Genomic DNA, 44,596 nt, shown 5'->3' with positions numbered 1-44,596 from the left:
TATTTATTCACCTTCTGTATCATTCAGAAGATCGGGTCTACGCTCTTTTGTTCTTTTTAAAGCCTGTTCATGTCGCCAGGTATCTATCTTATTAAAATCACCGGACAGTAAAACATCCGGAACTTTCCACCCTTTGAAATCAGCAGGTCGTGTATAAACAGGAGGGGATAAGAGGTTGTCCTGAAAACTATCCGAGAGTGCTGACGTCTCATCATTTAGTACTCCGGGTAACAACCTAACAATACTATCCGTCAAGACTGCAGCAGCTAATTCTCCTCCGGAAAGAACATAGGAACCAATAGAAATTTCTCGTGTAATATAATGTTCACGGATACGCTCATCAATCCCTTTATAATGTCCACAAAGAATCAAAAGGTTTTCTTTCAATGAAAACTCATTAGAAATGGATTGCTCCAATACCTCACCATCCGGAGTCATATAAATGATTTCGTCGTATTCTCTCTGCTGCTTAAGATCATCAATACAATTAGCGATAGGCTCACAGGACATTACCATACCGGCTCCACCTCCATATTGATAATCATCTACATTCTTGTGTTTGGAAGTAGAATAGTCGCGGAGGTTATGGATGTGGATTTCAGCCAATCCTTTTTCCTGTGCCCGCTTCATAATCGAGTCACTAAAAGGACCTTCCAGCAATTTCGGTAAAATCGTTATGATATCTATTCTCATGACAACTTATGAGCAAAATCGATGATCTGTTGGGCAAGCTGATTCGCTTTCTCCAGTGTTTCACTTTCTGAATATACACGGATAATCGGTTCTGTATTGGATTTACGAAGGTGAACCCACTCGTTACCGATGTATATTTTCACTCCGTCTCGTGTATCAATTTCGTATGCACTGTATGCTTCTTTTAGTTCTTCTAGTAAAGCATCAACATCCGTATCCGGAGTTAACTGAATTTTATTTTTAGAGATAACATAATTAGGAAACTCAGCTCTCAATTCTGAACAGGATTTTCCGCTTTTTGCAAGAGAAGAGAGAAATAAGGCGATTCCTACCAAAGCATCTCTTCCGTAATGTGATGCAGGGTAAATAATACCTCCGTTACCTTCACCTCCGATAACTGCATTTTGTTGCTTCATCATTTCCACAACATTTACCTCTCCGACAGCAGAAGCAAAATAACTTCCTTTTCTGTTTTCGGTTATATCGCGCAGTGCACGGGTAGAAGAGAGGTTTGATACTGTATTTCCGGGCGTGTTTTGTAATACATAATCCGAAACAGCTACCAGTGTGTACTCTTCACCAAACATTGAACCATCTTCACTGATAATCGCCAGACGATCAACGTCCGGGTCAACGACAAACCCAACATCTGCTTTAGTTGCTTTTACTTTTTCTGAAATCTCTGTCAGGTTTTCAGGTAAAGGCTCCGGGTTATGTGGGAAATGTCCGTTTGGTTCGCAATACAACTCAATAACTTCGGCTACCCCCAATGCTTTTAGTAAGGCTGGAATAAATATACCTCCTGTTGAATTAACCGCATCAACAGCTACTTTGAAGCCTGCATTTTGGATTGCCTGAACATCAACAAGGTCAAGTTTCAGTATCTCCTCAATGTGTTTATCAATGTAAGAATCATCGTAAGAGACAGTACCCAGATTATCGACTTCCGAAAATGAAAAATCCTCACTTTCCGCAATCTGAAGAATATCCTGACCATCCAGACCTGAAATAAATTCACCTTTAGCGTTCAGTAATTTTAAGGCATTCCACTGTTTCGGGTTATGAGATGCAGTCAGAATAATTCCTCCCTGCGCATTCTCCAATGGAACAGCTATTTCAACTGTCGGAGTTGTTGAAAGTCCAAGATCTACAACATCTATTCCTAATCCTACCAATGTAGAGGACACTAAATCAGATATCATCTTTCCGGATAACCTTGCATCCCTACCGATAACAACCTTACAAGGTTTCCCGTTTAAGGATCTTTTTAACCATGTACCGTAGGCTGCTGCAAATTTAACAGTATCAAGAGGAGTTAGATTATTTCCTGTTTTTCCTCCGATTGTTCCCCGAATTCCTGATATTGATTTAATTAATGTCATAGCTTCTTTTTTAGAAAGTACGACCCAAATGGATCATTTTCATACATGCAACTGCACACTCAACTCCTTTGTTTCCATGTTTTCCACCCGAACGGTCAATTGCTTGTTGCATCGTATTATCTGTTAACAAACAATAAACTACCGGTTTGTTATACTTCAGACCGACATTCATCAGACCATCCGTTGCTCCGGAACATACAAAATCAAAATGTTTTGTTTCTCCCTGAATAACAGAACCTATCGCGATTATACCATCAACAAATGTATTTTCAAGCATCATCTGACATCCCATTGGTAGCTCAAAAGCACCGGGCACATATTTTACGATAATATGATCTTCTTTAACACCATTTTCAATCAGAGTATCACGAGCTCCCTTTAACAGATTGAAGGTAATTGTATCGTTCCATTCAGAAACAACAATGCCGACTTTAAAATCGGCACCGTTGGGAACAAAATCCTTATCGTATTCGGATAAATTTTTATATTCTGTCGCCATTATTGTTTGTTTGAAGCACGAGCAATATATTTTTCAATATTATTGGTCTTGTAATAATCAAAATATTCTGATTCAATCTTTTTATACAATTCCTCTGCCTTTTCAAAGTTTTTAAGCTCCAATTCATAAACCAGTGCAGCTTTTTTAAGATACATCGGAGAAGTCATTTCATTTGGATTTTTGTCCGCAGCCTGTGTGTACAACTGAACGGCTTTTTCAAAGTTTCCTAACTCAACGTGACAATCTCCCTGAAGCCCCACAGCCATTGAAGAAGCATAAACATCCTCCAAATCAGTTTTCTCAAGGTAACTTAATGCGGATTCAAACTCTCCCTTGTCCATAAGGATACGTCCTGCAAGGTAATTGGATACTTCTCCACCAACTTTACCGTCATATTTAGCAGCTACAGTTTCAAAACCTTGTAGAGCCAGGTCTAATGAATCACTTTCCAGATAAACAAGATCCTGCCAGTAGGCTGACTTGGATTGTTCAACTGCCGGAGCATATATCATAGTTCTGTATGCCACAATTCCCAGAACAATAACAATAAGTGTACCTACTGCAATTGCGGACATTTTAAAAGTCTTATTAGACTTCACCTTTTCCAGGAATTCGTTCGAGTTTTCTAAATTATCTGTCATTTTCACGTTATTTAGCGTTGCAAAAATAATTTTTTTTTCAATCCGATCACTAAGACTTATCAACAGTTTTACGTTGAATAACTTTTAATTGCTTCTTAACAGGCAAAATTTCTCTTTACGAAACAATTCAATTACATTTGTTTCAGGTAAGAAAAATGGAAATCAGAAAACTTCATATCGTCCAGTTTAAGAACTATCAGGAAGCTGAAATCTCTTTTTTTGAGGGGGTTAATTGTTTTATAGGACCTAATGGAAGCGGTAAAACCAATATACTTGACGCCATTCATTATTTGAGTATGTGTCGTTCTTACCTGAATCCTATTGACAGTCAAAATATTCGGTTTGAACAATCGTTTTTCATGTTGCAATCTATCTGGAATAAAGACGGACAGGAAGTAGACCTGTATTGCGGGGTAAAAAAAGGACAGAAAAAGATTTTCAAGAAGAATAAAGCTGAATATGATAAGTTGGCCGAACATATAGGAAGTTTTCCTGCCGTTATGATTTCCCCTTACGATCGCAACCTGATTTCAGAAGGTAGTGAGGTGAGAAGAAAATGGATGGATGGAATTATCAGCCAGTTTGATCGCCGGTATCTGGAAAACCTCATGCGTTATAACCGGATTTTAGACCAACGAAACGCGTTGCTTAAAAATCAATTGAAGAACGGTTTTTTTGATCGCGAATCATTTGAGGTATGGGATGAACAATTGCTTGAAACAGGACGCTCTATATCTATTAAGCGTCAGGACTTTTTAAAAGAATTTATTCCTATTTTCCAGCTGTTTTATGATGAACTCGGGGCTTCGGGAGAAAGTGTTAATCTAATTTATAAATCACAGCTCATTGAAGGAGATTTCCGGTCACTTTTAGCTGTAAATATGGATCGGGATAAGCACCTCGGTTATACCAGTGTCGGAATTCACAGAGATGATCTTATATTCGAACTGAATGCGTATCCGATTAAGAAATTCGGTTCACAAGGGCAACAAAAATCGTATTTGATCGCCTTGCGTCTTGCTCAATATGAATGGTTAAAAAAACATCTGAATCAGAATCCGTTATTGCTTTTGGATGATATATTCGATAAATTAGATAATAATCGTGTTGAGAAACTGATGCAAATGGTTTCGAATCACAGTTTCGGACAGGTATTAGTAACCGACACAGATGAAGAACGTGTTAAACGAATCTTCGACAGTATACAGGAGCCATTTAGAATGTTTAGGGTTGAATCCGGTAAAATAGAGCAAATTGAGTTACAAGAAGCGTAGTAATGAAACCACTCTTGGTGAGGCAATTGATCGTCTCATCAAGGCCTATCGTCTCGACGATAAAATGTCTGAGATGGATATTCTTTCCGGATGGGAAGAGATGATGGGAAAAGCCGTTGCTATGCGAACTGAAGATTTGTATATCAAAAATCACATTCTACACATTAAACTCAACTCTTCGGTAATGCGCGAAGAGCTTTTGGCCGGAAAACAAATTATTATTCATCGCGTCAATCAAAAGGCAGGTCGACCTTATATTGTTGATGTCTGGTTCAGTTAGATCATCATGAGTTACTTTAAAAATCCGATTGTCCGTATTGAAAACGGTATCTACACCGGAAGCGGTGACAGAGCGTCTCTGTACGACTTGCTTATTCCTGAAAATTTTAATGGAAAGCTGGTTGTGTTTGTGCATGGTTATAAAGGATTTAAAGATTGGGGAGCATGGAATCTCGTTGAATTTACTTTTGTAGATGCCGGATTTGGTTTTGCAAAGATTAATCTTTCCCATAACGGAGGCACAACTGAACAGGCTATTGACTTTCCTGATCTGGAAGCCTTCGGTCGAAATACGTATTCGAAAGAAATTGATGATATACACTATTTTCTGGATCACCTTTCGGAAATGAAGCTGCCGGAACACTCGCTTCATTTGATCGGGCATAGCAGAGGAGGAGGTGATGTTATTATTGCAGCTTCGGAAAGTAAACAAATAACATCCTTTGCAACCTGGGCAGCGATTTCTTCTATCTCCCAAAGAATGCCTGACGGAGAAAAACTAGAAGCATGGAGAAGTAGTGGAGTCAGATTTGAATTAAATTCCAGAACACATCAGGAAATGCCTGTTTTTTTCTCGCTTTATGAGGATTTCATCCAGAACAAAGAACGTTTAGATATCGAAAAGGCCTGTAGTAAGATTCATGTACCTCGCCTAATTATTCATGGATCAGACGACACAGCTGTTTCGATACAAGAAGGAGAACGACTGGCTGAATGGTTAGTTACTCCATTGATCGAGATACCGGGTGCTTCACACACTTTTGGAGCATCACATCCCTGGGAAAGCTTTGTTTTACCGGAAGACTTAAAGACCGTATGCGAGCTCACTCTCCGATTTTTTAATGATCAAATAGTATAAAAACAACTCTTCGTAGCTATGTTGCATCCCCGATTAGTTCTTATCATTGGAATTTGTTGCGTTTCTATTTTTCCGGTTTTAGTGAAACTAGCCCCAGTAAATGAGATCACTTCTGCGTTTTATCGGTTATTCTTTGCAGCGATTTTGTTCTTTGTACTGAGTCTCGGAACGCGAAAATTACGTTATCCGGGAGCACGAAAATTTGTAACAATAGTAGTCTGTGGAATTTTATTTGCTTCCGATATTGCGGTCTGGAACAAATCAATTGAACTTTCGTCAGCTACTCAGGCAAGTTTGTTAACTAACCTGGCTCCGGTATGGGTTGGTATAGGCGCTTATTTTTTCTTGAAAGATAAACCCAAACGCAATTTTTGGATCGGAACTGTCATCTCTCTAGTTGGTATGGTCATTCTTATGGGATGGGAGTATTTTTTTAAACTTCAATTTGACACCGGATTTATACTGGCAATCATTTCAAGTTTAATTTACGCTTTTTATATCATAGCCAGTAAACGAATTCTGAATGAAGTGAATGTGATCAACTTTATGTTCTGGAATATGTTATCGGCATCCGTTTTCCTATTTCTACTCACGATGGTCTTTGATACGGAACTTTCTGGCTTTTCAACTGATACCTGGTGGTATTTGGTGTTACAAGGAGTTGTTTGTCAGTTTATCGGTTGGTTATGTATCAGTTTTGCCTTAAAAAATATGCGGGCCAACCGGGTATCCGTCAGTTTACTTCTATCGGTTGTTTTTACCGCTTTATTTGCCTGGTATATCCTCAGTGAACCCATTACAGCTAACATGATCATCGGAGGAATGATTGTCTTACTTGGGATTGGAGTTACTTTTATAGAAAGAAAGTCAAAATCAATCGTTTAGATGACACTTGTTTAATTGATTCTTTAATTCCTGTATTCGCTCTGACTTACCTCTTTCACGAAGGTTTCTTGCACTGTTTGTATAGTACATATGTTCATTTTCCAGGTAATTCAATTGAAATAGAATCCACTCTCTATCCGTCATCACAGTTCCCTGGTAAGCAAGTTCCAGACGCAGTTTGGCAGCTATCGCATGATAATCCTTTCTCCCCAAATAATCGTGATCCGCATCACACAAAATTTGCTCCATCAACGTTCGGGGTTCTACACTGTGTTTCGTAGCTTCTATGAGTTCTGTTATGCGAATAATCTCGGAAGGAGAGTAACCAAATTCCGGAAGAATCTCTCTTGCCATTTGGATCGCAAAATCTTCGTTATCTGTTGGACGTAATAAATATCCCGAATCGTGAAATAAAACGGCGGTTCTTAATAAAATAAGATCAATACCTTTAACTCCTTCGAGTTCAGCATACAATACAGCTGATTTCTCGACATTAATCGTATGCTTTAAACTGTGGTAGTACAATTCATCCGGTAAACTATCCTTTAGTTTTTGGAGAACGGATTTTCTGGCCAGATCAAAGTCCATCGTTTCCAACCCTAAAATTCTCCTCAAATCCGGATTAGGTGCGTTTCCTCTGCCAAATAAAGAATGTTCATATACGAGATGTGCTATTTCATACAATTCAAAGACCCCTCCTCGTTTAACAATCTCCTTTTCTCCAAGCCGGTTCAGTTTAAAATAAGTTGAAATTTTATCTGCTATCGGGCGGGTAATCGTTATCTGATTCGGTTCGCAACTCTGTTCAGCCCTAGAAGCAATGTTAACCGTATCTCCCCACACATCAAAACTCTTCTTTTTATTCCCAATAATACCACAAACCAAAGGTCCTGCGTGAATTCCTATACGGATTTTCCAGAAGGGGAGTCCGTTTGAATCCGCAGCAAGGTTATCCTGAATAACATAGTTTCGTATCTCAACGGCAGCAAGTGCAGCTCTTATTTCCGGCTCGGGTAAATCTTCATTTACTCCTGCAATAGCCATATAGGCATCTCCAATCGTTTTTATTTTTTCCAGGTGGAAACGATCCATTACACTGTCGAAAAAGGTAAAATACCTGTCAAGCTCTTTTACCAGTTCCATAGGATTTAGTCTTGATGACCGGACGGTAAACTGAACAAAATCGGTAAAAAGAACAACTGCGTTATCCATTCGTTTCGGATAAAACTGACCGTATTCATTGACTTCCTTCAATACATTCTTCGGAAGAATATTCGTCAGTAGTTCCTGAATTCGCTTGTCCTTGAAGTATAAGGTCTTAAAGACAGAGAATTTGGCTTTTATAACGTTCGGATTGAACGGTTTATGAAAACAGTCTACTGCACCTTCCTGCATTCCCCGTACCAATCGGGTAGAGGACATATTATTATCCGAATAGATAATGGTGTAAATATCTTTTGTAGAATCATTTTCCGAAAGGGTTTCCAGAAATTCAAAACCATCCATACGCGGATGATCCATATTCAAAAGAATAATAGCAACAGGAAGTCGTCTTAACATAGCCAGCGCTCCGTAGGGAGAAGGGGCATGAATAAAATTATTGGTGCTATCTCTAAGGATTGCATTTAGTGCTTTAAAGTTCTTTTCACTTTCATCGACAATAAGGATATTAATCGGGTGATTATAGTTCATTTTGTATCAAAAAAGTCTTTTGGTATTCCTACTGCTAACTTAATGAATATCCTTAATAAAGTCAGGAAAAACAGCAAACTTTGTGTTTTGTTCAGTTGAACTGCCATTTCACGAGAAAACCGGAGTTCTTTTGGTAAAACATTGTATTTTCGCAATAAAAATCACATGTTTCCAGCGCTCAATTTACCAAAAGCTGAATTATCGATCTCCAAAAAAGGAGAGAAGTACTACGTTTTTGATACTTGGAGAAAAAAACAACTGTTGCTTACGCCTGAAGAATGGGTTCGGCAACATTTACTTCACTTTCTGGTCACAGAAAAAAAGTATCCTTCAGGTTTGATCGCTTCGGAACAGGGAATTACTGTTAATAAACTATCGAGAAGGTGTGATGCGGTCGTTTACGGGAAAAACGGATCTCCCGTAATGATTATCGAATGTAAAGCTCCCCATATCCCTATTGAAGAAAAGACATTTCAGCAAATAGCACAATACAATTCGAAACTACAAGTGGATTACCTGTTAGTAAGCAACGGTATAACACATGTCATTGCTAAGATTGACAGGGAAAACAACCGGATCAACTATTTAACCGACTTCCCGGAGTTCATTCAACTAGATAGGTGATGATCAGCTCACTTTTTCCGTTTCGTAAATCGCACAAATTTGTTCCAGTGCAAAATCAATTTCCTCCTTTGTGGTATAACGACTGAACGAAAAACGGGCATTAGGTCTGCTCATATCCGCATGGATTCCTTCCAGGACATGACTCCCTTTATTAGATCCGGAAGAGCAGGCACTTCCACCACTACAGGCAACTCCCCGCATATCTAATGTAAAGAGGAGGACACCTGATTTTTCATGAGGAGGGAAACAAACATTTAAAACGGTATAAAGACTTTTTTCCGGTGTTATATCTCCATGAAAACCAACATCAGGTAGTTTGTTTTGTAGCTCACTGATAAAATAGGATTTTAATTCCTGAACATGTTGCTGATGCCCTTCGACATCTTCATATGCCAAATCCATCGCTTTAGCCAATCCAACTATTCCGTATAGATTTTCGGTTCCGCCCCGTAAACCTCTTTCCTGAGCACCACCATGAATAATGGCATGGAAAGGTATCCGTTCATTCACATACAAAAACCCCGCTCCCTTAGGACCGTGAAATTTATGCGCTGCGCACGTTACAAAATCAACATTCAAATCTTTCAGATCAAAAGCGTAGTGCCCCATTGTCTGAACGGTATCTGAATGAAAATAGGCTCCAGATTCGCGGCACATTTCACCAACTCGACGAAGATCCATCAGATTTCCAATCTCATTGTTGGCATGCATTAATGAAACGAGGGTTTTTGGTCCTGCAGCTAATAATTCACTCAGATGCGATACATCCACATGTCCTTTTTCATCCAACCGAACCATAACCAATTCAACATTGCGTTGAGCACAATGATGTTCTACAGTATGTGAAACCGCGTGATGTTCAATAGGAGAGGAGATAATACGTTCAACTTTCAAATCATTAATTGCACATAAAATTGCCATATTATCTGCTTCCGTACCACCGGAAGTAAAAATAATCTCTTTAGGTAAACAGTTCAGATGCTTTGCAATTGTCCTGCGTGATGCTTCGATTAAGCCTTTACTTTTTCTCCCGAAAGTATGTGTAGACGAAGGGTTTCCAAAATCCTCGCGGATACACTCTGCCATTATATCTGCCACCTCGGGAGCCACCGGCGTGGTAGCTGCATTATCTAAATAAACACGCATAACATATTGTTTTTCGGCAGCAAATATAATAAAGTTCGAGGGTGAATATCAATATTCACAGGAGGTTTCACAATAAAAAAATGGAAAAAATGGAAATGCTAAACTAACCGAAAACCTTTTTAAGTAGTTCCGAAACTCTGGCAGCCGGATTTTTACGGATTTCCTTTTCTTCTTTTGCAACCTGAACAAACAACCCGTCAATTGCTTTTTCAGTAACGTATTCCTCCAGATTTGGATTGATCTTACTTACAAATGGTATTTTATTATAGGTAGTGACTAAAGTTGTCCAGTGACGCGTAGCCCCAACTTTATCCAGTGAGGATTTAATGACCGGCTGAAATTTGTCAGATAAAGACACACGGGTAGTCTTATCAAGATAACGTGTAGCCGCATCATCTGATCCCTTCAGAATTCCCATTGCATCCTGTAAAGTCATAGACCGGATAGCGGAAACAAAAATATCCTTTGCACCGTTTGCGGCATCTTCGGCAGCACGGTTCATTGATTCGATTGCATCATCAACCAATTTATCCTGACCAATAGAACGAAGTTTTTCTTCAGCTACTTTTGCTTCTTCGGGAAGAAAAATTTTAATCGAAAGGTCTTTAAAATACCCATCGGGTTTCGAAAGTTGTTCAACTCCTTTTTCAACACCACGGGTTAATGCTTCTTTTAATCCTCTTCCAACTTCTTCTTCCGAAAGCGCACTTGTATTTGAACCTGTAACAGAACTCGCTTTTTCTTCAGCTTGCTTTAATACGCCTTTTAGTGTTTGTCCATTTACTGAGAAAGTAAAGGCAGAAAGAGCCAGTATTGTAACGAATGTATATTTCATAACTTTATATTTTCTATGAAAGTAGCAAAAACCAAGCCAAAAAAGAACGGTTATTTAAAAACAAGATTTCCGTCTCCGGATTTGATCACTTCCAACTCGGAAGGGGTACCGTAACACCAGACATCTCCGGGACCATCAATCGTTACCTTTAACGGAATATTGTCTGCATTACATTGTATAATCCCCTGAGAACTGCTCGTTATTTCCAATGCTCCTGTCACTTTAAGTCCCGAAACGTCCGCATATCCGTTATCATGTACCTGAAAATGTGCGTATCCCACAGTTCCTGTAAATGTATAATCTCCAACCCCCTCCACAACACTGGCGTTACTATAAGTTGTATTGATATGGAGTCGCACTGATCCGGAACCTTTGTTAACAAATAAATTGAAATACTCACCAGTGACCGGAAGTTGGTTAGTTAGACTATCTGACCCTATATATTCAATCCGCTGCAATTTTTTGTAATGAATTTCAACATGTATTTTCGTGTCATAGGATCTAAGAAAATTACACTTGTTTTCATTAGCCAGATGTAGCGTATTCCCAGCATAATAATACCCTAAATGGCGAATAAGGTTTTCACCTCCGGTAACCCGAACAAAATTAGCGGTGTCGGGTACAAGGTTATAGGAGAGATTTTGCCACAAATACATTTCAAAGAAACTTTCCAGAGGGAAATCAACCGTAACATTGTCTCCGGTAGATTTGAAACAGGTTCTGTTCTCTTCCTTTTTACAACTTAAAAGGAAAATCATACAACCTGCTATGAATAGTATCTTTTTCATTTCCGTTTTAACTTGAATTGATAACCGAATCCAAGTTCAAAATAATCCGCTTTCGCCCAATGAGATTTAACAACAGCGTTTAAGTAAAAATTTCGTCCTAATTCTACACGTCCCCCTAATTTGTGAAAGAACCAACCGTTAGGATTGTAAGGGTTGTATGCGTAGATTCCCATTCCCACATAGAAAATGAAACGCTGAACGTGCAGGTCATAAGAAGTAAATACTCCCACCTGAGCTGTTTCCCAAAAACTCTGATCCGAAGGAGAAGATTTAAAATTCCGATTAGCCTCGTTATAGATCAGATCAATTCCCGTCGAAAGACCGGATTTTTCTCCAAAACGCTTACTCATATAAGTATTAACTCCAAAAACAGGAAAAGCTTTCGTCTGATACGCATAGTTTGTATTCATTGAAAAAATTCCATGCAACAAAAGGCTCCATCCCGTTTCAGCCGGTTCAAATTCAGGATCCAAATATTCCGGTTTTTTTAGGTAAATCCCATAGTTCAGAAAAACAGAGGGAATATTCAATCCCAGATTCGGTTTTTTTGTTCCGGAATTCGAATAATGCGTAAAATCTACTCCCAACCCCAGAAAACCATGTTTAAACTTAAACTGAACATCCATTCCCAGAATAACCAACAAGTTCATATAGGTACCTATTGCATTATTCTTCGGGTTTTCCAGTTGGTCAAATTTCTTAGTTAGGTAAGCAAAACCGCCTGCCAATCTTGAATTTAAAGCCCATTTGGGACGACTTACGAATGGTAATTTTACATTTGCGCCGATTCCTATGGCCTGTCCCAGCACATCACGGTTATTATTATAAGTTACAGTTGCCATCAACCCAAAAGTCGGGTACTTGTAGGCTTTGTGCCAGTATCTACTTCCGTTGGTATGAAAATTCAGAATGATCTCGCCTGAATAAAAATGAGAGTTCACCAAATGATTCATATTCGCTCTGTGAGCAATAAGAAACCCGGCTTTCGGACGAATTTCGATACTTTTGCCATAATCACGAAGCTGGGAAAATAATCCCGTAGCAAAGAGTAGAGCACAGCAAGTTAACTTCCATTTCATCACCGCAAAAATAAAAAAGTTCTTGACCTGTCAGAATAAAATATAGCGGAATGTTTGAATAGCCTAGCGGTATCTGTAGTGACCAATAATTTGAAACGAAAACAAACAGTCTTCAAAAACCTGTCCCAAACCTATATTGTGTACGATCAGAAATCGTTGATGATCTGCCGTTTTTTTTGCTGATACAATTCCGATATGCGTCATCCCTCCAGATAATCTCCAGCAAACGATATCTCCGGGCAAGTAATCATCCGCATTATCAGAGATTTTCAGTGTAGTGCCTTTTCGTTCAAAAAACTTCATCAGATTAGGCACTCTTCTGTGATCAATATTCGGGTCTGTTTTGGTTAGCCCCCAAATCTTCGGGTAAAGAGAGAAGTTCGGTTTCATATCTTCGTGTACTAATTTCTGCAAATCAATGCCTAATTTCCGATATGCCCGGATTACTACATCTGTACAAACTCCTTTTCCTTCCGGAACATCCCCGCCCGGATAAGTGATAGAATAGTACGTAGGATCATATACAACCGGAACAAGCGTCAACTGTCCTGCTTTTAGTGCCAACTGCTGATAAAAGCTATCCTGAGCCGAAACGATAACAGAAAAGAACAAAAAGAATAAAACGAGTACTTTTTTCATACACATAGATTTACTTCATAAGTACAAAATTCGTTCCTGAATTTAGGCAGAGAGCGAACGGGTATCAATCCTGTGTACAGGTTTTAGGTACTGTCGTATAAGAGGCCATTTCTCCGGGTGATTCTCTAACAGTATTTTTATTTTCATAGTGCTCTTCTTTACAGCATCCGTAAGAGCAGGCGGTGTAACCTGTAATTGTTCGGCAATATGTTTCCCGTTAACCGGAATCTGCTCCTTTGTCAATTCCATTGCAGCACTTTCATATTTATCAAGTAACGCAATGGTTTTATCATATTTAGAGGAGACAGAAGATCTATCGGGATTTCCAGATGATTCCTCTTTCTCCAGAAATGAAGTAGAAATAGTGATGCTTTGCTTCATAAACTGTGTTACCCGTTCCAGTTCAACAGCACGCATGAGTGTTCTTTTCAGTGTTTGATCCGTCCATTTTTCAGACATCAACTTTTCAGTGGCAGTATCGGACAAATGACAGGAAACTCCCATTTCTACAGCTATTTCATGGATAATTAGAGCTAATTTTTCTCTTTTTTCGGTCTCTATTCCTGCTTTAAGTTCAGTAAGTTCTTTTTGTGTCTGTTCCAGTTCTTTTTGCAGATTCTCTTGACCCGAAGAAAATAATTCCATCAGTTTTCTATCCTGAATCTGGCGTTCGTATTCAGACGAACAAACCGAATAAAGCAATGCTCCGATCTGTTCTTTATCCTCTGTTGTTAGGTTTATGGTGGAATTTCGCATCCGGAAGGGGTTCACATGCTTTGGAAATTCCAACAGATAAATATCTGACTGTTGGTCCTGATTATTCGGAATAAATAAAGCCAGACAAAAATGATCCAATTCACTTTCCAATCCAAGCTGGGTATTCACCTGGCTTGTACCGGAAGAGAAGAAGTCGGCTCGCACCCAGGCATATCTTGATTTTCGATTTCTCAGCTTTATTAAATGAATACCATTCGGAGAATTCACAGATAGAGCAGTAAACGATTCCCCATCAAAAAAGTACAGCTTATTCTCTTTGGTAATTAAAGCCTCCACGCGTGTTAATCCCGGAACCCAATCCTGAAATCGATTCAGAAGAAAGTCTGATGGATGATATGTCAGGGATAACCGCATATATAGAGAATAACTAAATCAAAATTAAGCAAAACTTAATTATAATTCAATTATTAAGCGAACAAAAATTAAGAAGCAAGTAAAAACTTAATCTTATTACCTCGTTATACTCATCTCCTGATCTTTGTACAATCAAGGAAAATAAAAAACAATCACACAATGAACATAGCTGCAAAAAACAATAGTGAGTTAATAGAAATTAAGCAGGAACTAAAAAATCTACTCAAAGAATTAACTGTTGAATTATTACTTGCGCTTCGCACACTTTTTACTTTTTTGAAAGAGTGGTGGAGGAAGTTTATAACTGATTTCTCTATTTCCAATATTCGAAAAGAAGGTTTTCTTACAATTCTTTGTCGAAGATCCGAATCTTTCTTTGGTATTCATTCTTTGCAAAAAGAACCCAACATCCGAAAAATTATAAAAAAGAACGTTAAGCGAAATAGTAAAAAGATCGTTTTATTTCCTCTCTTCTTGTTAATAACTTTATCTAATCACTTGATTAAAGCCCTTAAAAGAGGTAAAAAACAGAAAAAAATGAATAAAAAAGTAAATTATTATTTCAACGGTTAAAAACCTATAAATAAACTATTTAAACAATGTTGTTTATTGTTTTTATTAAGACAACTAGTTTATTAATGTAATTTTTTATAGTAATAATGAAACTTTTCAACATTTAATACAGTAAAAGAATTCGAAATAAATTTTGAGATATGAATTTTATTGAACCTATTATGATTAATAACACATTGAATACAGCCCGGTATAAACTAAAATTGCACCAGGAAAGAGGAGCAAACAGTGAATTGTCAATATTTGAAGTTGCTAATCTGATGGATATTCTCAGGGCATCTGAAAATGACGAGAGCATTCCTAAAACTCCTATATTCTTCGGGTATAGCCTGAATTGATTTTTTCAATCATTTATACCCCATACAGCAGTGACGTAATTTGTAACATCACTGCTTTTCTTATGTATATAGTTCTACTACATAGATCTTTCCGCTACAATTAAGAAATTTTCCTACGCTATAAAATATCTTTATAACAGAGTAGGGGATTCCTGTCTTAAAATCTTTCTGTATTACTATCTTAAGTAATGGATACATTTGTAATCAGCCATTCTGTTTTATAAAGTTATTTTTTTACATTACATTTGTAACATGAGTATACAGAACCGGATACAAATGATTATGCGCATGAACAATCTTAACGCATCTCAGTTTGCCGATAAGATAGGCGTACAAAGAAGTAGTATTTCTCATATTATTAGTGGTAGAAACAAACCTAGTCTTGATTTTCTGCAAAAAACATTGGATAAGTTTCCACGTGTAAACGCAGATTGGTTAATCACAGGTAAAGTTAAACAAGAACAAACTGTTACAAATGTAACCGAAACGCAGCAGCTAAAAGAAGAACCTCTCGCTGAATACAAGAAGACCCCACCCCTTGAACAGTCTAAAAAAGAAGAGACACAAGCCAAAGAAAATACTGCTCAAGTAGAAAAAATAGTATGGTTTTATTCCGACGGAAGCTATCGTATATTTGAGAATAAATAACTTCTGTTACAACAGTTTATTATCAGAAGCTTTCTGTACAGCTTCCAACTTGTTCCTTACCTGTAATTTTTTATAAATGTTCTCAATATGCTTACGAACAGTAAAATAACTGATATTCAAATTAGAAGCAATTCGTTCATAAGTCAGTCCACTCTTGAGTTGATTTAATAATTCCAATTCTCTCGGAGTTAATCCGAAATCTTCTGTAGTTTTCACTCCCTGAAACGGTGTTTTCACCATTTTTAAGGCACGTAATGCAATTCCGGGACTCATTGCTGCTCCACCTAATGTTGTGTCGGTAATCGCCTTGTAAAGCATCTCTCCATTGTCTTCTTTTAAGAGATACCCCGTAGCTCCGGCCATAATTGCATTGAACAGACTTTCGTCATCGTCAAACATAGTAATCATCAGTATTTTTATATGCGGCCATCGTTTCACAATCTCACGAGTAGCCTCAATACCGTTCATTACCGGCATTTGAATATCCATCAGGATAATTTCAATATTGTTATCCTCCTCTAATTTACCCAACAGGTCACTACCGTTGGGTGAAATGTGTTTTATCCTGATCTCTTCATACGGCTTTAAACGCTCCAAAAGAGCCTGTAGAGCCAATTGGTTATCCTCTGCGATTGCTACGCGTATTTTATTCATATTGTTTGCTTTTTAGTGTAAATTTTCCGGCAATTGTAGTTCCTTTCCCTATAATACTATCTATACTCAGTTCACCTCCCAGTTCCCTAATTCGATACTCCATATTCCGCAACCCATTTCCTGTACGTCCCTTCTCTTTATCAAAGCCCTTCCCGTAATCCCTCACCTCAAACTGAACTGTTTCTAAATCACATTGAAAGACAATATCTATTGATGGGGTTTGCGCATACTTTAGCGCATTATTAACAGCTTCCTGAATCAGACGGATAAGGTGTGTCGTTTCTGTTTCATTCAATTCTGCACTTTCATTACCTATCACATCTATAGACACTTGAATGCTACTGTTGTCGGGAGAGAGAAACTCTCTCATACGCAAAGCTATTTCATCCAGCGAAGCATTTTCATTATTCAAAATCCAAACCGTATTACGCAGCTCCTTCATCGTGCGCTTCAACATACTCCGCACATTACTGATCCGCTGATCTCCTGTAAGCGCATCATCATTATTCAGGTTTTCTACACTGGCATTGATAAAAGTGAGATAAGAACCTATATTATCATGCAGTTCCCGCGAAATGCGGAGTCTGTCTTCCTGTATTCTGTTCAGCGCTTCCTGTCTTGCCAGAGTAAGTTCCAGGTTCTTTCTTCTTACCTCTTCCTTTTTACGGTAATAGAATAGAATCGCTGCAATAATAACCAGTATCGTAATCAGGATTACTCCCCATACGACATACTGTAAACGCTGCTTTTCTAATCGGTTTACCTCCAAGTCCTTTTGCTGTTTAAGCACTTCTTTTTCTTTTTCAGCAGTTTCGTACTTCACCAGGGCATCTGTCAACTCAACTTCGCTTTCGATCTCATTTAATTCTCCCTGAAGCTCGCTGAATTTTAATTGATTTTCATACGCTTCTTTAAACTGATTTACTGAAGCAAATGAAAAAGCGATGTAGGAATACACCTCCAGAAGATCTCTTCTTTCATCCGTTTCTTCCGAATATTTCTTTGCTTCTGTCAGGAAGTGAATGGCTTTCTGATACTTTTCCAAATCATTGTACAGATTACCCAATGCCGTCGTAACGACAATTTTCTGTTTTACAGGCAAGAGACTTATTTTTTCATAAGCCTTTAAAAAATAGGGGATAGCCTCCGTATAAAACCCTTGTTTCTTTAACAGGTTCCCTATGTTTATTTCAGGATCAACCTGAGCCGAGGGATTATTACTCTTTATTCCATATTCATAGGCTAGTAAATAATAGTACATAGCACTATCCTGATGGCCAAGGTTCTTGTGAGATAGACCTATATTATTGTAACCAAAAGCTATAGATGTGTAGTCATTCAGTTCCAGTTTAATCTTCTGTGCTTTGCGGTAATATTCAAGTGCCTTTTTTTCATTTCCATAAGCATCTGCCCACATATTACCGATCTGATTCAGAGCCTTTGATTTCGATTTTGGATAACTATCTCCACAATCTTCTATAGATTCAAGTAGTAGTTTAATTGAATTATCTAAATCATCTTTATGATAGTAAAATAAAGCCAGGTTATATTTATTTGTAATTACCGATGCTGTATCGTCTGTACTCGCAAAATAATGAACAATTTTCTCACCGAGATCAATTGCCATATCCATATCTCCCATATCGTCGTAGATACGGGCTATCTGTCCATTGGTAATCCAGTAATTATCCAGATTCCCTATATTTTTAAACGACTCTGCTGCCAATTCGAATCTCGCAATACTACTTTCTCTTTCTCCTTTTCTAAGAAAAGCTTGCCCCATTCGATAATTTACACGAGCTCTTTTCTCAAGACTATCCGAGCTGATTTCGGTGTACGCTTTATTGTAGTAAAACAGGGCTGAATCGTATTCATAATCCCCATAAAAAACATCTGCTTTATCCAGGAATAAAGATTCCTGAGCATTTAATGCACTGAAATAAAAAATAGAAGCTAATAAGCAGGTTACAAGAATATTCTTCATAGTTTACTCTATCAATACGTCTAAATTTAGATGTTTTTGACAAAATTGAAAGGAATTGATAAATAATACAATACGACAATAGTCTTATTTACCATCCACTAAAGAAAATACTATGAAAAAATAACTCCACTGGCTACTAATTCATCCTTGTCATAAAAAGCAGCAAACTGACCGGGAGTAATCCCTCTTTGCAGTTTTTTAAACAGTACATAATACCCTTCCTCTTTTCGTAGTAAAACTCCTTCTTGAAGAGCTTGTCTGTATCGTATACGAACTTTAAAATCAAAGACATTACCCATCTCTAATTGAAGTGAAGGTTTAATAATATGAAAATCTTCTTCTTTGATAAATAGTGCCCACCTGTTTAGCCCAGGATGATCATCTCCCTGACCGGAGAAAACAATATTATTTCGTGTATCGGTAGCTAAAACAAAAGAGGGAAGGGGGCGACCTCCGATATGCAGACCTTTTCGTTGTCCTATGGTATAAAAATGAGCTCCCTGATGTTCAGCCACTTTAACACCTTGTTCTTTTGAGAAAACAAATGGCTTACTCAACTCCTCTACCTGCTCAAGAACAGGTGAAATAGAATGATAACGAATTAATTGAGGTAAGTCGGCAGGAACTTCAATAACTTCTCCCGTTTTCACCTTCAATTGTTGTTGCAAAAACTCGGGAAGTGATATTTTCCCGACAAAACAAAGTCCTTGCGAATCTTTTTTCTCTGCAGTAATCAACCCCGCATCCTTTGCTATTTTTCGAACCTCTGATTTTTGTAGATCTCCTACCGGAAAAAGAGCTTTTGAAAGCTGATCCTGACTTAACTGACACAAAAAGTAGCTCTGATCCTTTCCGGAGTCTAATCCGGACAACAAACCAAACGTTCCGTCTTCATGTTCAATTCTTCGGCAATAATGACCTGTGGCTACGTAATCAGCCCCCAGATCCATCGCTGCTTTTAGAAACACATCAAACTTTATTTCCCTGTTGCACAACACATCGGGGTTTGGCGTCCGACCTGACTCGTACTCAGCAAACATATAATCAACAATCCTTTCCTTGTACTCTTTACTCAAATCAATAACCTGAAAGGGGATACCTAAGTGCTGAGCTACCAGAAGTGCATCGTTCGAATCATCAATCCATGGACAGTCATCTGAAAGGGTAACTGACTCGTCATGCCAGTTTCTCATAAACATTCCAATTACTTCATACCCCTGTTCTAATAAAAGGTAAGCAGCAACACTTGAATCCACACCTCCTGACAACCCTACAACAACTCTTTTTTTCATAATCAAGTGCAAAATTAATCAAAAATGAAGTGTTATGATAAGTTTACTAAAATCACAGGTATCTAATAACAGAAGGCTTATAAATCAATTGTCAATTTAATTACATTTGTAACTGAATTAATCTTTTAAGAATAAAATAGTTATACGTAAATGTAACATATGTAACAATGGTTATTTGTCACTTTTGAGCTTTAAGTCACATTTGTAACATATACTTTTATCTTCGATTAACTATAATTAACAAATCAAATTGGTGCATTTTGTATCTTTGACGCATGAGAAAATGGACAATACTACTCGTAACAGCACTATTCAGCTCTTTTCTTATCCAGGCACAGAATTGTCCGGAGGTAACCGTATCGGGGCGGGTGGTTGATTCTTTACAACTTCCTGCCTTTTATAATTTGATGATTATTAATAAATCATCAGGAAAAGGATATTTCGGACGCCCTGACGGGTCATTCACTTTTGCTGCTAATAATGGTGATTCAATTGTATTATCTATAACGGGTTATAAAAGCGTGGGATTTGTGGTAAACGACAACCAGTATTGTACTATGCGTATTACCAAAACGATTGCTCAGTTATCCTATCAGTCTTCGGATGTAGTTGTAAAACCTATAAAAACACTGGATCAACTCAAAGAGGAACGTGAACGACTAGCTTTTAAGGAGACGCGTTCCATTACAGGAATAAATGTAATTCAAAGTCCGATTACAGCTCTTTATGAACGCTTCAGTAAAAAAGAACGATCCAAGAGACTTGTTGCTGAAATGGAGCATCAGGACAATATTAATCTAGTATTGCGTGAATTACTTCGTAATTATATTTCGTATGACATTATTGATTTAGATGAAGAAGAGTTTGTAGAATTTATCCAATTCCTTAATATTTCTGAAGAATTCCTGAAAACAGCATCTGATTATGACCTGATCCTGTTTATTAAAGATAAATTAGAACATTACAAATCCATCAACAACTTGGTCCCCAAGCATACGGAAGAAGAATATATTTATGAGGAAAAGTAACCTGTGATCAGGAAAGTTTGGGGTTGTTTTTATGCCTAGTATGATCTCTGCCTGTTTTCTTTTCCAGGTTTTTGCGCATTGCACTTTCTAAATCGACTCCTGTTTGATTAGCAAGACAAATCAGTACAAAAAGAACGTCGGCCAGTTCGTCACCCAAATCTTTGTTTTTGTCACTTTCCTTTTCACTTTGTTCTCCATAGCGGCGCGACATAATGCGCGCAACTTCTCCCACTTCCTCCATAAGAACTGCTGTATTGGTCAATTCGTCAAAATAGCGAACACCATACTCCTTTATCCAATCATCAACAATTTTCTGTGCTTCCTGAAGTGTCATAGTTATTTAACATCGTGTATTTCCAGATCAAAAATCAATATGGAGTGGGCCGGTATTTCACTTTTTTCCTGTTGACCATATCCTAAATCAGGAGGGATAAATAATTGTGCTTTTGTACCAACATGCATATACAACATGGCTTCACGCCAACCTGTAACCAATCGTTTCAAATCCAAATCTACAGGATTTCCCAATTGACTGTCAAAAGGTCTGCCATTTGTGAGATACCCTTTATAGTTTACTGAGATGATAGCGTCATAAGGAATTTCGGGACCATCTCCCTCTTCAATAATACGATAGTACAAACCGGACTCTGTCCGTACCGCATCTTCAATTTCTTTTTCCTTCAGGTATTTTTGAATTTCCTGATCAAACAAAGCCAGTTCTTCCTCCGAATACCCCGAGCAAGCCGTAAGTATCGATAGTGTTATTAATGGTAAAAGTCTAAAAAGTCCCTTCATTTAAAACAAAATTGGTTGTACGGTATATCCTTTCTTTCTCAGTAATTCGATAACTCCGTTTTCTCCGGCCAAATGGGCAGCTCCCACTGCAATAAACGCATTCTTTTCAGAGATAATTTCTTCAATTTCAGGAATCCATGCCTTATTTCTATTCGTTAACAGGATATCCTCAAAATCTAACAACTCCTGAGAAGTTTCTTTCATAAAAACAGCCAGACTATCCAAATTACCCGCCCGGTATATTTTTTGTAACTTCTCCGTTTCTTCCTCCATTTTATCTTTTTCCTCAAAATACTGGGCTATCATTGAACCCATACCGCTCTGAGGAATTTGGTCAAAGAATCCCAACTGTTGCTCTACTGTCTCCAGTCCGATGATCTCCGTTTCGTTTTCCTTCGCAAGATTCGTGAACGAAAGCTCAAAAGACTCTGTTTCTCCGGAGAATTGTTTTGAAGTCACTAATTGCAATATGATAAAAGGTTTCATTCTTCCAAAAGCAAGATCAAAGGCTTCTTTATTCATATTCATTTCACTTTCCATGAAATCATAAACAAGCTCCATTTGTTCTACAGTGAAATAATCGTTGATAGACTCTCCTTCGGGCAATAGCATCAGACTCATTGCCGAAGCGTAATCGGGTAGAGCTCCCAATTCCATAACAAGAACATCTGATTTTTTCACCAAATTCTGAAGTTTCTCCGGAAAATAAAAGTATTCTTTATTGATCAGATGCATCGTACCATACAGATAAGCATCTGTGGTCATTCCTTCTTTTTCAATTTTCCACAAAAGGGAACTTTCCGGTGTTGATTCCGCTTGTTTTTCTACTCCACAGGAAAACAAAAAGGGGAGTAACATAGCTAATACAACTGGTAATTTATTCATCGTTTATTTTTTGGTCAGTTCGACAAGATAATGATAATCTTTATCATAGAGCAGCTCCACCGAAAAGCCTACTTTTTCAGCACAATCACTCAAGGTGTGGAAATCAACATATAACCATTTAAACCAATCTCCTTCCGTATTTTTATACTGCATCTGAAAATCGTACTCACCATAATATTCAGTGTTCAGATTTACCCAATATCCCCCTTCATCATCTTCGTAGAGATACCGCAAATCACTGGAGTCACAAAGTACTTTTCCCGTTGGAGTAGTCAGTTCAAAAGCTTTTCGTAATGTAAGCTCAAGATTTTTCAATTCTCCTCCTATACCGATTCCGTTCATAAGAAAAAGAAGGGTATCATATTGCTCCCCCTTCAGATCAAAAAAATCAATACATCGACTGTTTAATTCCTGAGTAATGTGGTATTCAACAGCTCCTTTGGACAGTTCGATTAAGGAAACATCCAAACCTTGTTGATTTAACCATTTCGCATGACATCCCGCACCGGCTCCCACATCAAGAATCTTTCCCGAACAACGCTTCAGAGCTATTTGTTCCAGGTCAGGCATTTCTTCAAAACCCCGGAAGAGCAATTCTACTTCCATACTGTCATCCTCGCAAAGTTCTGAACGAACAATAATATCAGGTGTCGGGTTACCTTTCACATAGTCGTGAATCGCGTGTCCGAAAGGATCTTTCTCAAACATGATTAATTCTAGTAGTCGTATTCGTCGTAACTCTCAAAGCCTTCTGAAAAGTCTTCGTCATCATATGCATCTATGTCGTCAAACATATCTTCGTCTTCTTCACTGAAATCAGATTCCATCAAAAAGTCTTCACTTTTGGAATTTTCATCGGGAGCTTTACCAATAGATAAGGCCACATAAGGACTGATAACCGCTTCGTCTGTTTCCTGTTGCAGCTCAATAAGAAAAATCCACATTTTCAGGAAATCGTGAACAAGTATAATTTTCTGGTCTGCCTCTTCTACCATCGCATCTAAAGAGGTTTGATTCATAAGAATAGTTTCACTCTCTTCCTCACCAAAAGACATATCCATCAGGGTAATTTCTTCCCCTTTGTCCCAGTCCTCATTACTCATGTAGAATGAGGCCATTTCTTCATTTTTAAATCCAAAAGCATCCAGAATGGTTCGATACAAGTGTTCGAAGTTATCGGTTTTAGCAATAACAATGTCCCGGAAGATTTCTTCTTCTTTCTCACTGTCTAATAAAACTCTGAATTTATATGCGCTCATTTTTTGATAAAAAGTGCTACGAAAGTAGCAAGAATAATTTAATTCTCTTATTTTGATACACTTCCCTGAAATTCAAGCCCTAATTCCTCACCTTTCACCAGCATATATGCATATGCCGGCTCATATTCATTCGGAATTTCACCTTCCAGAATAGCCTCTTTAATAGCTGCTTTTATCGTCCCGATTTCAGAACAGGGACCAATACCAAATGTTTTCATAATTATATCTCCTGAAACAGGTGGCTGGAAATTCCGAATACGATCTTTCTCTTCTACAGCCCGCAGCTTTTCCTTAACAATCGCGAAGTTCTTTTTGTAGCGTTTTACTTTAAACTCATTCTTAGAAGTAATATCCGCGTTACAAAGTGTCATAAGATCATCTACATCATCTCCGGCTTCAAACAATAACCGACGAACCGCCGAATCCGTTACATTTCCTTTGACAAGAGAAATAGGTCGCAGATGCAGACGAACCAATTTTTGAACATACTTCATTTTATGATCCAACGGCAATTTCAACCGGGAAAAAATCCTTGGAACCCATCTTGCTCCAAGGTCTTCATGTCCATGAAAAGTCCATCCGGACTGTTCATCGAAACGCTTGGTTGGTGGTTTGGCAATATCGTGCATGATTGCCGCCCATCTGAGCCAAAGATTATCTGTGTTTTCAGAGATATTATCCAACACTTCTAGTGTGTGGTAAAAATTATCTTTATGCGAATGTCCGTTGATGGTTTCGACTCCCTGGAGAGCTGTCATTTCAGGAAAAAACCGATGCAACAGCCCTGTTGAGAACAATAATTGAAATCCACGGGATGGAACAGGACAAAGGATGATCTTGTTCAACTCATCCATAATACGCTCTTTCGAAATAATATCCAGTCTTTCGGCGTTCTCTTTAATCGCTTTCAGACTTACAGTCTCTATTTTAAAATCTAACTGTGTTGCAAACCGAATTGCACGCATCATCCGAAGGGGATCATCGGAATAAGTGATTCCCGGATCTAAAGGAGTCCGAATAATTCCTTTATCAAGATCTTCAATTCCCCCAAAGGGGTCTATTAATTCCCCGAAATGATCAGGATGAAGGTTAATTGCCATTGCATTAATGGTAAAATCTCTCCGATTCTGATCATCTTCCAATGTTCCGTCTTCTACAATCGGTTTTCTGGAATCCCGCTGATACGATTCTTTACGGGCTCCTACAAATTCGACATCCAGATCTTTGTACATGAACTGAGCCGTACCAAAATTTTTAAAGTAGTTGACTTTTTTAACCCGGAGTTTTTCTCCGGCCATTCTAGCCAGTTCAAGTCCGTTTCCGACAACAACAATATCAATATCCTTTGACGGACGATCTAAAAGAAGATCACGTACATATCCGCCGATTACATAACAGGATAAATGCTGTTCTCCCGCTATTTGCGAAACCACCTTAAATACAGGGTGTTTTAGGTATGGTGAAAAATTTTTTTCCATAAATGGGGTGCAAATATACAAAGACATTAACGTCTTATCAATTCGATTTCCCCGTTTTTACCAATTTTAATAATTTTCGAAGGTGTTTGAGATGATTTGAAGTTGGGATTATCAAGAATAAAGTCAACCTGCCGAGCAATACTTTCGTCCACACTATCAATATCAGTTGGGAAAGGTTTTCCTGAAATATTGGCAGAGGTTGATAAAATCGGTCTTCGCAAAGTTTGAATCAATTTTTTGCAAAACGGGTCCTGTGTTACCCTGATTCCAATAGAACCGTCCTCTCCTGTAACGAGCGAAGAAAGCCCCTGCGAAGTAGGGTAAATAATTGTTAAAGGATCAATGGCCGTATCAATCAAATCATAACAAATTTCAGGAAATTCAGGAACAAATTTTTCAAGCATAGGTATACTGTCTACCAATAAAATAAAACTCTTTGATTCATCTCTTTGTTTAATAGTCATCACTTTTTTAACAGCTTCACTATTTGACGGATCACAGCCTAATCCCCAAATCGTATCTGTCGGATAAAGAATTACTCCCCCGGACCTGATAATTTCGGTCGCTTTCAAAAAGTCACTCATAATTGATTTTTTTTACAAATTTATTTATGAAAGCAGTACAACAAAAAGAAATCATGTAATTTAACTATCTTTGCCACCAAATTTTTCAGAAAATGGCATTAAAATGTGGTATCGTAGGATTGCCTAATGTCGGTAAATCCACTCTTTTTAACTGTTTATCCAATTCAAAAGCGCAATCGGCAAACTTTCCGTTCTGTACAATAGAACCGAATGTAGGGACTATTTCTGTTCCTGACAACCGCCTGGTTGAACTCGAAAAGTTAGTCAATCCGGAACGCGTTGTTCCCACGACTATGGAAATAGTGGATATTGCCGGACTGGTTAAAGGAGCTTCTAAAGGAGAAGGGCTGGGAAATCAGTTCTTAGCAAATATCCGTGAAACAGATGCCATCATTCATGTTTTACGTTGTTTTCAGGATGATAATATTGTTCACGTAGATGGTTCTGTTGATCCTATTCGTGACAAAGAAGTGATTGACACCGAATTACAGTTGAAAGATCTTGAAACTATAGAAAAACGTATTCAGGCTCTGTCGCGAGTGGTTAAGTCTGGAGACAAGGATGCGGTAAAGTCAATGGCACTGGCTGAACGAATTAAAACTCATTTAGAACAAGGGAAAAATGTTCGCGGGATGGAATTTGAAGAGACAGAGGAGTCTTTTGTAAAAGAATTCCAATTGATCACTTCCAAGCCGGTTCTCTACTTATGTAACGTAGATGAATCTTCTGTGAAAACAGGTAATGAATTTGTTGAAAAAGTAAAAGAAGCCGTTAAGGACGAACACGCCGAGGTATTGGTAATCGGAGCTAAAATTGAAGCTGATATAACTGAACTGGATACGTACGAAGAACGTAAAATGTTTCTGGATGAACTGGAACTCGAAGAGCCGGGAGTGAATCGTCTCATTCGTTCAGCATATAAACTTTTGGATCTGCAAACGTATTTCACTGCAGGTGTAAAAGAAGTGAGAGCCTGGACAATTAAAAAAGGTTGGACAGCTCCACAAGCTGCAGGTGTAATTCACACGGATTTTGAAAAAGGATTTATTCGGGCTGAAGTAATGAAATATGACGACTTCATTGAACTGGGATCCGAAGCCAAAGTCAAAGAAGTGGGAAAAATGAAAGTAGAAGGGAAAGAGTATATTGTTCATGATGGAGATATTATGCACTTCCGATTCAATGTATAAGTAAGACTCTTTTCTCTGAAAAATAACTACGGGCTGAATTATCAGCCCGTTTTTTATTTCTAAACCGTCCTAAACTACGGATTTACGTACAAAGTACTGTTCCATCATTTTTTTTACAGGATGTTCAAACAAATCATTTTTTTTCTATTTTCGCTAGCCAAAAAATTCGTCCCAATCGGCTGAAATAAAGACGGTTTTAGGCATGTTGTTTGTTACTAATACGTGAGACATGTATGAAACTGATCTTAATCCGCTGTATGAAGAAATCATATCGGGATTAATAAATGAGAATTTCGCCGTATTTGACGGTTTTTTTGATGAAAACATGCTGGAAACACTGACTGCCAGACTCGAGTATCATCTGGAAGAAGAACGGCTGCGTACAGCAGGAATCGGAAACAAAGAACTGGTAAGTATTGACAAACAAATCCGGTCGGATAAAATTCTGTGGTTAAAAGACAATCCGGAACATCCTGTAGAGAAAGAATTCATGGATGTTGTAGCTGCTTTTAGTCAATATATGAACCGAACTTGTTTTGCCGGAATACAAGGAGGCGAATTTCATTACGCCTGTTATGAGGAAGGAGCTTTTTATAAACGCCATATTGACCGGTTTATGAATGACAATTCCCGCAAGTATTCCATCATAACCTATCTGAATAAAGACTGGCAATCCGGAGATGGGGGAGAGTTGGCTCTCTATCTGGAAGACAGAACGCTGTTATTACGTCCTGAATTTGGAAAAACAATCCTTTTTAAATCCGATTTAATCGAACATGAAGTATTACCCGCCAAGCGTAGAAGATTAAGTATAACGGGATGGTTAAAGTAGTTCGTTTCTTTTATTAACAAATATGATTTTTTAGTTGTTAATAAATTAATCTACAAATAAAACCACTTCGAATAAGTTTTTATTAGTTTCGTCTAAACTAAAAACAATTTATTATGAACAACAATTTAAGCTTAGGCGAATTTTTAGCCTTTGGAAGTGCGATTCTTTTTGTAGCAGCGGCTATAGGTATTTTCATGATCATTTGTATGTGGAAAGTGTATTCAAAAGCTGGCAAACCAGGATGGGCAGCTATTGTGCCTATTTACAACATTGTTGTGCTTCTTGAGATTGTAAAGAAACCGGTTTGGTGGCTTATCCTTCTACTAATTCCTATTGTAAACATTATCATCATGATACTGATTTATGTTGAGCTCGCTAAAGCTTTTGGACAAGGAGTAGGATTTGGATTAGGTCTGATTTTCCTAAGTATCATATTTTTCCCAATACTAGCATTTGGAGATTACCAGTACGTATTCGATCAATCAAATTCTGACGAAGCAATTCTGGCATAAATTATATCAACTTTTTTTGAAAAGCTCCCTGACCGGGAGCTTTTTTAGTTTCTACCCAAGAAGTTTCGAAAAACAGGGGTGAGTTTTCAACAATTTGCCTGAACCATCCGGCAGAGACAAGTATTTTTCCTACTTTTATTCGAGTTACCTTCCGCAGTGGATGGACCTTGGTTTTACTTGTTTTACCTTTATTCTATTTCGATGAAAAAAGTATTGATTTTTCTACTTTTACCACTATTACTGATTACATGTGGTAAAGAAGTTTCACTTGAAGAGTTTAATTCGAATCCGTCCCTTTTTGGAGAGTATATATCGGATTATACTTCCGGACTCATTTCCAAAAAGTCAGATATCTATATTGTTCTGGCATTTGAAAATACCGACTGGAAACCGCAGGAGGAACTTAGTAGTTCACTTTTTGATATCACTCCCTCAACAGGTGGAAAGGTAGTTGCTTTATCTACTAATTCGATTGCTTTTATTCCTGAAAAGGATCTCGAGCAGGATACAGAATACCGGATCACCTTTCATTTATCAGAGGTAACAGAAGTACCTTCGGAATTAAACGAATTCAACTTTTCATTTAAGACCTTTAAACAAGATTTCGTAGTCGAAACACGTGATTTGCAATCCTACAGCAAGGACTGGCAATACCTTAACGGAGTGCTTACCACAAGTGATGATATGGACTTTGAAGAAGCTCAACAACTTATCTCCGCCTCACAAGGTGATCGAAATGTAAAAGTGAAACTGGATAAACTAATGTCTTCAACACGTGAATTTCCTTTTGTTATCGACAGCATTAAGCGGGAAGTGAAAGACAGTTACCTGACTATTAAATGGAATGGAACAGAACTAGGTATTGACCAGAAAGGAGAACAACGTTTTGAAATTCCGGGTAAGGAGAATTTTAAAATCATCCAGATGGAAGTAATTGACGAAGGTGAGCAAATGCTTCATATCAATTTTTCAGATCCTATCCGGAAAGGACAAAATTTAAAGGGACTCATTCAGGTAGAAACAGCCTCAAATCTCCGTTTTAAGACAGAAGGAAACATTCTAAAAGTACTATTCAATGATATTCTTGATGGTGAATTACTCGTTGAAGTCTTTCAGGGGATTCAAAGTGAAGAAGGCTATAAAATGAAGAAAGATCATAGTGAAAAAGTATCTTTCAGTCAATTGAAGCCCAATATCAGATTTACCAGAAACGGTTCAATTTTGCCGGGTTCTGCTGCTATGAAAATCAATTTTGAAGCTGTGAACCTGAAAAAAGTGGATGTCAAAGTCTATAAAATTTTCGCCAACAACATTCTACAATTCTTACAAGAGAATGAATTAAACGGAACGCGTAACCTGAGAAGAGTTGCCGCTCCGGTAGCTGAAAAAACAATAGAACTGGCTGAAAAAAATAGCCGGGCAGCAAAACGTTGGACCAACTATGCTATTGATCTCTCAACCTTTATTCAACCAGATCCGGGAGCGATCTATCGTGTCGAAATAAGTTTTAAACGTTCTTACTCCCTTTACAGTTGCGACATTGCGTATAACGGGGAAGATGAAGAAACCAATGAGCATAATCCGTATGATGTCCGTTCCGTTGATGAGTATGATTACTACGACTATTACTGGTATGACAATTATGAATACCTTAATAAAAAAGATCCATGTGAATCATCTTATTACAGACGAAGCCCGATTGGTATGAATATCCTGGCTTCTGACCTTGGTGTCATTGCTAAAAGAGGTGAGAACGGAAGTTACTTTTTTGCCGTCAACAATATCATTTCATCCGAACCCGTGTCAGGTGCCAAGGTTGAATTATTTACGTATCAACAACAATTAATTACTACACTAACAACAGATTCAGAAGGTTTTGCATCAGGAAAAGCAAATAAGTATGCCTATTTTGCTGTTGTCAAAAAAGACAATAACACAACGTATCTGAAATTAGACGAGGGATACGCTAACTCTGTCAGTAATTTTAATGTCTCCGGTAAGAAACTGCAGAAAGGATTAAAAGGATATGTCTATGGTGAACGAGGTGTATGGCGCCCCGGTGACACACTCTTCATCGGGTTTATGTTGAATGATACGGAAAACCCTATTGGAAAAAACCATCCGATCAAATTTAAGTTGCGAGACCCTAACGGAAAAATTGTATATCAGGAAGTTCAGAATTCAACAAAGGAACATCACTATACATTTGTGATTCCTACAGATGAAAATGCGACCACAGGGAACTGGGAATCTGTTGTTAGTGTCGGAGGAGCACATTTCTATAAACGTATAAAAATAGAGACGATAAAACCCAACCGACTAAAAATTAATAATAAACTGGACAGTGACGTAATTTCCGCACGGACCACCAACAAGGGAACTGTACAGGTTAACTGGTTACATGGTGCAATTGCGAAAAATCTGAAACTGGACATGTCAGCCAAATTTTCAGCGCAAACCACAAAGTTCAAAAACTTTGATAATTTCATTTTTGATGATCCGGTTCGAAGTTTTGAAACGGAAGAAGTTTCTCTTTATTCAGGAACATTGAATGACTTAGGAGTAGCATCTTACTCCATTCGTCCACAGGTTGAAAATGAAGCTCCCGGGATGTTAAAAGCTGTTGTAATGACAAAAGCTTATGAAAATGGGGGAGATTTTAGTACAGATGTAATGACAGTTGATTATTCTCCATATTCAACGTATGTCGGGCTTCAAACTCCGGAGCCAAATAAATATGGGCTTTTGGAAACCGGAAAGAAAAACCAGTTTACTGTTGTTACGGTTGATGAAAAGGGGCGTCCGAAAGCGGTTAATGATCTTCAGGTAAAGATCTGGAAAATCAGTTGGAGATGGTGGTGGGATGCCAGCTATGAAAACTTGTCTCACTATACTTCTTCCTATGGAAGAACACCGGTTGAAAACTATCGTATTTCAACGAATTCTTCCGGAAAAGCATCTTTTAGTTTTAAAGCAGACGATGACGACTGGGGACGTTATCTGGTAAGAGTATATGATCCTTCTGGAGGTCATGCTGCCGGAACAACTGTTCTTATCGATTGGCCTTATTGGTCCGGCAAATCAAAAAATGATGGATCTGATAATGCAACGATGCTCGTGTTCAATACAGATAAGGAAAAGTACGATGTCGGCGAAAAAGCAACTATTTCTTTCCCATCCAGTCAGGGAGGGCGTGCTTTGATCTCTCTTGAAAACGGATCAAAAGTTGTGCAAACATTCTGGGTTGCTACACAAAAAGGGGAGACGAAGTTCGAATTACCGGTTACACAGGATATGGCTCCGAATGTATTTGTTCATATTACTTCTCTTCAGCCGCATAGCACAACCAAAAATGATGCTCCAATCCGTATGTATGGGGTAGTGCCAATCGAGGTAGTCGATCGCTCAACAGTGCTCGAACCTCAAATAAAAATGCCGGATGTACTCCAGCCAGAAGAGAATTTTACGGTTGAAGTCAACGAGAAAAACGGCAAGCCGATGACTTATACATTAGCGGTTGTCGATGAAGGCTTATTGGATTTGACCCGTTTTAAAACACCTGATGCATGGAAAGAGTTCTATGCAAGGGAAGCTTTGGGTGTAAGAACCTGGGATATGTACAATGAAGTAATCGGAGCTTTCGGAGGAAAAATAGAGCAAATCTTCTCAATAGGTGGTGACGAAGACCTGAGTGGTGCAAAAGCGAAAAAGGCAAATCGTTTTAAACCTGTTGTGATGTACTACGGTCCTTTCACTTTACAGCCCGGTAAGAGTAAAAAGCATACGATTAAAATGCCTTATTACATAGGAAGTGTCCGTACAATGGTTGTAGCCGGTAATCTCGAAGACGAGTCCTACGGATCAGCTGAAAAAGCAACACCTGTCCGAAAACCATTGATGGTATTAGCTTCGCTACCCCGGAAATTATCACCTACAGAAAAAATCAAACTTCCGGTTACTGTATTTGCTATGGAAAGCAAAGTGAAAAATGTTTCTATCCAGATTAAGACCAACAATGCAATTCGTGTGATCGGATCAGATAAGCAAACCTTAACATTCTCTTCTCCGGATGAAAAAATGGCATATTTCGATCTGGAAGTCAACCCGGTGGAAGGGATCGGAAAAGTTCAGATTTTAGCTACTTCGGGTAGTGAAAAAGCTTATTATGAGGTGGAGTTGGATGTTTTTAATCCAAATCCTGTGACCTTTGAAACATACGATGCTGTGATTAATGCATCCGGTAATGAGAACATTACTTTCTCTACCTTCGGAGTACCGGGAACCAATGAAGCATGGTTGGAAGTATCTTCTTTTCCCGCTATCGATCTTAGCCGACGTCTCGATTATCTGATTCGATATCCGCATGGATGTCTGGAGCAGACTACATCGACTGTTTTCCCACAGTTGTATCTGGAGGAAATTACCGAATTGACATCATCGGAGAAGTTTAAAATCAAGAATAATATCTTAAACGGAATTCGAAAACTTTCTTCGTTCCAACTTTCAAACGGTGGCTTTGCATATTGGCAGGGACAGCAACAAGCTGATCAATGGGCGACATCTTATGTTGGTCACTTCCTTCTCGAAGCCGAGAAAAAGGGGTATGTGCTACCTGTCAATTTAAAATCCTCATGGATAGCTTATCAGCAGAAGGCTGCCCGCGAATGGCGTTTCTCGACTATTTATGGAAATGACTTTGAACAGGCTTACCGTTTATTCACATTAGCACTGGCGGGAAAACCTGACCTGGCTTCCATGAACCGATTAAAATCCACTTCCGGTTTGTCTTCTGTTTCCCGATTGCGACTCGCTGCCACTTATGCCTTGGCCGGACAGAAAAATGCAGCTCAACAGTTAGTTAAATCAAGTCAGCTAGAGGACTTGAAAACCAGCGGATATAGTTACTATGGATCTATCGACAGAAATCGAGCTATGCTTCTGGAGACTCTCGTATTAACAGGAGATCAATACCAGGCTAAAAAGCAAGCAGAAAAACTGGCACAACAGCTTTCTTCCGATAAATGGATGAGTACACAAACCACTGCTTACGCACTATATGCTATTGCCCGTTTTGCTACCATAAGTGGGGAGTCCGGAATCAAGGGAAGCGTCTCTGTTAACGGTAAAACAACTACTCTACAATCTACCAAATCATTAGTGAGGGAGAAAATTGATATCAAAACAGGAAGTAATACTCTAAAGGTAAAAAACAGTGGAGGAAACACGCTGTATACAAGAGTACTATCTTCGGGACGTCTTCCGGTAGGAGAAGAGAAAAGCTTTAGTAACAACCTTAGTTTGCAGGTCGTTTACCGCACAAAGAGTGGTTCTCCGGTTTCTTTGAGTCAAATCAGTCAGGGAAGTGAGATTGAAGCAGAAATACAGATTCGAAACACTTCGTCTGAAAGAATAGAGAATGTCGCTCTGACGCATATCATTCCTTCGGGGTTTGAGATTATTAATATGCGCTATACTGATTATGGTTCTTCAGGCAACTCGAAAGCAGATCATATCGACATCCGCGATGATCGTTCCAACTTTTACTTTAGTCTGAAGGGTGGCGAGCGAAAAGTATTTACGGTACGCCTAAATGCTTCTTACACCGGAAGATATTATCTGCCGGGTGCACAAGCTGAGGCCATGTACAACAATGATTATCGTGTAAGAACAACCGGAGAATGGGTGGACATATCGAAATAATCTGTAATGAATACTATCCGGGAGGCTTGTAGTAACTTCTTGTTGTATTGGTGGAGAAAGGTTAAAAGAAATCCGATAAAGACGATAGTAATCGTTTATCTTGCCGGTTGGTATTACTGGTTTCTTCCCGATTCTCTTTTTCACGATCCTTACTCGGTAGTCGTAGAAAGCAGAGATGGTTATCTTCTGGGTGCAAAAATTGCAGAGGATGGACAATGGCGTTTTCCTCAGGTGGATTCTGTTCCTGAAAAATACAAACATTGTGTATTGACCTTCGAGGATCAGTATTTTTATCAACACCCAGGCATTAACCCGGTTTCTATCATCAATGCTCTTTTTGACAATCTGAAATCAGGTAGGGTGGTTCGTGGAGGAAGTACAATTACTCAGCAGGTTGTCAGGTTAGCACGAAAAGGGCAGGAGAGAAGCTATGGAGAAAAATTCGTAGAAATGATCTGGGCAACGCGTATGGAATTTCGCTATACAAAAGATGAAATTCTGCGTATGTATGCTTCTCACGCTCCTTTCGGAGGCAATGTCGTCGGAATAGAAATGGCATCCTGGCGCTACTTTGGCGTTGCTCCGCACCAATTATCATGGGCAGAGGCTGCAACACTGGCTGTACTTCCCAATGCTCCTTCATTGATTTATCCGGGTAAAAATCAGGACAAACTACGTGTAAAACGGAATAAGCTCCTCGAGCGATTAAAAACAAATGACCTGATTGATGAAATGACGTATCAATTGGCAATCAGTGAACCGCTCCCGTCAAAACCGTTTCCGTTGCCCGATTTCTCCAAACATCTGGTAGAGAGAATTGCGAGCCAATCGGATTCACCTCGTTTCACCTCCACCATTGATTACACACTTCAACAACGACTTTCTCAGATTACTGCCAACTTCCACAGTATTTATAGCCAAAACGAAGTACACAATATGGCCATTCTTGTAGTAGAAGTTGACACCCGTAATGTAATCGGATACATTGGAAACACTCCTACGGGTAACGAACATGGAAAAGATGTGGATATTATCCCTGCACCAAGAAGTACGGGAAGTGTACTCAAACCTTTATTGTTTGCTGAAATGCTGAATGAGGGTATGCTGTTACCCGACATGTTAATCCCTGATATTCCTACACAAATATCAGGTTTTACTCCCCAAAACTTTAATTCTACCTATGACGGGGCTGTCCCCGCACGGGATGCTCTATCCCGGTCTTTAAATATTCCGGCGGTACTATCACTTCAAAAATATGGTGTGAATTCATTCTATGAAGACCTCCGTTTTTATGGACAAGAACATATTAACAAGCATCCCGGACATTATGGATTATCCCTGATTCTCGGAGGTGCAGAAAGTTCTCTCTGGGACATGTGTAAGGTCTATGCCAACTATGCCTCCACATTAAATTATTATTCCCGCCATGAACAGCGTTATCGTCGAAAAGAATTTCAGGAACTATCTTTATCGAAAGACGAAGAAAAAGATTTTGGTACAATCTCACTTCAACCAACAAAAGTTGATGCTGGTTCTATTTACGAAACATTCAAAGCGATGCAGGAGGTCAACCGCACAGCAGAAGATGAAGCCTGGAAATTTTACAGTTCATCCCGGAAGATTTCCTGGAAGACAGGTACGAGTTTTGGAAACCGGGATGCCTGGGCGATAGGTGTTTCTCCTGATTATGTCGTGGGTGTATGGGTAGGTAACGCTAACGGTGAGGGGAGGCCTCAACTGACAGGGGTAGGTTATGCTTCTCCTGTATTGTTTGATGTATTTAATTTACTCCCGACCTCCCAACCCTTTAGACGACCCGAAACAGGTATGTTACTTGGCGAAATCTGCACAAAAAGTGGATTTCTGGCCGGACCGAATTGTACATCTGAATTGAAGTGGATTCCCAAACGGGGTGAAGAGACTGAAGTTTGTCCCTATCATCATACAATAACAGTTGATCTGAATGTGGAATACAGAATTAATACCAGTTGTGCATCTCCGGAAGAAATGAAAACGATCCCCTGGTTTACGCTACCACCTGTCATGGAATTTTATTTTAAGAAACGGAACGCTTTTTATAAGGTTTTACCTCCTTTTAGAGAAGGCTGTTCACAAGACGAATCGGGTATAGCTTTTATTTATCCGAGAGATCAGTCGGTTATTTATCTAACAAAGGATTTTTACGGAAATGTTCAACCACTTATAGCTAAAGTAGCACACAGGAATCCTGATAAAACCCTGTTCTGGTATTTGAATGATACCTATCTGGGAGAGACAAAACATATTCATGAAATGTCCATTATCGGAGAAAGCGGTGATTATCGTCTGACCGTAGTTGATGAAGACGGAAGGGAACGAATGTTACAACTTTCCCTTGTGAACGAAAACCAGATGAATAACTAGCGTAAGTAGTAATATCGGTCTACTTTGTACAACGATACACAAAAGCAGGAGGGAAGTTCAATGGTGTGTAAGCTAATTCCAGTTTTCTGTACAATTGTTTCAGGTTTTTTCGCTGGTGCATTGAATATTGAAACTGAATAAATTGTCCGCCTTCTTTTAAAAATTCGTAGGCTTTTTCCAAAATACTTTGTCTGATTTCCTGCGGAATTGTTGTTAACGGTAAGCTTGAAATAATAAAGTCGGCTCTTTCAAATCCCTGTTCACGGATATATTCTCCAATATTTTCAGCTGATCCGTGGATGATAACCACTCTCGGGTCAGCTATCAACTGCTTTAAATTATCTACAAATGTATCGTTTAATTCAACTACAAGCAGTTTTGCATCCGGTTGCATTCGTTTCAGAATTTCCTTTGTGAAAACACCTGTTCCGGGACCCAATTCTACAATACAACGTGCTTTTCCGAAATCAACTGTCTCCAACATTTTGCCCGTTAAAAAACGACTGCTTGGAACAACTGATCCTGTTACTTTTCGCGACGTAAAAAAAGCTTTGAAAAAATCTTTTTTACTCATCTGTCTGGTCTTTGATACGGACAAATTGTCCTTTATTAAAAATTGCTACAGGTCTTCCTGTAAGTTCTTGTCCTAAAAATGGTGTATTATCACATTTACTGCAATTGGTATCCCGATCAAATGTCCATTCTTCATCCGGAATAAAAGCGGTAAGATCAGCCGAACTACCAGTTTTCAATTCTCCCGAATCTGATCCGTATATGGAACGTGGTCCGTTTGTAAGCTTCTCAATTACCAACTCCAGATCAAACTCCGGAGCCGAAGAAAGCGATGCAAATACAGTTTGCAAGGCAATATTTCCAAAGCCTGCATGATCAAATTCAAGATCTTTTTCTTCTTTATCGTATGGACGGTGATCTGATACAATTGCATCCAGAGTTCCGTCTTTTAATCCTTTCCATAACGCTATACGATCCGTTTCACGTCTGTATGGTGGCATTACTTTAAAATTACTATCAAATCCGATAACCGATTCTTCATTGAATACCAAATGATTGGCGTGAACATCTGCGGTTACATGCAGTCCTTTGGATTTTGCTTCTCCAATCAAACGAACTCCTTCTTCGGTTGAAATACCCGTAAAATGGAGTTCACCTCCCGTATATTCCACTAACCGGAGATCCCGTTCAATCTGAATGGCTTCCGAAATAGACGGAATAGCCTTTAATCCGGTAAGTGTACTCGCACGTCCTTCGTTTACCATTCCTCCTTTGGAAAGCCCTGAATCATTCGCAAAGCTGATGATTCTACCGCCAAAGTTCTGAACATAAAGTAAACCTCTGTACAAAATTCCCGAACTTACGTGTTTCGTATCATCCGTAAAAAATCCTGCTCCGCTTTGGAACATATCGTATAATTCAGCCAGGTTTTCTCCTTTCATTCCTTCTGTCAGTGTTCCCATGGGAAGAACTGAAACAGCTGAAAAATCCGATTTTCCGATAACATATTCAACCTGGGCTTTATTAGAAACAGCCGGTATGGTTGAAGGCAACAAAGCAACGTGTGTATATCCACCTGATTCGGCAGCTCGTAAACCTGTCTGAATGGTTTCTTTGTGTTCCTCTCCGGGATCACAGAAATGTGCTTTCAGATCAAACCATCCCTTTGAAACATGAAGATTTGGGTAATCTAAACTAAAATCAGATTCAGATTGTATGTTTTCTGCTATTTCGGAGATTACTCCGTCTACAACCAGTATATCAGTTGTTTTGCCATGAAGCGAGGAGGTCTTGTCCAGAACCTTTGCTTGTTTTATCAGGATTCTCATTTACGCTAATTCTGTATCAGATCATTCATTATGTCCTTTATTTTACAAATTTCAAGACAGCCATTTCCGCCATAAAGAACAACAATGCCAAAATTAATAGAATTCTCCATAATTCCGTGTCTTTTTGTCCTTCCAAACGATGAATTTCTTCCGATTCACTTATTTCGCTTACTCTGAAGGAATGCAGTCCGGAATTTGTCGCTAATGCCGTTAAGTTTTCTACAGACAATACGGTTGGATCGGATTCTTCCCGGTTCACATTCACGGCCAGTCTTCCAATCACTGTTTCATCTTGCTTCAAATCATATATTCCGGCATGTAATGCCTTTTCATCATCACCACCTGAAAAATACAAAACTGTCTGTTCGTTGTTTCTGTCTTGTCGGGGAATTAAATCGGTTTCATTCCCTGAAATCCTAACCGGACTCTCGGTTGTTTTTCTATTTTGTACGGTATAAGAAGAGGGGCTTCCCGCTGTTAGATACAGAGGTGTATTCCCTCCTGCAAACTCCGCAATTCGTAAAAACAAGGCACTAAACAAATCGCTGTTCAATAATGAGCGGTTCGATCGATTCAATTCCGGGCCAAACGTAAAGAGACGATTTCCGTATTTTGTAGAAACATTCATAAAAGCCGAGCCATCTGAATAGGAGAGTAGCGGCATAGAACGACTCCCGGAAGTAATCAGGCGGCTACTTCTCTTAACCGGAATTTGTATGGATGGATTCTTTGTATCAAAAACACCATCAAAAAACGGATGTGTGTGGATTTTATCCAACGAGGCCGTAAGAGAATCTTTTTTCTGCATTACCGGCATTTCCAATCCTGCTAAAAGTTCATTCCAGGAAGAAAAATCAGGTTCTCCTGACGGAATCAACACAACAGCACCACCTCTGTCAAGTAGCTTTTTAATAGCTTCTGAGAGTGCTCTGTCCACCTGTTTTACTTCATTCACAACCAATACATCCACTTTATCGACTTCCTGATACAAAATTTGGTTAGAAGCCCAGGTTGACAAGCGATAATACGCATCCAGTCCGTATACAAGGGAAACATTATTAGTTGCCTGTTCTCCGTTTATGATTCCTACCGATTGTTCATTTCTGACGTTAAAGGTGGCATACATTACATCATCAAAGAATAATTGTTCATCGTCAATTTCAACCCGTATTTCATTATAACCCGGGGAAGTAGCGGAATAATTCAGCGATAAAACCGTTTCTTTCTTTCCGTTAAATTCTGCTGTAAATTGTTGTTCAGATTCATTTACCTTTACTTTAACAGGAAGTGAATTAACATCTGAATCCGAATGGTTTATAATTTTAAAATTTATCTCATACGGAGCATTTAACCGATGCACAGGCGTACTCAACCATACTGAATCAACACTTCTGTTGCTAACTTGTTGGGCTGCCAATCTGATAAAACGTACATCCAAAGCAAGCGAATCCTGAACCGGATCACTCCATTGGGATTTTTGCGCATCACTAAAAACAAAAACATTTCCCTCCATTCCTGCATCCGACAAAGAAGATGCTATAGAGCGGAATATGAACTCTGAAGAACGACTATGAGCTGAATACTCAATACTCTCTAAATAGTCAATCGCATCCGGCTGGGACATCGGGTGAAGCTCTTCCGCGGAAAAATCATTGGTAAAAACAAAATAACGGGTTCCGGGTTTATCCTTCTTCACCAGCTCCAAAGCTGTAGTTTTAGCCTGGCTTAACAGTTCTCCTTCAACCCCTTTGGCCGCCATGCTTTGCGAATTATCAATAAAGACAACCCGAACACGATCGGTTCTGACAGGGTTAATCTCTTCCGGAAAATAGGGTTGTGCAAAAGCCAGTATTAATGCCGAAAAAGCTAATAATCGTAATACTAAAACCAACAAACGACGTAGATTACGTGTTGACTTTGAAGTTGTATCCAGTTCCTGAAGAAAACTTATAGAAGAAAAATAAAATACCTTGAACTTTCGCAGATGGAACAAATGAAGAATCAATGGAATAGCCAGAACTCCAAATGCAAAAAGAAACTGTGGGTACAAAAAGCTCATACGGACAAATATAGATAGAAAAGTTTATTGAAAAACGGGAGGTAGGAGTACAGACTTAAAATCCTAAAAAACAAACGGGGGCTCAATCTCTTGTGCCCCCATTCGCTTGCTTTGCTATGTTACATGAAAAAAGTTACTAATCAATATCGACCTCAACCGTTCTGGTCTCAAATTCGATTTTACTGGATCGGTTGGAAATATTCAACTGCTTTTTATTTCCTTTCCAATCTATTTCTCCACCAACAGGTACCGCCACATATACCTGAACGTGTTGCCCTCTCAATTTATCATCAGCAGGGAAGAGGTAGTACGGATAAACAGTCAACTGATTACTATCCAGGTGAATATCGTGCATGATATTATTACTTAATGACAATGCCTTCTTACTTGTAATTCCATACGAACTTTTTACAGTCTTGATATGGAATAAAGAATCCTCCGAAGGCACAAATTTCAATGCCACAAACCCGCTTTTAATATTCTCATCTTCCATTTGAATCCGGTTACTGAATTCCTCATCATCGATCTCGAGTACTTTACCAATATCAGAACCATAGACCTCAGGTACATTGATGACCAATTTAGGAGAAGATACCTCTCCAATTGATTCATCAATTTCTTTGTAGCTACTGAATTCGCTTCCGATCTGCAATCCGGTTACAGTAAGTACTCCGATGGAAACAAACCAGAAAATCGTCAATAGAATGAACACATATTTACTCCATTGACTGCGAATATGGAGCAGCAGAATCACCCCCATAATAATAAAAGCAATCAAAGGAATAAGAACAGTACCCAGTAATCCTGTCCAACCAAGAAAGCTCTGGAAATCAGAACGAAAAATCACATCACTGAATTCATAAAGAGAAATCAAACGCTCCCCATCATCAGAGGAAAAGATTCCTACTTCCGTGAGTGTAACCGTCAAAAACGTGATAATTCCAAAAGAAGCTCCTATGATCAAAAATAACCCTATAATACTCCCTAATGCTCTTCCAAAACGATTGGTTCGATCTTTAACCGTTTCAAACTTCTGACGGGTTGCTTTGCTTTTAGAATAACGTTCTACTCTTTCTGCAGCTTCATGCACCTCTCGTTTAATACTATCTATATTGATCGGTTTACCTCTCATTCTCAATTTGTCCGCAGAGGAATTTGCCCGGGGAGCTATAATCCACAAAACGATGTACAACCCGAGACCAAATCCGGTAAGAAAGAAGAGTAAGACAAACAAACCTCTCACTAGTGTAAGGTCAATCCCGAAATAAGCAGAAATTCCTGTACAAACCCCGGCAATGACTCCATTATCGGGATCACGCATAAATACTTTAGCAGGTTCAGGTCTTTTAGTTTCCTTTTCTTTATTCTGCTCTCCGGACTCTTCTGCGTCCTCATCGATATACTCTTCCGGATTTCCCAGGGTTCGGATCACTTCATCAACATCTGCTTCTGTAATGACTTCTTTTGAAACACCCAGTTTATCACTGAATAATTCAGCAATTCTGGACTCTATATCTGCATAAATCTCATCGCTTCCCTCTACATTGCGAAGGTGTGTTCTGAGATTTGTCAAATAAGTATTCAATGTAGCATACGCATTTTCTTCCAGGTTAAAAATGATGCCACTTATATTGCAAGAAACTGTCTTATTCATGATTTTGTTGATTTTAAACTGTGATTTACTGCACCTGAAAGCTCTTCCCAGGTCATCTTTAACTCTTCAAGGAACAGATCTCCTTTACTGGTTAAAGCATAATATTTACGGGGTGGTCCGCTGGTAGATTCCTCCCAACGGTAGGAGAGGAGATCTGCATTCTTCAATCTTGTCAACAATGGATACAAAGTTCCTTCTACGATAATCAGTTTATTCTTTTTGAGTTCTTCGATTATTTCAGAGGGGTACGATTCATTGTTTTTGAGAATAGCCAAAATACAGAGCTCCAGTATACCTTTCCTCATTTGTGCTTTCGTGTTCTCTACATTCATACCTACTATTATTTATCACAAAGATATAAACAAAAGACAATACTATGCAATACAAGGTACTATAAAAAACAAATAAAAAAATATAAACAATTAATAAATAGCGATTTAACTAATTAAAATTTTATTCAACACGAGTTACTTCATACTCTTTTTCAAGGGCATGCAAGAGAAAACTAACTAAATGAAGGGTTTGATTACGGGCTTTTCGTTGTCCGGCTTTCGATACAGCAAACAAGACAATCAAAAGAACAATTCCCACGGGCCAGAACCACAAAAAAGCTGAAGTCCTGGCAACTGAATATTGAATCATACCAAACATACCTCCAAAAACAGTCAATAGAATAGTTATTGAGTAGAAAAAGGTAAACATAAGCCATACCGATTGGGCCGGTCCAATAACACAACGCAGTATGGAAGCATTATTCTCTTCACTTCTTGTAGACTGAATTTGTAATTCAGGAGACCAATAATGTCTTTCATATTGAGGAACCCGGAGGATGACATAATTTTCTGCAAATGTGCCTGAAACAGTCGTTTCTAAAGTAGCCTCCTCCTTAATCTTATCAAAGATTATTGTTTTTTCTTCTGCTATGCGCAGTCGGAAACGGGGGAGGAATTCACCTTCCAGTGAGTGGTCTAATTTATTAAATGCCATTCCCGAAAATTATCATTGTATTTACAAGTAAAAGTTGATATCTGTCAGTTTTCACTAAAAAAACAAAGGAGAGTCAACGGGCGTCAACTCTCCAATGTAACCTAACCTACCTTTTACAACTAAACCTGACACAAAGATAAGTTCCTTTCATCGATCTCGCAACATTGTTTAATAAAAAATCTGTTTTTTTAGACAAAAACAAGCATTCAGTAGATTAATAAAATATAATACTAGATTAATCTTAATGCAACATCGACTAAAATGATTACCTACTGAAAAATAGTCGATTACCTTATGTTTTTCTCCTGAAAACAGAGAGATAGAAGTAGAAAAAACAAGGCTATTTAGGAAACCTGTTACACAATAACAAATTTGATCCTACACAAAGAATAGCTTCGTTAAAATTTGTAAAAAAAGTTTGTTTCCCGGGCGTATTTCTTGCTTTTTCCAGAGAATCCTCTTACCTTCAAAGGGAATATTAATTTTCTAAAAACAACAAAATCATGTCAAATCACACAACAGATACACTTATTGCATTATTATCAGGAGTGGCAATAGGAGTGGGAGTAGGAGTTTTGTTTGCACCGGATAAAGGCTCTGAAACCCGAAAAAAAATCAAAGACAAATTTGATAAAGGTAAAGAAGACCTTTCGGACAAGTATGAAGATCTCATTGCCATGCTGAAAGAAAAAGTAAATCAGACGGAAAGTCGTTTTGACGAATCACTGGACAAGTTAGTTTCAGAAGGGAAAGATAAAACAGAAGACGTAATAGAAATCCTCGAAGCTAAATTGGCAGCGTTAAAAAAAGAAGTAGCAAAAAAGTAATTTACCTGTATGGCATTTGAAGAAATAAAAGAAGATCTGGATCAAATTCAGGAAAATACAAAATCACTTATCGACAGTAATATTGCTTATTACAAACTCTGGGGATTTAAAGTACTGATGCAGTCCACAACAATGATCTTCAAATTTTTACTGGTGGCTGTTTTTCTTTTGTTTTTCCTACTCTTTGCATCCGTTGCTTTGGCACTTGTTATCGGAAAAGCTTTAGACAGTTACTGGTATGGTTTTCTGATTGTAGCAGGAGGCTATTTGGTTTTAACCTTACTTGTTGCGCTCATTCGTCCACAAATTGTAGAAGGGCGAATTCTACGACGTTTTTCGGAAATTTTCTTTAACGATTGATCACATTCTTATGAGTAACAAAAGAGTATATACTTCTTACGAAGAGATAAACCGGGATCTTCAAATTCTGGATATCGAACGTAAAATTCACTATTATAAAGCCCGGCAGGGAGTCACTAAGTTAAAAAACGACCTGACCCTTCCCAATCTTATTGATGGAGCTATTAGCAATTCTTCAGGAACCCGTTTCTCATTTTTTCGCTTAACACTTCAAAGCGCCGCTCCTTTGCTAATTAAAGCAGTATTCAGATGGATGGGGAGGTGATG

General features: G+C 38.5%; 44 protein-coding genes. 17 read left to right on the top strand and 27 right to left on the bottom strand.

Annotation, left to right across the window (positions count from 1 at the left end; genetic code table 11):
- Positions 1 to 3: 3 nt before the first annotated feature.
- Genes trmD through AC4PL9_RS02070 form a run of 4 tightly spaced genes read right to left on the bottom strand, consistent with a single transcriptional unit; the run spans position 4 to position 3,215 of the window.
- On the bottom strand, positions 4 to 693 hold the full coding sequence (gene trmD / locus AC4PL9_RS02085; protein ID WP_491603131.1) for a tRNA (guanosine(37)-N1)-methyltransferase TrmD: 690 nt from the start codon (positions 691 to 693) through the stop codon (positions 4 to 6).
- Positions 690 to 2,075 carry a phosphoglucosamine mutase gene (glmM, locus tag AC4PL9_RS02080; protein WP_491603130.1) on the bottom strand — a complete coding sequence of 462 codons (1,386 nt, stop codon included), beginning with the start codon at positions 2,073 to 2,075 and terminating at the stop codon, positions 690 to 692. Before glmM ends, trmD begins: the two co-directional genes overlap by 4 nt.
- A gap of 10 nt (positions 2,076 to 2,085) precedes the next feature.
- Positions 2,086 to 2,574 carry a 6,7-dimethyl-8-ribityllumazine synthase gene (ribH, locus tag AC4PL9_RS02075; RefSeq protein ID WP_343787037.1) on the bottom strand — a complete coding sequence of 163 codons (489 nt, stop codon included), beginning with the start codon at positions 2,572 to 2,574 and terminating at the stop codon, positions 2,086 to 2,088.
- Positions 2,574 to 3,215 carry a tetratricopeptide repeat protein gene (locus AC4PL9_RS02070; protein ID WP_491603129.1) on the bottom strand — a complete coding sequence of 214 codons (642 nt, stop codon included), beginning with the start codon at positions 3,213 to 3,215 and terminating at the stop codon, positions 2,574 to 2,576. The genes ribH and AC4PL9_RS02070 overlap by 1 nt, the downstream gene beginning before the upstream one ends.
- Positions 3,216 to 3,370: 155 nt before the next feature.
- Between AC4PL9_RS02070 and recF the strand changes: the two genes are divergently transcribed.
- Genes recF through AC4PL9_RS02050 form a run of 4 tightly spaced genes read left to right on the top strand, consistent with a single transcriptional unit; the run spans position 3,371 to position 6,512 of the window.
- Positions 3,371 to 4,489 carry a DNA replication/repair protein RecF gene (gene recF, locus AC4PL9_RS02065; RefSeq protein WP_491603128.1) on the top strand — a complete coding sequence of 373 codons (1,119 nt, stop codon included), beginning with the start codon at positions 3,371 to 3,373 and terminating at the stop codon, positions 4,487 to 4,489.
- On the top strand, positions 4,470 to 4,769 hold the full coding sequence (locus AC4PL9_RS02060; protein WP_491603127.1) for a DciA family protein: 300 nt from the start codon (positions 4,470 to 4,472) through the stop codon (positions 4,767 to 4,769). The genes recF and AC4PL9_RS02060 overlap by 20 nt, the downstream gene beginning before the upstream one ends.
- Positions 4,770 to 4,775: 6 nt before the next feature.
- On the top strand, positions 4,776 to 5,627 hold the full coding sequence (locus AC4PL9_RS02055) for an alpha/beta hydrolase family protein (RefSeq protein ID WP_491603126.1): 852 nt from the start codon (positions 4,776 to 4,778) through the stop codon (positions 5,625 to 5,627).
- 18 nt (positions 5,628 to 5,645) lie between these two features.
- The gene (locus AC4PL9_RS02050; protein WP_491603125.1) at positions 5,646 to 6,512 is read left to right on the top strand and encodes a DMT family transporter; all 867 of its coding nucleotides are present in this window, start codon (positions 5,646 to 5,648) and stop codon (positions 6,510 to 6,512) included.
- Here AC4PL9_RS02050 and AC4PL9_RS02045 read toward each other — a convergent pair.
- Positions 6,501 to 8,204, bottom strand: a complete 1,704-nt coding sequence (locus AC4PL9_RS02045; protein ID WP_491603124.1) for an adenylate/guanylate cyclase domain-containing protein — start codon at positions 8,202 to 8,204, stop codon at positions 6,501 to 6,503. The genes AC4PL9_RS02050 and AC4PL9_RS02045 overlap by 12 nt on opposite strands.
- 165 nt (positions 8,205 to 8,369) lie before the next feature.
- Between AC4PL9_RS02045 and AC4PL9_RS02040 the strand changes: the two genes are divergently transcribed.
- Entirely contained in the window at positions 8,370 to 8,828 is a 459-nt protein-coding gene (locus tag AC4PL9_RS02040) for a type I restriction enzyme HsdR N-terminal domain-containing protein (protein ID WP_491603123.1), read from the top strand.
- Positions 8,829 to 8,831: 3 nt separating this feature from the next.
- On the opposite strand, the gene AC4PL9_RS02035 is transcribed toward AC4PL9_RS02040, so the two are convergent.
- The 6 genes from AC4PL9_RS02035 to AC4PL9_RS02010 form a co-directional block, all read right to left on the bottom strand.
- Positions 8,832 to 9,974 (bottom strand): cysteine desulfurase family protein, encoded by a 1,143-nt coding sequence (locus tag AC4PL9_RS02035; protein WP_491603122.1) that lies wholly within the window; start codon positions 9,972 to 9,974, stop codon positions 8,832 to 8,834.
- Positions 9,975 to 10,077: 103 nt separating this feature from the next.
- Entirely contained in the window at positions 10,078 to 10,809 is a 732-nt protein-coding gene (locus tag AC4PL9_RS02030; RefSeq protein ID WP_491603121.1) for a DUF4197 domain-containing protein, read from the bottom strand.
- Positions 10,810 to 10,859: 50 nt separating this feature from the next.
- Positions 10,860 to 11,597, bottom strand: a complete 738-nt coding sequence (locus tag AC4PL9_RS02025; RefSeq protein WP_491603120.1) for a GIN domain-containing protein — start codon at positions 11,595 to 11,597, stop codon at positions 10,860 to 10,862.
- Positions 11,594 to 12,676: an acyloxyacyl hydrolase gene (locus tag AC4PL9_RS02020; protein WP_491603119.1), complete on the bottom strand. Its 1,083-nt coding sequence runs from the start codon at positions 12,674 to 12,676 to the stop codon at positions 11,594 to 11,596. The genes AC4PL9_RS02025 and AC4PL9_RS02020 overlap by 4 nt, the downstream gene beginning before the upstream one ends.
- Positions 12,677 to 12,739: 63 nt before the next feature.
- Positions 12,740 to 13,315 carry a DUF1287 domain-containing protein gene (locus AC4PL9_RS02015; RefSeq protein ID WP_491603118.1) on the bottom strand — a complete coding sequence of 192 codons (576 nt, stop codon included), beginning with the start codon at positions 13,313 to 13,315 and terminating at the stop codon, positions 12,740 to 12,742.
- Between the two features lie 42 nt (positions 13,316 to 13,357).
- A complete protein-coding gene (locus AC4PL9_RS02010; RefSeq protein WP_491603117.1) occupies positions 13,358 to 14,446 on the bottom strand; it encodes a hypothetical protein in 1,089 nt (362 codons plus the stop codon).
- 159 nt (positions 14,447 to 14,605) lie between these two features.
- Between AC4PL9_RS02010 and AC4PL9_RS02005 the strand changes: the two genes are divergently transcribed.
- The 3 genes from AC4PL9_RS02005 (at position 14,606) to AC4PL9_RS01995 (ending at position 16,005) form a co-directional block, all read left to right on the top strand.
- Positions 14,606 to 15,019, top strand: a complete 414-nt coding sequence (locus AC4PL9_RS02005) for a hypothetical protein (RefSeq protein WP_491603116.1) — start codon at positions 14,606 to 14,608, stop codon at positions 15,017 to 15,019.
- Between the two features lie 140 nt (positions 15,020 to 15,159).
- Entirely contained in the window at positions 15,160 to 15,357 is a 198-nt protein-coding gene (locus AC4PL9_RS02000; RefSeq protein WP_491603115.1) for a hypothetical protein, read from the top strand.
- A 288-nt stretch (positions 15,358 to 15,645) separates the two neighbouring features.
- Entirely contained in the window at positions 15,646 to 16,005 is a 360-nt protein-coding gene (locus AC4PL9_RS01995; protein ID WP_491603114.1) for a helix-turn-helix domain-containing protein, read from the top strand.
- Positions 16,006 to 16,011: 6 nt separating this feature from the next.
- Here the strand turns inward: AC4PL9_RS01995 and AC4PL9_RS01990 are convergent, their stop codons facing one another.
- The 3 genes from AC4PL9_RS01990 to mnmA form a co-directional block, all read right to left on the bottom strand.
- The gene (locus AC4PL9_RS01990) at positions 16,012 to 16,659 is read right to left on the bottom strand and encodes a response regulator (protein WP_491603113.1); all 648 of its coding nucleotides are present in this window, start codon (positions 16,657 to 16,659) and stop codon (positions 16,012 to 16,014) included.
- Positions 16,652 to 18,643: a tetratricopeptide repeat-containing sensor histidine kinase gene (locus AC4PL9_RS01985; RefSeq protein WP_491603112.1), complete on the bottom strand. Its 1,992-nt coding sequence runs from the start codon at positions 18,641 to 18,643 to the stop codon at positions 16,652 to 16,654. Before AC4PL9_RS01985 ends, AC4PL9_RS01990 begins: the two co-directional genes overlap by 8 nt.
- Positions 18,644 to 18,753: 110 nt before the next feature.
- Positions 18,754 to 19,935 (bottom strand): tRNA 2-thiouridine(34) synthase MnmA, encoded by a 1,182-nt coding sequence (mnmA, locus tag AC4PL9_RS01980; protein WP_491603111.1) that lies wholly within the window; start codon positions 19,933 to 19,935, stop codon positions 18,754 to 18,756.
- A gap of 275 nt (positions 19,936 to 20,210) precedes the next feature.
- Between mnmA and AC4PL9_RS01975 the strand changes: the two genes are divergently transcribed.
- Entirely contained in the window at positions 20,211 to 20,963 is a 753-nt protein-coding gene (locus AC4PL9_RS01975) for a hypothetical protein (RefSeq protein WP_491603110.1), read from the top strand.
- 7 nt (positions 20,964 to 20,970) lie between these two features.
- Here AC4PL9_RS01975 and AC4PL9_RS01970 read toward each other — a convergent pair whose 3' ends face one another.
- The 7 genes from AC4PL9_RS01970 to AC4PL9_RS01940 are packed head-to-tail and all read right to left on the bottom strand — an operon-like array spanning position 20,971 to position 25,964.
- Positions 20,971 to 21,297, bottom strand: coding sequence for a nucleotide pyrophosphohydrolase (locus AC4PL9_RS01970; RefSeq protein ID WP_491603109.1), 327 nt, complete (start codon positions 21,295 to 21,297; stop codon positions 20,971 to 20,973).
- A 2-nt stretch (positions 21,298 to 21,299) separates the two neighbouring features.
- Entirely contained in the window at positions 21,300 to 21,758 is a 459-nt protein-coding gene (locus AC4PL9_RS01965; RefSeq protein WP_491603108.1) for an FKBP-type peptidyl-prolyl cis-trans isomerase, read from the bottom strand.
- Positions 21,759 to 22,643, bottom strand: coding sequence for a TraB/GumN family protein (locus AC4PL9_RS01960; protein WP_491603107.1), 885 nt, complete (start codon positions 22,641 to 22,643; stop codon positions 21,759 to 21,761).
- A gap of 3 nt (positions 22,644 to 22,646) precedes the next feature.
- Positions 22,647 to 23,351: a class I SAM-dependent methyltransferase gene (locus AC4PL9_RS01955; RefSeq protein ID WP_491603106.1), complete on the bottom strand. Its 705-nt coding sequence runs from the start codon at positions 23,349 to 23,351 to the stop codon at positions 22,647 to 22,649.
- A gap of 8 nt (positions 23,352 to 23,359) precedes the next feature.
- Positions 23,360 to 23,902 carry an IS1096 element passenger TnpR family protein gene (locus AC4PL9_RS01950; protein ID WP_491603105.1) on the bottom strand — a complete coding sequence of 181 codons (543 nt, stop codon included), beginning with the start codon at positions 23,900 to 23,902 and terminating at the stop codon, positions 23,360 to 23,362.
- 47 nt (positions 23,903 to 23,949) lie between these two features.
- On the bottom strand, positions 23,950 to 25,380 hold the full coding sequence (locus tag AC4PL9_RS01945; RefSeq protein WP_491603104.1) for a CCA tRNA nucleotidyltransferase: 1,431 nt from the start codon (positions 25,378 to 25,380) through the stop codon (positions 23,950 to 23,952).
- A gap of 26 nt (positions 25,381 to 25,406) precedes the next feature.
- Positions 25,407 to 25,964: an L-threonylcarbamoyladenylate synthase gene (locus tag AC4PL9_RS01940; RefSeq protein WP_491603103.1), complete on the bottom strand. Its 558-nt coding sequence runs from the start codon at positions 25,962 to 25,964 to the stop codon at positions 25,407 to 25,409.
- Positions 25,965 to 26,056: 92 nt separating this feature from the next.
- Here AC4PL9_RS01940 and ychF point away from each other — a divergent pair, with 92 nt between their 5' ends.
- The 5 genes from ychF to pbpC all read left to right on the top strand — a co-directional run bounded on the left by ychF (position 26,057) and on the right by pbpC (position 36,601).
- Positions 26,057 to 27,154: a redox-regulated ATPase YchF gene (gene ychF / locus AC4PL9_RS01935; RefSeq protein ID WP_491603102.1), complete on the top strand. Its 1,098-nt coding sequence runs from the start codon at positions 26,057 to 26,059 to the stop codon at positions 27,152 to 27,154.
- 229 nt (positions 27,155 to 27,383) lie between these two features.
- A complete protein-coding gene (locus AC4PL9_RS01930) occupies positions 27,384 to 27,986 on the top strand; it encodes a 2OG-Fe(II) oxygenase (protein ID WP_491603101.1) in 603 nt (200 codons plus the stop codon).
- Between the two features lie 113 nt (positions 27,987 to 28,099).
- Positions 28,100 to 28,498, top strand: coding sequence for a DUF5684 domain-containing protein (locus AC4PL9_RS01925; RefSeq protein WP_491603100.1), 399 nt, complete (start codon positions 28,100 to 28,102; stop codon positions 28,496 to 28,498).
- Between the two features lie 201 nt (positions 28,499 to 28,699).
- Complete coding sequence (locus tag AC4PL9_RS01920) at positions 28,700 to 34,198, top strand: alpha-2-macroglobulin family protein (RefSeq protein ID WP_491603099.1); 5,499 nt, start codon at positions 28,700 to 28,702, stop codon at positions 34,196 to 34,198.
- Positions 34,199 to 34,204: 6 nt separating this feature from the next.
- Positions 34,205 to 36,601, top strand: coding sequence for a penicillin-binding protein 1C (gene pbpC, locus AC4PL9_RS01915; protein WP_491603098.1), 2,397 nt, complete (start codon positions 34,205 to 34,207; stop codon positions 36,599 to 36,601).
- 19 nt (positions 36,602 to 36,620) lie between these two features.
- Here the strand turns inward: pbpC and AC4PL9_RS01910 are convergent, their stop codons facing one another.
- The 6 genes from AC4PL9_RS01910 to AC4PL9_RS01885 all read right to left on the bottom strand — a co-directional run bounded on the left by AC4PL9_RS01910 (position 36,621) and on the right by AC4PL9_RS01885 (position 43,142).
- Positions 36,621 to 37,175, bottom strand: coding sequence for a class I SAM-dependent methyltransferase (locus AC4PL9_RS01910; protein ID WP_491603097.1), 555 nt, complete (start codon positions 37,173 to 37,175; stop codon positions 36,621 to 36,623).
- Entirely contained in the window at positions 37,168 to 38,442 is a 1,275-nt protein-coding gene (locus AC4PL9_RS01905; protein ID WP_491603096.1) for a dihydroorotase, read from the bottom strand. The genes AC4PL9_RS01910 and AC4PL9_RS01905 overlap by 8 nt, the downstream gene beginning before the upstream one ends.
- Before the next feature lie 37 nt (positions 38,443 to 38,479).
- Positions 38,480 to 40,501: a BatA domain-containing protein gene (locus AC4PL9_RS01900; RefSeq protein WP_491603095.1), complete on the bottom strand. Its 2,022-nt coding sequence runs from the start codon at positions 40,499 to 40,501 to the stop codon at positions 38,480 to 38,482.
- Between the two features lie 136 nt (positions 40,502 to 40,637).
- Positions 40,638 to 42,155, bottom strand: coding sequence for a PspC domain-containing protein (locus AC4PL9_RS01895; protein WP_491603094.1), 1,518 nt, complete (start codon positions 42,153 to 42,155; stop codon positions 40,638 to 40,640).
- Entirely contained in the window at positions 42,152 to 42,487 is a 336-nt protein-coding gene (locus AC4PL9_RS01890) for a PadR family transcriptional regulator (RefSeq protein WP_491603093.1), read from the bottom strand. The genes AC4PL9_RS01895 and AC4PL9_RS01890 overlap by 4 nt, the downstream gene beginning before the upstream one ends.
- A 121-nt stretch (positions 42,488 to 42,608) precedes the next feature.
- Entirely contained in the window at positions 42,609 to 43,142 is a 534-nt protein-coding gene (locus tag AC4PL9_RS01885) for a hypothetical protein (protein WP_491603092.1), read from the bottom strand.
- A gap of 503 nt (positions 43,143 to 43,645) precedes the next feature.
- Between AC4PL9_RS01885 and AC4PL9_RS01880 the strand changes: the two genes are divergently transcribed.
- Genes AC4PL9_RS01880 through AC4PL9_RS01870 form a run of 3 tightly spaced genes read left to right on the top strand, consistent with a single transcriptional unit; the run spans position 43,646 to position 44,594 of the window.
- Complete coding sequence (locus AC4PL9_RS01880; RefSeq protein ID WP_343786954.1) at positions 43,646 to 43,969, top strand: YtxH domain-containing protein; 324 nt, start codon at positions 43,646 to 43,648, stop codon at positions 43,967 to 43,969.
- Between the two features lie 9 nt (positions 43,970 to 43,978).
- Positions 43,979 to 44,329: a competence protein gene (locus tag AC4PL9_RS01875; protein WP_343786952.1), complete on the top strand. Its 351-nt coding sequence runs from the start codon at positions 43,979 to 43,981 to the stop codon at positions 44,327 to 44,329.
- 10 nt (positions 44,330 to 44,339) lie between these two features.
- Complete coding sequence (locus AC4PL9_RS01870) at positions 44,340 to 44,594, top strand: DUF6327 family protein (RefSeq protein WP_491603091.1); 255 nt, start codon at positions 44,340 to 44,342, stop codon at positions 44,592 to 44,594.
- The last annotated feature ends 2 nt before the right edge of the window (positions 44,595 to 44,596 follow it).

Source organism: Wandonia sp. (assembly GCF_984588085.1).
The sequence above is the reverse complement of the archived record's forward strand: the minus strand, read 5'-3'. Positions and strand labels throughout refer to the sequence as shown.

Coding starts and splice junctions, on each gene's coding strand:
- trmD (WP_491603131.1), bottom strand. CDS start 693: ATGAGAATAGATATCATAACGATTTTACCGAAATTGCTGGAAGGTCCT.
- glmM (WP_491603130.1), bottom strand. CDS start 2,075: ATGACATTAATTAAATCAATATCAGGAATTCGGGGAACAATCGGAGGA.
- ribH (WP_343787037.1), bottom strand. CDS start 2,574: ATGGCGACAGAATATAAAAATTTATCCGAATACGATAAGGATTTTGTT.
- AC4PL9_RS02070 (WP_491603129.1), bottom strand. CDS start 3,215: ATGACAGATAATTTAGAAAACTCGAACGAATTCCTGGAAAAGGTGAAG.
- recF (WP_491603128.1), top strand. CDS start 3,371: ATGGAAATCAGAAAACTTCATATCGTCCAGTTTAAGAACTATCAGGAA.
- AC4PL9_RS02055 (WP_491603126.1), top strand. CDS start 4,776: ATGAGTTACTTTAAAAATCCGATTGTCCGTATTGAAAACGGTATCTAC.
- AC4PL9_RS02050 (WP_491603125.1), top strand. CDS start 5,646: ATGTTGCATCCCCGATTAGTTCTTATCATTGGAATTTGTTGCGTTTCT.
- AC4PL9_RS02045 (WP_491603124.1), bottom strand. CDS start 8,204: ATGAACTATAATCACCCGATTAATATCCTTATTGTCGATGAAAGTGAA.
- AC4PL9_RS02040 (WP_491603123.1), top strand. CDS start 8,370: ATGTTTCCAGCGCTCAATTTACCAAAAGCTGAATTATCGATCTCCAAA.
- AC4PL9_RS02035 (WP_491603122.1), bottom strand. CDS start 9,974: ATGCGTGTTTATTTAGATAATGCAGCTACCACGCCGGTGGCTCCCGAG.
- AC4PL9_RS02030 (WP_491603121.1), bottom strand. CDS start 10,809: ATGAAATATACATTCGTTACAATACTGGCTCTTTCTGCCTTTACTTTC.
- AC4PL9_RS02025 (WP_491603120.1), bottom strand. CDS start 11,597: ATGAAAAAGATACTATTCATAGCAGGTTGTATGATTTTCCTTTTAAGT.
- AC4PL9_RS02020 (WP_491603119.1), bottom strand. CDS start 12,676: ATGAAATGGAAGTTAACTTGCTGTGCTCTACTCTTTGCTACGGGATTA.
- AC4PL9_RS02015 (WP_491603118.1), bottom strand. CDS start 13,315: ATGAAAAAAGTACTCGTTTTATTCTTTTTGTTCTTTTCTGTTATCGTT.
- AC4PL9_RS02010 (WP_491603117.1), bottom strand. CDS start 14,446: ATGCGGTTATCCCTGACATATCATCCATCAGACTTTCTTCTGAATCGA.
- AC4PL9_RS02005 (WP_491603116.1), top strand. CDS start 14,606: ATGAACATAGCTGCAAAAAACAATAGTGAGTTAATAGAAATTAAGCAG.
- AC4PL9_RS02000 (WP_491603115.1), top strand. CDS start 15,160: ATGAATTTTATTGAACCTATTATGATTAATAACACATTGAATACAGCC.
- AC4PL9_RS01995 (WP_491603114.1), top strand. CDS start 15,646: ATGAACAATCTTAACGCATCTCAGTTTGCCGATAAGATAGGCGTACAA.
- AC4PL9_RS01990 (WP_491603113.1), bottom strand. CDS start 16,659: ATGAATAAAATACGCGTAGCAATCGCAGAGGATAACCAATTGGCTCTA.
- AC4PL9_RS01985 (WP_491603112.1), bottom strand. CDS start 18,643: ATGAAGAATATTCTTGTAACCTGCTTATTAGCTTCTATTTTTTATTTC.
- mnmA (WP_491603111.1), bottom strand. CDS start 19,935: ATGAAAAAAAGAGTTGTTGTAGGGTTGTCAGGAGGTGTGGATTCAAGT.
- AC4PL9_RS01975 (WP_491603110.1), top strand. CDS start 20,211: ATGAGAAAATGGACAATACTACTCGTAACAGCACTATTCAGCTCTTTT.
- AC4PL9_RS01970 (WP_491603109.1), bottom strand. CDS start 21,297: ATGACACTTCAGGAAGCACAGAAAATTGTTGATGATTGGATAAAGGAG.
- AC4PL9_RS01965 (WP_491603108.1), bottom strand. CDS start 21,758: ATGAAGGGACTTTTTAGACTTTTACCATTAATAACACTATCGATACTT.
- AC4PL9_RS01960 (WP_491603107.1), bottom strand. CDS start 22,643: ATGAATAAATTACCAGTTGTATTAGCTATGTTACTCCCCTTTTTGTTT.
- AC4PL9_RS01955 (WP_491603106.1), bottom strand. CDS start 23,351: ATGTTTGAGAAAGATCCTTTCGGACACGCGATTCACGACTATGTGAAA.
- AC4PL9_RS01950 (WP_491603105.1), bottom strand. CDS start 23,902: ATGAGCGCATATAAATTCAGAGTTTTATTAGACAGTGAGAAAGAAGAA.
- AC4PL9_RS01945 (WP_491603104.1), bottom strand. CDS start 25,380: ATGGAAAAAAATTTTTCACCATACCTAAAACACCCTGTATTTAAGGTG.
- AC4PL9_RS01940 (WP_491603103.1), bottom strand. CDS start 25,964: ATGAGTGACTTTTTGAAAGCGACCGAAATTATCAGGTCCGGGGGAGTA.
- ychF (WP_491603102.1), top strand. CDS start 26,057: ATGGCATTAAAATGTGGTATCGTAGGATTGCCTAATGTCGGTAAATCC.
- AC4PL9_RS01930 (WP_491603101.1), top strand. CDS start 27,384: ATGTATGAAACTGATCTTAATCCGCTGTATGAAGAAATCATATCGGGA.
- AC4PL9_RS01925 (WP_491603100.1), top strand. CDS start 28,100: ATGAACAACAATTTAAGCTTAGGCGAATTTTTAGCCTTTGGAAGTGCG.
- AC4PL9_RS01920 (WP_491603099.1), top strand. CDS start 28,700: ATGAAAAAAGTATTGATTTTTCTACTTTTACCACTATTACTGATTACA.
- pbpC (WP_491603098.1), top strand. CDS start 34,205: ATGAATACTATCCGGGAGGCTTGTAGTAACTTCTTGTTGTATTGGTGG.
- AC4PL9_RS01910 (WP_491603097.1), bottom strand. CDS start 37,175: ATGAGTAAAAAAGATTTTTTCAAAGCTTTTTTTACGTCGCGAAAAGTA.
- AC4PL9_RS01905 (WP_491603096.1), bottom strand. CDS start 38,442: ATGAGAATCCTGATAAAACAAGCAAAGGTTCTGGACAAGACCTCCTCG.
- AC4PL9_RS01900 (WP_491603095.1), bottom strand. CDS start 40,501: ATGAGCTTTTTGTACCCACAGTTTCTTTTTGCATTTGGAGTTCTGGCT.
- AC4PL9_RS01895 (WP_491603094.1), bottom strand. CDS start 42,155: ATGAATAAGACAGTTTCTTGCAATATAAGTGGCATCATTTTTAACCTG.
- AC4PL9_RS01890 (WP_491603093.1), bottom strand. CDS start 42,487: ATGAATGTAGAGAACACGAAAGCACAAATGAGGAAAGGTATACTGGAG.
- AC4PL9_RS01885 (WP_491603092.1), bottom strand. CDS start 43,142: ATGGCATTTAATAAATTAGACCACTCACTGGAAGGTGAATTCCTCCCC.
- AC4PL9_RS01880 (WP_343786954.1), top strand. CDS start 43,646: ATGTCAAATCACACAACAGATACACTTATTGCATTATTATCAGGAGTG.
- AC4PL9_RS01875 (WP_343786952.1), top strand. CDS start 43,979: ATGGCATTTGAAGAAATAAAAGAAGATCTGGATCAAATTCAGGAAAAT.
- AC4PL9_RS01870 (WP_491603091.1), top strand. CDS start 44,340: ATGAGTAACAAAAGAGTATATACTTCTTACGAAGAGATAAACCGGGAT.